55 protein-coding genes (2 of these 55 only partly in view) are annotated in these 57671 nt (G+C 60.8%); 24 read left to right on the top strand and 31 right to left on the bottom strand.

Annotated features, from left to right (window positions below):
• A protein-coding gene (locus KCX59_RS12180; protein ID WP_179016564.1) for an LCP family protein crosses the window boundary here: on the top strand, positions 1–414 show its 3' end. The gene continues 1146 nt to the left of window position 1, outside the view; 414 of the gene's 1560 nt are visible here — the last part of the coding sequence; its start codon lies off the left edge, out of view; it ends in the stop codon at positions 412–414.
• Between the two features lie 75 nt (positions 415–489).
• Here the strand turns inward: KCX59_RS12180 and KCX59_RS12175 are convergent, their stop codons facing one another.
• Entirely contained in the window at positions 490–2442 is a 1953-nt protein-coding gene (locus KCX59_RS12175) for a M13 family metallopeptidase (RefSeq protein ID WP_179016565.1), read from the bottom strand.
• 249 nt (positions 2443–2691) lie between these two features.
• Here KCX59_RS12175 and leuA point away from each other — a divergent pair, with 249 nt between their 5' ends.
• From leuA to KCX59_RS12160, 3 genes are all read left to right on the top strand, one after another.
• A complete protein-coding gene (leuA, locus tag KCX59_RS12170; RefSeq protein WP_091467727.1) occupies positions 2692–4431 on the top strand; it encodes a 2-isopropylmalate synthase in 1740 nt (579 codons plus the stop codon).
• A gap of 82 nt (positions 4432–4513) precedes the next feature.
• A complete protein-coding gene (gene recO / locus KCX59_RS12165) occupies positions 4514–5266 on the top strand; it encodes a DNA repair protein RecO (RefSeq protein WP_091467725.1) in 753 nt (250 codons plus the stop codon).
• Between the two features lie 2 nt (positions 5267–5268).
• Positions 5269–6093, top strand: coding sequence for an isoprenyl transferase (locus KCX59_RS12160; protein WP_178992663.1), 825 nt, complete (start codon positions 5269–5271; stop codon positions 6091–6093).
• Between the two features lie 15 nt (positions 6094–6108).
• Here KCX59_RS12160 and KCX59_RS12155 read toward each other — a convergent pair whose 3' ends face one another.
• Genes KCX59_RS12155 through KCX59_RS12145 form a run of 3 tightly spaced genes read right to left on the bottom strand, consistent with a single transcriptional unit; the run spans position 6109 to position 9896 of the window.
• Positions 6109–7182, bottom strand: a complete 1074-nt coding sequence (locus KCX59_RS12155; protein ID WP_179016566.1) for an alpha/beta hydrolase — start codon at positions 7180–7182, stop codon at positions 6109–6111.
• The gene (locus KCX59_RS12150; protein WP_178992665.1) at positions 7179–8204 is read right to left on the bottom strand and encodes an alpha/beta hydrolase; all 1026 of its coding nucleotides are present in this window, start codon (positions 8202–8204) and stop codon (positions 7179–7181) included. The genes KCX59_RS12155 and KCX59_RS12150 overlap by 4 nt, the downstream gene beginning before the upstream one ends.
• 9 nt (positions 8205–8213) lie before the next feature.
• A complete protein-coding gene (locus tag KCX59_RS12145; protein WP_179016567.1) occupies positions 8214–9896 on the bottom strand; it encodes an FAD-binding dehydrogenase in 1683 nt (560 codons plus the stop codon).
• A 68-nt stretch (positions 9897–9964) separates the two neighbouring features.
• On the opposite strand from KCX59_RS12145, the gene KCX59_RS12140 reads away from it, so the two are divergent.
• On the top strand, positions 9965–11044 hold the full coding sequence (locus tag KCX59_RS12140) for a quinone-dependent dihydroorotate dehydrogenase (protein WP_179016568.1): 1080 nt from the start codon (positions 9965–9967) through the stop codon (positions 11042–11044).
• A gap of 80 nt (positions 11045–11124) precedes the next feature.
• Here KCX59_RS12140 and KCX59_RS12135 read toward each other — a convergent pair whose 3' ends face one another.
• Complete coding sequence (locus tag KCX59_RS12135; protein WP_017197596.1) at positions 11125–11718, bottom strand: DUF3043 domain-containing protein; 594 nt, start codon at positions 11716–11718, stop codon at positions 11125–11127.
• A gap of 134 nt (positions 11719–11852) precedes the next feature.
• Between KCX59_RS12135 and KCX59_RS12130 the strand changes: the two genes are divergently transcribed.
• The 5 genes from KCX59_RS12130 to KCX59_RS12110 all read left to right on the top strand — a co-directional run bounded on the left by KCX59_RS12130 (position 11853) and on the right by KCX59_RS12110 (position 17031).
• Positions 11853–13286, top strand: a complete 1434-nt coding sequence (locus tag KCX59_RS12130) for a dipeptidase (RefSeq protein WP_179016569.1) — start codon at positions 11853–11855, stop codon at positions 13284–13286.
• 164 nt (positions 13287–13450) lie between these two features.
• On the top strand, positions 13451–13843 hold the full coding sequence (locus KCX59_RS12125; RefSeq protein WP_011774901.1) for a HesB/IscA family protein: 393 nt from the start codon (positions 13451–13453) through the stop codon (positions 13841–13843).
• Positions 13844–14025: 182 nt separating this feature from the next.
• Complete coding sequence (gene ctaC / locus KCX59_RS12120) at positions 14026–14898, top strand: aa3-type cytochrome oxidase subunit II (protein ID WP_091467712.1); 873 nt, start codon at positions 14026–14028, stop codon at positions 14896–14898.
• 10 nt (positions 14899–14908) lie between these two features.
• A complete protein-coding gene (gene ctaD, locus KCX59_RS12115; protein WP_011774899.1) occupies positions 14909–16633 on the top strand; it encodes an aa3-type cytochrome oxidase subunit I in 1725 nt (574 codons plus the stop codon).
• Positions 16630–17031: a cytochrome c oxidase subunit 4 gene (locus KCX59_RS12110; RefSeq protein ID WP_017197598.1), complete on the top strand. Its 402-nt coding sequence runs from the start codon at positions 16630–16632 to the stop codon at positions 17029–17031. The genes ctaD and KCX59_RS12110 overlap by 4 nt, the downstream gene beginning before the upstream one ends.
• Before the next feature lie 118 nt (positions 17032–17149).
• Here the strand turns inward: KCX59_RS12110 and KCX59_RS12105 are convergent, their stop codons facing one another.
• Positions 17150–17443, bottom strand: a complete 294-nt coding sequence (locus KCX59_RS12105) for an HPr family phosphocarrier protein (protein WP_178992669.1) — start codon at positions 17441–17443, stop codon at positions 17150–17152.
• Positions 17444–17600: 157 nt separating this feature from the next.
• On the opposite strand from KCX59_RS12105, the gene KCX59_RS12100 reads away from it, so the two are divergent.
• Positions 17601–18389 (top strand): GntR family transcriptional regulator, encoded by a 789-nt coding sequence (locus KCX59_RS12100; RefSeq protein ID WP_091467709.1) that lies wholly within the window; start codon positions 17601–17603, stop codon positions 18387–18389.
• A gap of 106 nt (positions 18390–18495) precedes the next feature.
• Here the strand turns inward: KCX59_RS12100 and qcrB are convergent, their stop codons facing one another.
• The 4 genes from qcrB to ctaE form a co-directional block, all read right to left on the bottom strand.
• Positions 18496–20169 carry a cytochrome bc1 complex cytochrome b subunit gene (qcrB, locus tag KCX59_RS12095; protein ID WP_178993937.1) on the bottom strand — a complete coding sequence of 558 codons (1674 nt, stop codon included), beginning with the start codon at positions 20167–20169 and terminating at the stop codon, positions 18496–18498.
• Positions 20147–21217, bottom strand: coding sequence for a cytochrome bc1 complex Rieske iron-sulfur subunit (gene qcrA / locus KCX59_RS12090; RefSeq protein WP_026005323.1), 1071 nt, complete (start codon positions 21215–21217; stop codon positions 20147–20149). The genes qcrB and qcrA overlap by 23 nt, the downstream gene beginning before the upstream one ends.
• Positions 21218–21313: 96 nt before the next feature.
• Positions 21314–22102 carry a cytochrome bc1 complex diheme cytochrome c subunit gene (gene qcrC, locus KCX59_RS12085; RefSeq protein ID WP_091467705.1) on the bottom strand — a complete coding sequence of 263 codons (789 nt, stop codon included), beginning with the start codon at positions 22100–22102 and terminating at the stop codon, positions 21314–21316.
• Positions 22103–22190: 88 nt separating this feature from the next.
• Entirely contained in the window at positions 22191–22829 is a 639-nt protein-coding gene (gene ctaE / locus KCX59_RS12080; protein ID WP_081589141.1) for an aa3-type cytochrome oxidase subunit III, read from the bottom strand.
• 148 nt (positions 22830–22977) lie between these two features.
• On the opposite strand from ctaE, the gene trpD reads away from it, so the two are divergent.
• Positions 22978–24036 (top strand): anthranilate phosphoribosyltransferase, encoded by a 1059-nt coding sequence (gene trpD, locus KCX59_RS12075; protein ID WP_179016570.1) that lies wholly within the window; start codon positions 22978–22980, stop codon positions 24034–24036.
• A gap of 31 nt (positions 24037–24067) precedes the next feature.
• Here trpD and KCX59_RS12070 read toward each other — a convergent pair whose 3' ends face one another.
• The gene (locus KCX59_RS12070) at positions 24068–24346 is read right to left on the bottom strand and encodes an Lrp/AsnC family transcriptional regulator (protein ID WP_017197606.1); all 279 of its coding nucleotides are present in this window, start codon (positions 24344–24346) and stop codon (positions 24068–24070) included.
• A gap of 72 nt (positions 24347–24418) precedes the next feature.
• Positions 24419–24808, bottom strand: a complete 390-nt coding sequence (locus tag KCX59_RS12065) for a DUF3054 domain-containing protein (RefSeq protein ID WP_166660280.1) — start codon at positions 24806–24808, stop codon at positions 24419–24421.
• Positions 24809–24954: 146 nt separating this feature from the next.
• Between KCX59_RS12065 and KCX59_RS12060 the strand changes: the two genes are divergently transcribed.
• The 4 genes from KCX59_RS12060 (at position 24955) to KCX59_RS12045 (ending at position 27407) form a co-directional block, all read left to right on the top strand.
• Positions 24955–25332, top strand: coding sequence for a VOC family protein (locus KCX59_RS12060; protein ID WP_179016637.1), 378 nt, complete (start codon positions 24955–24957; stop codon positions 25330–25332).
• 145 nt (positions 25333–25477) lie between these two features.
• The gene (locus tag KCX59_RS12055; protein WP_179016571.1) at positions 25478–25933 is read left to right on the top strand and encodes a VOC family protein; all 456 of its coding nucleotides are present in this window, start codon (positions 25478–25480) and stop codon (positions 25931–25933) included.
• A gap of 87 nt (positions 25934–26020) precedes the next feature.
• Positions 26021–26449 carry a VOC family protein gene (locus KCX59_RS12050; protein WP_091467702.1) on the top strand — a complete coding sequence of 143 codons (429 nt, stop codon included), beginning with the start codon at positions 26021–26023 and terminating at the stop codon, positions 26447–26449.
• Positions 26450–26810: 361 nt separating this feature from the next.
• Positions 26811–27407, top strand: coding sequence for a hypothetical protein (locus tag KCX59_RS12045; RefSeq protein ID WP_179016572.1), 597 nt, complete (start codon positions 26811–26813; stop codon positions 27405–27407).
• A 365-nt stretch (positions 27408–27772) separates the two neighbouring features.
• Here the strand turns inward: KCX59_RS12045 and KCX59_RS12040 are convergent, their stop codons facing one another.
• The gene (locus KCX59_RS12040) at positions 27773–30166 is read right to left on the bottom strand and encodes an ATP-binding cassette domain-containing protein (RefSeq protein ID WP_179016573.1); all 2394 of its coding nucleotides are present in this window, start codon (positions 30164–30166) and stop codon (positions 27773–27775) included.
• A 131-nt stretch (positions 30167–30297) separates the two neighbouring features.
• On the opposite strand from KCX59_RS12040, the gene KCX59_RS12035 reads away from it, so the two are divergent.
• The 3 genes from KCX59_RS12035 to KCX59_RS12025 are packed head-to-tail and all read left to right on the top strand — an operon-like array spanning position 30298 to position 33306.
• Positions 30298–31434, top strand: coding sequence for a type III polyketide synthase (locus KCX59_RS12035; RefSeq protein WP_179016574.1), 1137 nt, complete (start codon positions 30298–30300; stop codon positions 31432–31434).
• Positions 31431–32183, top strand: a complete 753-nt coding sequence (locus KCX59_RS12030) for a class I SAM-dependent methyltransferase (RefSeq protein WP_179016575.1) — start codon at positions 31431–31433, stop codon at positions 32181–32183. Before KCX59_RS12035 ends, KCX59_RS12030 begins: the two co-directional genes overlap by 4 nt.
• Positions 32176–33306, top strand: a complete 1131-nt coding sequence (locus KCX59_RS12025) for an FAD-dependent oxidoreductase (protein WP_179016576.1) — start codon at positions 32176–32178, stop codon at positions 33304–33306. Before KCX59_RS12030 ends, KCX59_RS12025 begins: the two co-directional genes overlap by 8 nt.
• An 18-nt stretch (positions 33307–33324) precedes the next feature.
• Here KCX59_RS12025 and KCX59_RS12020 read toward each other — a convergent pair whose 3' ends face one another.
• Positions 33325–33732 (bottom strand): nuclear transport factor 2 family protein, encoded by a 408-nt coding sequence (locus KCX59_RS12020; RefSeq protein WP_017200970.1) that lies wholly within the window; start codon positions 33730–33732, stop codon positions 33325–33327.
• Between the two features lie 53 nt (positions 33733–33785).
• Here KCX59_RS12020 and KCX59_RS12015 point away from each other — a divergent pair, with 53 nt between their 5' ends.
• Positions 33786–34460, top strand: coding sequence for a peptide deformylase (locus tag KCX59_RS12015; RefSeq protein ID WP_179016577.1), 675 nt, complete (start codon positions 33786–33788; stop codon positions 34458–34460).
• A gap of 21 nt (positions 34461–34481) precedes the next feature.
• On the opposite strand, the gene KCX59_RS12010 is transcribed toward KCX59_RS12015, so the two are convergent.
• Positions 34482–36503 (bottom strand): S9 family peptidase, encoded by a 2022-nt coding sequence (locus tag KCX59_RS12010; protein WP_179016578.1) that lies wholly within the window; start codon positions 36501–36503, stop codon positions 34482–34484.
• Positions 36504–36571: 68 nt separating this feature from the next.
• Here KCX59_RS12010 and KCX59_RS12005 point away from each other — a divergent pair, with 68 nt between their 5' ends.
• From KCX59_RS12005 to KCX59_RS11990, 4 genes are all read left to right on the top strand, one after another.
• Entirely contained in the window at positions 36572–37414 is an 843-nt protein-coding gene (locus KCX59_RS12005) for a methyltransferase domain-containing protein (protein ID WP_179016579.1), read from the top strand.
• Positions 37415–37494: 80 nt separating this feature from the next.
• Entirely contained in the window at positions 37495–37956 is a 462-nt protein-coding gene (locus KCX59_RS12000) for an NfeD family protein (RefSeq protein WP_043471323.1), read from the top strand.
• A gap of 92 nt (positions 37957–38048) precedes the next feature.
• On the top strand, positions 38049–39026 hold the full coding sequence (locus KCX59_RS11995) for an SPFH domain-containing protein (protein WP_179016580.1): 978 nt from the start codon (positions 38049–38051) through the stop codon (positions 39024–39026).
• Positions 39027–39284: 258 nt separating this feature from the next.
• A complete protein-coding gene (locus KCX59_RS11990) occupies positions 39285–39632 on the top strand; it encodes an RNA polymerase-binding protein RbpA (protein ID WP_011774875.1) in 348 nt (115 codons plus the stop codon).
• A gap of 84 nt (positions 39633–39716) precedes the next feature.
• Here KCX59_RS11990 and KCX59_RS11985 read toward each other — a convergent pair whose 3' ends face one another.
• From KCX59_RS11985 to KCX59_RS11910, 16 genes are all read right to left on the bottom strand, one after another.
• Positions 39717–40460 (bottom strand): polyprenol monophosphomannose synthase, encoded by a 744-nt coding sequence (locus KCX59_RS11985; RefSeq protein ID WP_091470758.1) that lies wholly within the window; start codon positions 40458–40460, stop codon positions 39717–39719.
• Positions 40461–40886: 426 nt separating this feature from the next.
• Positions 40887–42545, bottom strand: coding sequence for an amidohydrolase (locus tag KCX59_RS11980; protein ID WP_179016581.1), 1659 nt, complete (start codon positions 42543–42545; stop codon positions 40887–40889).
• A 47-nt stretch (positions 42546–42592) separates the two neighbouring features.
• A complete protein-coding gene (locus tag KCX59_RS11975) occupies positions 42593–45568 on the bottom strand; it encodes a DEAD/DEAH box helicase (RefSeq protein ID WP_179016582.1) in 2976 nt (991 codons plus the stop codon).
• A gap of 24 nt (positions 45569–45592) precedes the next feature.
• Positions 45593–46429, bottom strand: a complete 837-nt coding sequence (gene tatC / locus KCX59_RS11970) for a twin-arginine translocase subunit TatC (protein ID WP_091470754.1) — start codon at positions 46427–46429, stop codon at positions 45593–45595.
• A 6-nt stretch (positions 46430–46435) separates the two neighbouring features.
• Entirely contained in the window at positions 46436–46705 is a 270-nt protein-coding gene (gene tatA, locus KCX59_RS11965; protein ID WP_179016583.1) for a Sec-independent protein translocase subunit TatA, read from the bottom strand.
• Positions 46706–46741: 36 nt separating this feature from the next.
• Entirely contained in the window at positions 46742–47092 is a 351-nt protein-coding gene (locus KCX59_RS11960) for a hypothetical protein (RefSeq protein WP_091470752.1), read from the bottom strand.
• A 9-nt stretch (positions 47093–47101) separates the two neighbouring features.
• Positions 47102–49120 (bottom strand): helix-turn-helix transcriptional regulator, encoded by a 2019-nt coding sequence (locus KCX59_RS11955; protein WP_179016584.1) that lies wholly within the window; start codon positions 49118–49120, stop codon positions 47102–47104.
• Positions 49121–49215: 95 nt separating this feature from the next.
• Positions 49216–49611 carry an FKBP-type peptidyl-prolyl cis-trans isomerase gene (locus tag KCX59_RS11950; protein WP_017200957.1) on the bottom strand — a complete coding sequence of 132 codons (396 nt, stop codon included), beginning with the start codon at positions 49609–49611 and terminating at the stop codon, positions 49216–49218.
• 67 nt (positions 49612–49678) lie between these two features.
• Positions 49679–50611 carry an FKBP-type peptidyl-prolyl cis-trans isomerase gene (locus tag KCX59_RS11945; RefSeq protein ID WP_243836894.1) on the bottom strand — a complete coding sequence of 311 codons (933 nt, stop codon included), beginning with the start codon at positions 50609–50611 and terminating at the stop codon, positions 49679–49681.
• Positions 50612–50740: 129 nt separating this feature from the next.
• Positions 50741–52105, bottom strand: coding sequence for a Pup--protein ligase (gene pafA, locus KCX59_RS11940; protein WP_091470747.1), 1365 nt, complete (start codon positions 52103–52105; stop codon positions 50741–50743).
• A gap of 1 nt (position 52106) precedes the next feature.
• Positions 52107–52814: a proteasome subunit alpha gene (prcA, locus tag KCX59_RS11935; RefSeq protein ID WP_178992746.1), complete on the bottom strand. Its 708-nt coding sequence runs from the start codon at positions 52812–52814 to the stop codon at positions 52107–52109.
• A 1-nt stretch (position 52815) separates the two neighbouring features.
• Complete coding sequence (prcB, locus tag KCX59_RS11930) at positions 52816–53625, bottom strand: proteasome subunit beta (RefSeq protein ID WP_091470744.1); 810 nt, start codon at positions 53623–53625, stop codon at positions 52816–52818.
• A 79-nt stretch (positions 53626–53704) separates the two neighbouring features.
• Complete coding sequence (locus KCX59_RS11925; protein ID WP_017200952.1) at positions 53705–53908, bottom strand: ubiquitin-like protein Pup; 204 nt, start codon at positions 53906–53908, stop codon at positions 53705–53707.
• 119 nt (positions 53909–54027) lie between these two features.
• Positions 54028–55647, bottom strand: coding sequence for a depupylase/deamidase Dop (gene dop / locus KCX59_RS11920; protein ID WP_179016638.1), 1620 nt, complete (start codon positions 55645–55647; stop codon positions 54028–54030).
• A gap of 50 nt (positions 55648–55697) precedes the next feature.
• Positions 55698–57506 carry a proteasome ATPase gene (gene arc, locus KCX59_RS11915; protein ID WP_091470741.1) on the bottom strand — a complete coding sequence of 603 codons (1809 nt, stop codon included), beginning with the start codon at positions 57504–57506 and terminating at the stop codon, positions 55698–55700.
• 97 nt (positions 57507–57603) lie between these two features.
• Positions 57604–57671 carry the 3' end of a tRNA (adenine-N1)-methyltransferase gene (locus tag KCX59_RS11910; protein ID WP_370629147.1) on the bottom strand. 997 nt of this gene lie beyond the right edge of the window, so 68 of the gene's 1065 nt are visible here — the last part of the coding sequence; its start codon lies off the right edge, out of view; its stop codon occupies positions 57604–57606.

Below are 57671 nucleotides of genomic sequence, written 5' to 3'. Positions count from 1 at the left end.
GCTCCTCAGCCAACGGCCACCACGCCTGCCGCACCGGCGTATGACAAAGCGATCCAACCGGTGGCCGTTGCCAACGGCAGCGGCGTCGCTTCACGGGCACAGGAGCTCATGGCCGTGCTCACGGGGAACGGATTTGCCCAGACGGTGTCCTACCTGGCTAATCCTGTGGATCAAACTGTGCTTTACTACGGACCGGGTTTTGCGGATGTGGCCGCCGACGTGGCCACCCTGTTCGGCATCCCGGCCGCCCAAGTCCAGGAAGCCCCGGGTGTAGCGGGCGTGCAGCTGTACGTTGGCACGGACTTCGGCACCGGAACTGCGTACGGTGCAGCCTCAGTACCATCAGATGTTGTCAACCAGACGGCCAGCGACGCCGTTTGCCAACAGGTGAATCCCCTCTACATCGACCAGTAAGAGATTCCCTGCTTTAGCCGAACACAACAACGGCCGACCAGTTCTTCAACTGGCCGGCCGTTGAGCTTCCGGGCACTACCAGATGCTGACGCGTTCCCCGGGTTCCATCCACATGCCATCGGCTTCCGTCACGTCGAAGGCTTCGTGGAAGGCATCGAGGTTGCGGGCTATGGCGTTGGTGCGGAACTCGTTGGGGGAGTGGGGGTCCGTAGCCAGTCTCCGGATCGCTTCTTCGGTGCGGATCACCTGGCGCCAACCGGCAGCCCACGACATGAAGAACCGCTGGAAGCCCGTGAAGCCGTCCAGGACTTCAGGCTCGGCTCCGTTCAGGCTCAGGAGATAGGCCTTGTAGGCAATAGTGAGGCCTCCGAGGTCGCCTATGTTCTCGCCCAGAGTCAGCTTGCCGTTGACCTTATGGTCGGGCGCAGCGTAGGGGGACAGAGCGTCGTACTGGGCAACCAATTTCGCCGTCAGGGCTTCGAAGGCTGTACGGTCGTCTTCAGTCCACCAATTGCGGAGTGCGCCGCTGCCATCGAATTGGGACCCTTGGTCGTCGAAACCATGGCCGATTTCATGACCGATCACCGCGCCGATTCCGCCGTAGTTCACAGCGTCATCCGCATCTGCGTTAAAGAAGGGTGGCTGAAGGATAGCCGCGGGAAAAACGATCTCGTTGAGCATCGGATGGTAGTAGGCATTGACGGTCTGCGGCGTCATGAGCCATTTCGTCAGATCAACCGGCTTACCGATCTCGTCCAGGTGCCGGTCAACATCCGCGTCATGGGCGCGCTCCACGTTGCCGAGGAGATCCGTCGGATCGATTTCCACGGCGGAGTAATCGATCCATTTGTCCGGGAAACCGATCTTTGGACGGAACGCGTCCAGCTTCTTCAGTGCCTCTTTCTTGGTCTCCTCGCCCATCCATCCGAGGGAAGAAATACTCTCCCGATAAGCTTCGATCAGGTTTGAGACCAGAGTCTCCATCCTTGCTTTGTGTCCGGCAGGGAAGTGCCGGTCAACGTAGATCTGGCCGACTGCCTCGCCGAGGGCCGCTTCAACAACGGCCACTCCCCGCTTCCACCGTTCCCTGTTCTGCGGCGTACCGCTGAGCGTGGTGCCGTAGAAGTCGAAGTTCGTGGAAACGAACGCGGACGAAAGATAGGGCGCAGCCGAACTGAGAACCCGGAGGGTCAGCCACTCCTTCCAGGTTTCCAGGGGCTGGGATTCCAGCAAAGCTGCCGCGCCAGCAAAGAAGTCCGGCGTGCTCACCACGATTTCACGTCGCTTGGCTGGTTCCACCCTTGCCGCCTGGAACCAGGTGTCGAGCAGGGGGAACAGTTCCACGGCTTCAGCCGCGGTCTTGAGGTTGTAGGTCTTCTGGGGATCCCGCAGGGTGACATTGTCCCAGTGGTGGGATGCCAGAGCGGTTTCGAGTGCGACGATGCGGTGGGAGGCAGCCTGTGCGTCGGGGATGCCTGCGAGGTTGAACAGCTTGGCAATGTAGTCGCCATAGGCCGCGACGATGGCCGCGAACTTTTCTTCGCGGTAGTATGACTCGTCCGGCAGTCCCAGGCCCCCTTGTCCGATATAAAGGAGAATGCGATCCGGGTTGCCAGCGTCCGGTGCGGGGTAGATCGAAAAGAGCCCGGAGACGTCCGAGCGGAACAATCGTCCGATCAGGGCAGCCAGTTCCGCTGGGGAGCCCACCTCGCGAACCTCATCAAGACGGCCTCGCACGGGCTCCATCCCTTTCGCCTCCGCTGCTTCTTCGTCCATGAAGCTCGCGTAGACTCCGCCAACTTTCTGTTCGACGCCGGTGGCTGACCCGCCTTTGGCGGCCGCCTCTTCGATAATCGCTTTCACGGCCAGCTCCGCGCCATCGCGCAAAGCCGTGAAAGTACCTTCAAGCGGCCTGTCGTCCGGAATCGTTGTGCTGTTGAGCCACGCACCATTGACGTGCTGATAGAGGTCGTCCTGGGGCCGGACGCTGTGATCGATGTTGGAAAGAGAGATCCCCGACTGTGGCACTGTGGCTCCTTGTGTGGACGCTGCAGTCGGCGTTTCCACCGTCGCGGCGTCTGCATAGTGGACGTTGCATGAGGTGTTGCACTGTCATCATACGCATCGTGTTAGTGTGAATTTGTGCGTACGGCGATGCTTCTTCTTAGCTGCCGCGGCGGGGCCTGAAAGCTATCTGAAGCTGGGCCATCCTCGCCGCGGAGTTCCGTTGTGTCCGGCTAAGCTTTCATTTAGTTCTTAGAGAAAAGGCCACACGTCATGCGTAATGCACAAAAGCCCTCCGGTATGCCGATTCACCGCTACCTGCCGTTCCAGGACCAGATCAGCGTCGAGGTTCCGGACCGCACCTGGCCGGACAAGGTCATCACCAAGGCTCCGCGTTGGTGCGCAGTTGACCTGCGCGATGGCAATCAGGCACTGATCGACCCCATGAGCCCGGCACGCAAGCTGAAGATGTTCCAGCTGCTCGTGAAGATGGGCTACAAGGAAATCGAGGTTGGTTTCCCCTCAGCGTCGCAGACTGACTTCGACTTTGTTCGCCAGCTCATCGAGGGCGGTCATATTCCGGACGACGTCAGCATCCAGGTTCTGACGCAGGCGCGTGAACACTTGATTGAACGCACCTACGAATCCCTGGTCGGCGCCAAGCAGGCTATCGTCCACCTGTACAACTCCACGTCCGTATTGCAGCGTCGCGTTGTATTCAACCAGGACGAAGACGGCATTCTGGATATTGCGCTGCAGGGTGCGCGTCTGTGCAAGAAGTATGAAGAGACCCTGACGGACACGCACATCACGTATGAGTACTCACCGGAGTCATTCACGGGAACCGAACTCGAGTATGCCGCCCGCGTGTGCAACGCCATTGCTGATGTCTTTGAGGCATCTGCCGACAAGCAGGTCATCATCAACCTGCCGGCCACGGTGGAAATGGCAACCCCCAACGTTTATGCAGACTCCATCGAGTGGATGCACAGGAACCTTCACCCCCGCGAGGGAATCATCATCTCCCTCCACCCGCACAACGACCGCGGCACCGGCGTAGCTGCAGCTGAGCTGGGTTACCTGGCAGGCGCCGACCGCATTGAAGGTTGCTTGTTCGGCAACGGCGAACGTACCGGCAACGTCGACTTGGTGACGCTGGGGCTCAACATGTTCGTGCAGGGTGTAGACCCCATGATTGATTTCTCAGATATCGATGAGATACGCCGCACTGTGGAGTACTGCAACCAGTTGCCGGTCCCGGAGCGTTCGCCCTACGGTGGCGACCTCGTCTTTACGGCCTTCTCCGGTTCGCACCAGGATGCCATCAAGAAGGGCTTTGAGGCGCTCGAGAAGGACGCTGCTGCTGCCGGGAAGTCGGTTGACGACTTCACCTGGCAGGTTCCCTACCTGCCCATCGACCCCAAGGACCTCGGTCGCAGCTATGAAGCTGTTATCCGGGTTAACTCGCAGTCCGGCAAGGGCGGCGTGGCCTACCTGCTGAAGAACGAGCACAACCTGGATTTGCCCCGCCGGGCACAGATCGAGTTCTCCGGAGTCATCCAGCGTCGTACCGATGCCGTGGGCGGCGAGGTCAGCGGTGCCCAGCTGTGGCAGATCTTCCAGGATGAGTACTTGCCCTCCGAAGAAGAGCAGGCTCAGTGGGGTCGCTATGGACTGGGTAGCGTGAGCACCGAGACGGATGAATCGGGCGCCATGACCATGAACGCAAACCTGCGGATCGACGGCGTCGAAGTCCGCCGCACCGGCCATGGCAATGGTCCCATTGCAGCCCTGTTGGACATACTCCACCACGATGGCGTTGACGTGCGGGTGCTCGATTACAGCGAGCACGCCCTGTCCGAAGGCGGCAGTGCCAGTGCTGCGGCATACGTTGAATGTGCTGTCGGAGAACGCGTTTTGTGGGGTGTCGGAATTGACCCCAGCACCACCACGTCCTCCCTCAAGGCATTGATCTCGGCAGTGAACCGGGCCGTCCGGGACGCCCAGGCCTAAGCCCACCGTGTGGTGACGGGAAATACCGTCACCACACGGTCCGGCGAACACTGCCGGACCAGGCATAGTGGGAAGATTAGTTGTGGCCAATCCGTCGTTTGCAGCGCGGTCCTATCGGGACGATGCCGTGGTGCTTCGTACCCACAAGCTGGGCGAGGCGGATCGAATCATCACTCTGCTGACCAAACACCATGGTCAGGTTCGTGCCGTTGCCAAGGGTGTTCGCAGGACCAGTAGCCGTTTCGGGGCGCGGCTGGAGCCCTTCATGGTGGCGGACCTGCAACTGGTCTCGGGCCGGACCTTGGACATTGTGACCCAGGCCGTGGCGAAGGGTGCGTACGGAAGTAGTATCGCGGCCGACTATGGGCGGTTCACTGTGGCTGCAGCCATGACGGAGACTGCCGAGAAGCTCACGGATGCTGATACCGAATCAGGGACCGCCCAATATAATCTGCTGGTTGGTGCGCTGGCTGCCTTGAGCCGTTCGGACCATCCACCCGAGCTTATTCTTGATTCTTATCTTTTGCGGGCGCTGGCCACCGGTGGGTGGGCACCAAGCTTCACTGATTGTGCACGATGTGGCCGTCCCGGTCCTCATACAGCGTTTGCCGCCCCCGTTGGCGGCATGGTGTGCGGCGACTGCAGGCCCCCGGGCTCTCCGGCTCCGGCGCCGGAGACAGTACTGTTGCTGGGCGCCTTACTAACTGGCAATTGGAGCGTCGCTGATGCTTCGGATCCGCGGCACAGGCGGGAGGCTGCCGGCTTGGTTGCCAGTTACCTCCAGTGGCATCTTGAACGAGCCCTGAAATCACTCAAACACGTGGAGCGAAGCTGACAGTGGTACTTGGAAAGAAGAGTAAATCAACAGCGGCGAGGACTGCCCCGGTGATTGCCCCTTATGGACACCCTTCCGGAGCTCTGCCGCCGAGTATTCCGAGTGAGCTCATTCCGCAGCACGTGGCCATAGTCATGGACGGCAACGGGCGTTGGGCTAATCAGCGGGGCCTCCCTCGGATAGAGGGACACAAGGCCGGCGAGCCTGCGCTCTTGGACGTCATGGCAGGAGCGATCGAACTCGGGATCAAGTACGTCAGTGTGTATGCGTTCTCCACCGAGAACTGGCGCCGATCACCGGAGGAAGTTCGATTCCTCATGGGATTTAACAAGGATGTACTACGCCGCCAACGCAACCAACTCGATGAGTGGGGTGTCCGCATCCGTTGGGCTGGCCGCAGGCCCCGCCTGTGGGGATCGGTCATCAAGGAGCTGGAAGAGGCAGAGGACTACACCCGAGCCAATGACACCTGCACGCTGACCATGTGTGTTAATTACGGTGGGCGTGCAGAAATTGCCGACGCCGTTTCCGCAATCGCGCACGACGTCGCCGCTGGCCGGTTGAAGCCGGGGTCGGTGTCGGAGAAGACCATTCAAAAGTACTTGGACGAACCGGACCTTCCCGATGTGGATCTCTTCCTGCGCAGTTCGGGGGAGCAGAGGCTATCCAATTTCCTTCTTTGGCAGTCGGCTTATGCGGAGTTCGTCTTTATGGATACGTTGTGGCCGGATGTGGATCGGCGGACCCTTTGGGACGCCGTCGAAATTTATGCCAAACGCGACCGCCGCTACGGAGGGGCCGTGGACGCGGCGCCCGCTGTCAAGTAGCACATACACGTTAACTCAGTACGGGTAGGCCCCCAGCCACACGGCAACGTCACGGTATGCCTGTTGGCGGACTGTGCGCCTTGACAGAAACACGTCGTGCAGGGCGCCGGGATAGCGGAAAACAGCGGTCCTCCGGGCAAGACCAAGCGCCCGCCGCGACGTTTCTTCAACATCGATGACGGCATCGGCACGCATGAGGTCGGGAGTCCATTCGGCCTGGATCCTGGTCCTCCCGGACAAAAGCACAAGCACCGGGGCGTCTATGTTGAGCTTGCGCCCTACCGCGGCGTGGCCCGCTAGAACTGCTTTTGTCCATCCGGCCCGGATAGGAAACGAAGCCCGCGGACGCCACACCGGATCCAGCATCCACTCGCCATGTGCCTCGTTGCTGACACTTTCCCAATATGCGGGCATTTCCGGGAACCTGAAAGGACGTTTTGGATCGGTCCGGGCAAAGGGTTCCACCAGATGCATGGCGATACTTCGGACCAGGCTGCTTCCCTGCAGTTCCAGCCATGGAGAATTCAGTACCAACGTTCCCACTCGGCCGGGATTACGATCGGCCCAAAGGGCCGCGATCAAGCCGCCCAAGGAGTGGGCGAGCAGGTGGATAGTGGGCGGCGTCGCGTTATTTGTCCTTGTGGCTACGTCCCGTTCGATCTCACGTAAGGCTGCGGCGAGGTCTTCGTCGTATACGCCAAGATCGGATGTGTAGCCGGGTGTCTGTCCCGGTAGCAGGCTGCGGCCGAATTTCCGGAGGTCCAGGGCATAGAAGTGAAATCCTGACGCCGTGAGGTACTCGGCCAGCTCCGTCTGTAGAAAGTAGTCCGCCCATCCGTGCAGGTAGAGGACCACCTTCGGGGCTCCGCCGGGATCAGATGGGGCGGGGCGTCGTTTGCGCTTGGTAAAGGAAGCCAGGAAATCAAGCACGCCTTGCTGGGACGGATGGGCCACGGGCGGTGCATGCCTGATGAGGGTCGCCTTTACTGGCCCCTCCTCGTCGGCTTTCAAGGGCAAATCCATGCGCTCGTAGCCTTGGCCGAGGACGTCGGGCTGCCATAGTGAAACCGACTCCTCTGTGGTGGTCATGCGTCCCCCTCCCGCCGACGATCCGGCTCGTTGTTGTCCATAAATCCTTTGACCCACCGGGCAAGTCGTGAATAAGCGTCCTTCCTTACTGCCGGCGCTGAAAGGAAGACGTCATGGAGGGCTCCGTCGATGCGTTCCAAGGTAACTGTCCGGCCTAAGGCCATCGCGCGCAGTGCAATGACACTAACGTCCAGGACGGCGTCCGATCGGCGCATCGATTCCTGCCACACCATGCCATTGGCGCTGGTGGTGGACGTCAGCACAAGGACAGGCATCTCCAGCTTCAAGCCGCGGGCAACTTGCGAATGGCCTGCGAAGACAGCGCTCAACCAACCTGCCCGGACAGGGAAAGCGAGCGGAGGCCTGTAGTTCTCATCCAGGGTCCATTCCCCTTCAGCAGTGCTGCTGATGCTCCGGAAGTAGAAGCCCCGCTCCGGCAACCTCAAAACCATCTCCGGGCGGATCCTTGCGATCGGGGACACCATGGCGTTCGCTGCGCGCCGCACCAATGAACTACCGTGCATCTCCAGCCATGGACTGTCGAGAATCAGGTATTGGATGTCGTCCGGGTGGCGGCTGGCCCAAAGCGCCGCAACCAGTCCTCCGGTTGAATGGCCCATCAGCGTCAGGCTTCCAGTTGAGGAGGCAGTGTGGTCGTGGCGAATGATTTCGATGGCCTTCTCAATTTCGCCATCGTAGTCGGCCAAGTCGGCCACGTAGCCGCCGGGCATATCGGCCTGTAGGCTCCGGCCGTGGTTGTGCATGTCCAGGGCGTAGAAGTCGTAGCCTTGCTGTGCCCAGAAGCGGGCCAGCTCGGTGTTGAAAAAGTAATCGCTCCAACCGTGCAGGAAAAGTACGGCACCGTAGCGCTTCGGCGCTGAGTAGGCGTCGCTGTCAGCTTGGTCTTTGGACTCGACCCTGTGCCGAATCAAGGTGGCGCGCCGGAACACGCCATCCGGCCCTGGGGCGTCAACCCTGCAGGATTGGAAGTCGGTTCCCAGGATGTCAGCCGTCCACTCCATGGCTTTAGCTTAGACACTGGCGGCGGCGTCCCGGCCCGCGGCCCTCCCCGTGAAGAGGCAACCGCCGAGGAATGTTCCTTCCAAAGCCCGATACCCGTGCATACCGCCTCCACCGAATCCGGCAGCTTCTCCGGCCGCATAGAGGCCCGGGATGTTGTTCCCCTCATCGTCCAGCACCCTTGAGCGCAGATCGGTTGTGAGACCGCCCAAACTCTTACGTGTCAGTACAGACAGCCGAATGGCAATCAGGGGTCCGTGCGCAGGGTCAGTCAAACGATGCGGGCGAGCCACCCGCATGAGTTTGTCGGTTGCAAACCGCCGTGATGCCCTGATAGCTGACAACTGCGGATCCTTGCCTAGTCTGCTGGCTACCTGGCTGTCCCTGGCCCGGATCAGTGAGTCGAGCCCGTCGCCGTCGATCAAGGAGCTTCCTGTGAGGTGGTTCATGCGTGAAGCAAGCTCCATAGGCGTTGCCGCCTGGAGAAAGTCAACACCCTTGTCCATGAAACGCTGAATGGGCGCGTCGCTGTCAGGCCGGAGCCGCGTTGCGAGCAGCCGGAAATCTTTGCCTGTGAGATCCGGGTTCTGCTCGGACCCGGAGAGGGCCAGTTCCTTGAGTGCGATGGTGCGGTTGAGGACAAACCACGAATACCCATGTCCCGACCCGACTATGTGCCGAAGCGCTCCCTGTGAGTCAAAGCCGGGAAAGAGCGGCGCCGGCAGCTGATGTCCTTCGGCGTCGAGCCAAAGGGAGGATGGGCCGGGCAGGATGCGGATTCCATGCTTGGGCCACACCGGATCATAGTTGTGGATTCCTTCGGGGTAGTGCCACATGCGGTCGCCGTTGACCAGGGCAGCTCCCGAGGATTCCACGGCGGACAGGAACTCGCCGTCAACTGAAGCTGGTACTCCACTGAGCATGTAGTCGGGAGCCGTGTCGTCCGGCCATTGCCGGCGCACTTGGGCGTGATTGCCGCCGATGCCGCCAGTGGTCACCACCACGGCTCCCGCCGTTGCCTCAAAGCTCCCCATGACGACGCGGCCGGATGCTTGTCCCCTGACCGCCGTCGACGGTTGCAGAACGTCGCCGGAAACGCCGGTGACCCTGCCCGCCGTCGTCGTCAGCGACAAAGCCCGATGCCTGAAGTGAAGGCCGACCCTGCCGGTATCAACGCCCTCCAGCACCTTGGCGAGGAACGGTTCAACCAGCGCCGGTCCCGTGCCCCACGTGACGTGGAACCGGGGCACGGTATTGCCGTGGCCCTGCGGCCCGTAGCCGCCGCGTTCAGCCCACTGCACCAAAGGAAAAAAGCCCACCCCCAGGCTCCGTAGCCATGACCGCTTCTCACCTGAGGCGAAGTGGACATAAGCCTCGGCCCAGTCCCGGGCCTGCTGGTCCACGGAGCGGTCAAAAGCGGCCGACGCCAGCCAGTCCGAAAGGGCGAGTTCTGTGCTGTCCCTGACACCCAGGCGCTGCTGTTCAGGCGTGTTGACCATGAAGAGGCCGCCAAAGGACCAGTGCGCCTGACCGCCCACGGATGCCCCCGGTTCCTGGTCCAGGACAGCCACTGTCTTGCCGGCGGCATAGGCCGTCGCCGCGGCAACCAGCCCGGACAACCCGGCTCCCACTACTACGACGTCGGCAGCGACCTTTTGGCTTCCATGATCTGCGTCACGATTTTGCGGCGGCATGCCTACATGCTAGCGGCAGGCCGGGTCACGGGTTTGGTGAGTTGTCTGTAAGCGGGAAAACTAGGACCATGCGTGTTTACCCCACATTCTTCAAGTTGGCCTTCTCCTGGATGGATGCCGAGAAAGCCCACAAGATCGGCTTCCAAGGCATCCGGGCGGCCCACCGTTCCGGAGCCGGCCGGATTTTGTCCAGGATTACAGCTCCTGATGCTTCCCTTCGGACGGAAGCGCTGGGGCTCACCTTTCCGTCTCCTTTCGGCTTGGCAGCAGGCTTCGACAAAGAGGGTCACGGCATTGAAGCCTTATCCGAGCTCGGCTTCGGACATGTGGAGGTGGGGACCATCACCGGCCAGGCGCAGCCAGGCAATGAAAAGCCCCGCCTGTTCCGTTTGATTGAGGACAAAGCGGTCATCAACCGCATGGGATTCAACAACGACGGCGCCGCAGCAGTCGCGCCGAGACTCAAGTCAGCACGGGCTGCTTTGCAGCGGCAATACCCCGACGTCCGGCCGGTTATTGGGGTGAACATCGGCAAGACCAAGCTGGTTGAGCTCGACGACGCTACCGAGGACTATTTGGTGAGTGCACGTAGCCTGGCGCCGGCAGCCGACTACCTGGTGGTCAATGTTAGTTCTCCGAATACGCCGGGGCTGCGCTTGCTGCAGAATGTGGAGACGCTGCGTCCCCTGTTGCGGGCTGTTGGCGACGCTGCGGACGAAGCTGCCGGCCGGCATGTACCCCTTCTGGTCAAGATCGCGCCGGACCTGTCCGATGATGATGTCGACGACGTCGCACGCCTTGCGCTGGACCTGAAGCTCGATGGGATTATTGCCACCAACACCACGATTTCGCGTGATGGGCTCGTCTCCGACGCCGCGAAGGTGGAGTCCCTGGGTGCGGGCGGCTTGTCGGGAGCACCCCTGAAGCAGCGCTCCCTGGATGTATTGCGCAGGCTCAAGAACTCTGTGGGGGACCAGCTCGTGCTCATTGCGGTGGGTGGCGTGGAGACGCCGCAGGATGTTCAGGACCGCTTGGACGCTGGAGCGACTCTGGTGCAGGGTTATACAGCGTTCCTCTATGAAGGACCTTTTTGGGCTTCGCGCATCAACAAGGGCCTCGTGAAACTTCGTCAGCGGGCAGCTCGCTGATACCAGCTACAAGAAGACCCCGGACCAGTGGTCCGGGGTCTTCTTGAATGCAAGGGTTGGGGTGCCTGGGTTTCCGGCGCCTAGGCGGGGTACTGCCCGCGCTTTACCTGGGGCTTGGGAAGGCGGAGTTTGCGGAACTGGAGGGCACGCATGCATCCATACCAGATGGAGCCCCGTTCCACTTCGCCGAACTTCTCGGTTAGCCGCTTGCGAAGCTTGCGCGACAGGATGAAGACGTCCACGAAGACAGCGAGGAACATGATCCAGAATCCAATAAGGACGTAGCTGATGCCGGCGCTGGTGGGCGGAATGATCAGGGAAATTACGACGAACAGCAAAGCGCCGAACATGAGGTACTCGCCCAAGCTGAACCGAGCGTCCACGTAGTCACGCGTGTAACGCTTTTGAGGCCCCTTGTCGCGAAGGGGGAGGAACCTCTCGTCACCTGTATCGAGGGCCTGCCGCATTTTCTGCCGCTGGTCCTGGATGGCTACCCTTTCCGCTGCCTTGGAGGCCTTACGGTCGTTGGGAACCAAAGGGCGCTTGCGGGCCGCTTCCTGGTCCTTCCGTTTGGGCGTTGGGGCGCCTTTTCCCGCACCGGACTCCGGTGCGGTGGCGTAGGCCTGATCTACTACTGATTGAGCGCTGGGCTCTTCCTTTTTGCGTCCGAACACCCATACAGAATACCCCTCAAGAAGGTGGCGCACGTTACGTGTCCGGTTGCTCGAGCCCTTTGCCCTGCATCAAGCCCCATGGCTTGGGCTGCGCCTGCTGCGGCGGGAGAATCCCCGGCGGTAAAGTGTGGCCCATGACTTCAGCACATGCGGAGATCCCGCCGAACAAGCAAGGGCACCCCGACTCCACTCCGGTCGAGGCACTGACCACGGCGGTCAACGACTCTTTTGAGAACACACTCGCGTCACTGGAAGAGCTGGTGGGTATTCCGGGGATTGCATGGCCAAGCTTCGATCCCAAGGAACTGGATCGAAGCGCTGACGCCGTGGCTTCCTTGGTTAAGGAAGCCGGCATGGAGGACGTCCGCATCCTTCGCTGCAACAAGGGCGACGGTACGCCCGGTGGTCCTGCCGTCGTCGCGCGCCGACCTGCCGCCGAAGGCAAGCCGACCATCCTGCTCTATGCGCACCATGACGTCCAGCCTCCCGGGGACCGGAGCCTCTGGAAGTCGGAACCGTTCGTCGCCCAACAACGTGATGGCCGGTTGTACGGCCGCGGCGCTGCCGACGACAAAGCAGGGATCATGGCGCACCTGGCCGCATACAGTGCTGTCACTAAGGTCCTGGGGGAGGATTTCGGGCTCGGCGTGACCTTGTTCTTCGAAGGTGAGGAAGAAGCGGGGTCGCCCACTTTCCGGACATTCCTTGAGGAGCACCAGGAACTTCTCCGGGCAGATGTGATTGTTGTTGCCGACTCCAGTAACTGGAAAGTGGGCGTTCCTGCCCTGACCACCAGCCTTCGGGGTTTGGTGGACGGCACCTTCGAAGTGCGCGTCCTCGAGCATGCCGTGCACTCAGGCATGTTCGGCGGCCCGGTGCTCGATGCTCCTACTCTCTTGTCCCGGCTCATTGCCACGCTTCACGACGATGATGGGAACGTTGCGGTAGCCGGACTTGTGGGCCGTGACGAGGCGGCAGTGGACCTCACCGAAGCGGACTATCGCGCCGATGCCTCAGTGCTCGACGGCGTGAGGCTCGCCGGGAGCGGAACCATCGCCTCCCGCCTGTGGACCAAGCCCGCGTTGTCCATCATCGGTATGGACGTCCCGGCTGTCGATGTCGCCTCGAACACCCTCATACCGGCGGCCCGCGCAAAATTCAGCATGCGTTTGGCTCCGGGCCAGGATCCCGAAGCGGCAATGGCGGCCCTGAAGCAGCACGTTGAATCCAATGCGCCTTTTGGTGCAAAGGTGACGTTCACGCCGGGGGAGAGGGGTAATGCCTTCTCCACCGATACGACTTCCGCTGCGGCGCGGGTGGCACTGTGGGCGCTGGGTGAGTCATGGGGCGTCAAACCCGTGGAAATGGGCATCGGTGGCTCCATCCCGTTCATCTCCGACCTCTTGGAGATGTATCCGGACGTCCAGATCCTCGTGACAGGTGTGGAGGACCCCGATTCCCGCGCGCACAGTGCCAACGAATCGTTGCACATCGGAGACTTCCGGCACGCGGTGTTGGCCGAAGCCCTGATGCTGGCCCGCCTCAACGCCGAGGGCTTGGTGGAGTAAGCTCCCACGGCGCGCCGGGAACAACGGAATGCTGTCTGTGGTTACGTCAGGAGTTATAGCTAAGCGTCTGCGCGACGTAGCATTAGCTATAACCCGTACGTAATTGGGTAAGGGCAGGCAGCGTTCCGGCGCCGCCGCCAGGAGCTTCATAAGAAGGTAGGCCAATGAGCACTGCAACCAACGAAAACAGCACCGGAGCACAGCTCGTCACCAACGACGACGAACTGGCCACGCACGAGGTCAATCTGACCGACGTCGCCGCAGGCAAGGTCCGCAGCCTCCTCGAGCAGGAAGGGCGCACAGACCTTCGGCTGCGCGTTGCAGTCCAGCCCGGAGGATGCTCGGGGCTGATCTACCAGCTTTACTTCGATGAGCGCCTGCTCGACGGAGACGCTGTGCGCGACTACGACGGCGTTGAGGTCGTAGTGGACAAGATGAGCGTTCCTTACCTCAGCGGCGCAAGCATCGACTTCGAAGACACCATTTCGAAGCAGGGCTTCACCATCGACAACCCAAACGCCGGCGGGTCTTGCGCCTGCGGCGATTCATTCCACTGATGTGAGCCATCGCCGCATGTCGGCGCCTCTTCGCGCGGTTTGAAACCGTTCGGAGCCACGGCGCCGACATGTGCGCGAAAACCGCGTGATAGCGGTAAGCTCTACATCGGGTAGTAAAACTTTTAGTGTGCCCGGTGAGCCTTCGGCCTGCCGGGAGACAGCAACAAGAGGAAGGGCCGTCTGTGAGTTCGCAGAACCGAACCGGCAGCCGACGCATAAAGATCACATCGATCACTGGCTTGGCACTAGCCGGCGCGTTGGTTTTGACCGGATGTTCACCAGAGGTAGAGAAGGGTTGGCTGCCTACAGAGCGCGGCACGACCAACCACACTGACCGGATCATGGACCTCTGGGTCAACTCATGGATCGCCGCCTTGGCAGTCGGTATTATCACGTGGGGCCTTCTGGTCTGGTGCATCATCGCTTACCGTCGCCGCAAGGGCACCACGGGTTTCCCCAAGCAGCTCAGCTATAACCTGCCGCTCGAGGTCTTCTACTTGACCATCCCGCTGTTCATGGTGCTGGTGTTCTTCTACTTCACCGACCAGGACCAGCGTGCGATCGATGACCGCTCGCAGCCCGCCGACGTCGTTGTTGACGTCCGCGGCAAACAGTGGGCTTGGGACTTCAACTACAAAAAGGGTGAGGTCATCAACGAAGACCTCCACGAGGCCGGCGTTCAAGCCCATCTGACCGGTGCCGAGGTCAACAAGGAACTTCTCCCCACCCTGTACTTGCCGGTTGGCAAGTCCGTGGACCTGGAGCTGAACTCCCGCGATGTCATCCACTCCTTCTGGGTTCCCGCCTTCCTTCAGAAGCGCGACATGATTCCCGGCAAGACGAACTACATCAGGTTCACCCCCACCAAGGAGGGCACTTTCGATGGCAAGTGCGCCGAACTCTGCGGTGAATACCACTCCGAAATGCTCTTCCGCGTGAAGGTTGTCTCCGAGACTGAATTCCAGGCTCACATGGAGAAGCTGCGCCAGGATGGCAACACGGGCCTGCTCGGTGCGGAATATGACCGCAACCCGAACCTGAACGAAACCAAGTAAGGGGAGCGACGTGGCTACGTACACTCAATCCGCACCGGGGGTCCTAGAAGCCCCCGTAGTTCCTAAATCCAAGGGACGCATTGTCGTCAACTGGATCACCTCCACGGACCACAAGACCATCGGGTACATGTACCTGATTGCGTCGTTCGTGTTCTTCTGCCTCGGCGGCGTCATGGCGCTGCTGATCCGCGCTGAATTGTTCGAGCCTGGTATGCAGATTCTGCAGACCAAAGAGCAGTACAACCAGATGTTCACGATGCACGGCACCGTGATGCTCCTGATGTTCGCTACACCGCTGTTTGCTGGCTTCGCCAACGTGATCATGCCGCTTCAGATTGGCGCGCCCGACGTTGCCTTCCCGCGTCTGAACGCTTTGGCCTTCTGGTTCTTCCTCTTTGGTTCGACCATTGCCGTGTCCGGGTTCATCACCCCCCAGGGTGCTGCATCATTCGGTTGGTTTGCTTACGCGCCCCTCTCGAACACAACTTTCAGTCCCGGTGTCGGTGGTGACCTGTGGGTCTTCGGCCTTGCTCTGTCAGGCTTCGGTACCATCCTTGGTGCTGTCAACTTCATCACCACCATCATCTGCATGCGTGCACCCGGCATGACCATGTGGCGCATGCCCATCTTCACGTGGAACACGCTTGTTACGGCCATCCTGGTACTGATGGCGTTCCCGCCGCTGGCTGCAGCGCTGTTCGCACTCGGTGCGGATCGCCGTTTCGGTGCCCACATCTTCGACCCCGAGAACGGCGGTGCGGTCCTCTGGCAGCACCTGTTCTGGTTCTTCGGCCACCCCGAGGTGTACATCATCGCGCTGCCGTTCTTCGGCATCGTGTCCGAGATCTTCCCGGTCTTCAGCCGCAAACCGATCTTTGGCTACAAGGGTCTGGTCTACGCGACGATCGCCATCGCCGCACTATCCGTCACCGTGTGGGCCCACCACATGTACGTGACCGGATCCGTGCTGCTGCCGTTCTTCGCCTTCATGACCATGCTCATCGCAGTTCCAACCGGTGTGAAGTTCTTCAACTGGATCGGAACGCTGTGGCAGGGCTCCATTACGTTTGAAACGCCCATGCTCTGGAGCATCGGCTTCCTCGTGACCTTCCTCTTCGGTGGTCTCACCGGCATCATCCTGGCCTCGCCGCCGCTGGACTTCCACGTATCTGACTCGTACTTCGTTGTGGCGCACTTCCACTACGTTGTGTTCGGTACCGTCGTATTCGCCATGTTTGCAGGGTTCTACTTCTGGTGGCCCAAGTGGACAGGCAAGATGCTCAACGAGCGCCTCGGCAAGATTCACTTCTGGCTGCTGTTCCTCGGCTTCCACGGCACGTTCCTCATCCAGCACTGGTTGGGTGTTGAGGGTATGCCGCGTCGTTACGCCGACTACATGCCGCAGGATAACTTCACGTGGATGAACCAGTTCTCCACTATTTCCTCCTTCGTCCTGGGTGCTTCCCTGCTGCCGTTCTTCTGGAACGTCTACATCACCTGGCGCAGCAACAAAAAGGTAGAAGTGGATGACCCGTGGGGCTTCGGTGCCTCGCTGGAGTGGGCAACTTCCTGCCCGCCGCCGCGCCACAACTTCACCTCCTTGCCCCGTATCCGCTCCGAGCGCCCGGCCCTGGACCTTCACCACCCGGAGTTGGCCCAGGTTCACACCGCCGAGGCCCCGTCACCCGCAGCAGCCGTTTTGGGTAACGCCGACCAAAGGGACGTCAGCAAATGAAAATCGAATCGTGGCTCTTCGGAGCCGGAGTCTTCTTCTTCGTCCCCGTAGCCATCGCCTACGGTTTCCTGACGGAATGGAATGAATGGGTCGGCGTCCTGGGCATCCTCCTGGTCGGTGGCCTTGCAGGCATGATCGGTGCCTACCTCGGATTCACTGGTAAGCGAATCGGCCTTCGACCCGAAGACCGTCCCGACGCAGAGATCCACGAGGGAGCTGGCGAGCAGGGTCACTTCAGCCCCTGGAGCTGGTGGCCGCTGGTCCTTGGTTTGGCTTGCGCAGGAGGCTTCCTCGGTCTCGCCATTGGGTTCTGGGTGACGTACGTTGCCGGCGGACTTGCCTTGATTGCCTTGGTTGGCTGGGTCTTCGAGTACAGCCGTGGCGATCACGCCCACTAACTAGTTGGTATAACAATGATGGGCCCCACCGGAAGGTGGGGCCCATCGTCGTTAAGTCTTCGATGTGCGGTAACTCATTCGCATCACAGTGGGTCTTCACATCAAGCTGAGAGTGGTTTCAGTGGGCTTGTGCGCCCTCCAGGACGGCGGAAAGAGCTAGGAGGGCATTCTCGGCTTCCGGAAGGCTCTGATCGCCACTGAGTGCGTCTGGAGCTACTGCGAGGAAGACTTCGCACCCATGTCCGAAATCTTCGGTCATCACTTCCAGAAGGGAACGGGCGTCCACCGGGTCGCCGTCGGGCTTGCGAATCGTCACCGGCAGTCCCGTTTCGGTGACAGCACGAACAAATACTGCGGCTGCCCGTGCGTGCAGCCCGATTTCAGCGGCAACGAAGGTTCTCTGCTCCGGCAACCCAGCTCCTTTGATACGACGGAACTTCCGTCTGAAAATTGATCCATACCAGCGTAGCCGCCGGGGCGCCGCGCATTCCACATGGCACCTCGGTGGTCTAGACCTCCGGCCATGCTGAATTATCCTTGAAGCATGACTCAATGGCTGGAAGTCTGCCGTGGCTGAGGCAGCAAGCATTGCCGGCGAAATTGACCGTACCAGCGGGACGCCCATCTACGTTCAGCTCCGTGAGATTCTGCGCACGTTTATTGCCCAGTCCTGCCCTCCAGGGTCTGCGCTCCCTTCCGAGCGGGATCTGTCGGAACGGTTCGGGCTGGCCAGGATGACAGTCCGTCAGGCTATTGATGCCCTGGTTGGCGAAGAAGTCATAGAGCGTGTGGTGGGCCTTGGAACCTTTGTCAGGAAGCCAAAGCTGGATTTGCAGGTGAAGTTGACTTCCTACAGCGAGGAAATGCAGCGTCGCGGAATGGTGCCCGCTGCAAAGGTACTGAGCTTCGAACAAATTGCGGCAAGTGCTTTCCTCGCCAGGGAGCTGCAACTGGACGAGGGCACGCCCCTGGTGCGGTTCAGGCGTCTGCTGTTGGCCGATAACGAACCCATGAGCGTGGATGAGAACTTCATTCCGGCCCATCGGGTGCCTGGACTGCTCGACGAGGCACCGCCAACGTCGCTGTACAACGTTCTGAGCGAACGCTTCGGCTTGGTGATGGAGTGGGGTGAGGACATGATTGAGGCGACTGCTGCGTCGCCGTCAACTGCCCGGCTTCTCAACGTCGACGTCGGCGCCCCGTTACTCAAGATTCAGCGGCACGCCTTCGTTGCCCGTGCAATGGTTGACTACTCCGTCTCGTACTACCGTGCGGACCGCTACAAACTGTGGGTTCCCTTGCAGCGCCCGGGAATTCGTCCCACGCGCAACTACTCGTCGGGGTACCGCACACAGTAGACCTTGAGCTGCCCGCATGCCCTGCAGGCTGGCGAAATAGAGCAGACATAAGGGAAGGACCCGGTCCATGTGGACCGGGTCCTTCCCTTATGTCGAGTGCTAAGCGCTAGTGGCTCAGGCTCTTCTGGTCTTCACCAGCTGCGATGGCCTCGTGGTGGCCATGTGCGTGTGCTGCTTCGAGTTCCGCAGGCGTTGCCGGGGCAACACGGTCTTCGAAGAACCAGCGGGAGAGTGCCGCGCGCTGCTTCTCCTTGCGGGTGACTACGCCGTGTTCGTTCGGCTGGGCCGGGATCGGAGCCGGTGATTCGAACCCGACGAGCTTGTAACGCTTGTACTCATCCAGCGGGGCGTGAACCTCGATGAACTCGCCGTGGGGGAGTCGGACGATGCGGCCTGTCTCGCGACCATGGAGTGCAATTTCGCGGTCCTTGCGCTGGAGGGCCAGTGCTACGCGCTTGGTCACGATGAAGGCGATGACAGGGCCAATGAAGAACAGTGTCCGCAGCCAGTAAGTGACATCGTTCAACGACACGTGGAAGTGTGTTGCGATCAGGTCGGAGCCAGCAGCCGCCCACATCACGCAGTACCAAGTGAAGCCTGCAACACCGATGGCAGTACGGGTAGGAGCGTTGCGCGGGCGGTCCAGGACGTGGTGTTCGCGGTTGTCCTTGGTGACCCACCGCTCGATCCACGGGTACATGAACAGCACAGTGAAGATGATGCCGGCCGGTACGAGCGCGGGAAGCAGGACGTTTAGGGTCAGGGTGTATCCGAAGATGACCCACTCGAAGTGGAAGTCGTTGATGACACCCGGCATAAGACGCAGGGCTCCGTCAACGAAACCGATGTACCAGTCAGGCTGGGTACCGGCCGAAACCGGGGAGGGATCGTAGGGGCCGTAGTTCCAGATCGGGTTGATCGTGAACGCTGCCGCCATGAGCGCCAGGACGCCGAAGACGATGAAGAAGAATCCACCAGCCTTTGCGGCGTATACCGGGCCGAGGGGGTAGCCGACGACGTTGCCGTCATTGCGTCCCGGGCCGGGGTACTGGGTGTGCTTGTGCACGACCACCATGAAGAGGTGGATGACAATCATCAGGAGGATGAGCGCCGGCACCAGGAGGATGTGCAGGACGTACAGACGGCCGATGATGGCCGTACCCGGGAACTCTCCGCCGAAGAGGAAGAACGAGGTGTACGTTCCGATGACTGGAATGGACTTGATCACGCCGTCGATGATGCGCAGGCCGTTGCCGGACAGCAGGTCATCGGGGAGGGAGTAGCCGGTGAAGCCGGCAGCCATTGCCAGGATGAGCAGCACGCCGCCCACTACCCAGTTCATTTCGCGGGGCTTGCGGAAAGCGCCCGTGAAGAAGACGCGCAGCATGTGCACACCGAGGGACGCTACGAACAACAGCGCTGCCCAGTGGTGAACCTGGCGCATGAACAGACCGCCACGAACGTCAAACGAAATGTTCAGTGACGAGCTGTAGGCAACCGACATTTCGACGTTGTACAGCGGCGTGTAGGAACCCTGGTAGTGGGTTTCCGCCATGGACGGGTCGAAGAAGAAGGTCAGGAAGGTACCTGACATCAGCAATATGACGAAGGAGTACAGCGCCACCTCACCGAACATGAACGACCAGTGGTCGGGGAAGACCTTCCGGCCGAACTCGCGCAGGATGCCGGAGCCGCCAACACGCTCGTCCACGAAGTTGGTGAAACTACCAACCTTGGTCTTCGGAACGAAGGGGGCTTCAGCTGTTGATGAGGCGCTCATGCTCGTCACGCTCCCAGTAACTCGGTCCTACAGGTTCTCTGAAGTCGCTGGTTGCGACGAGGTAGCCCTCTGCATCAACTGCGATGGGCAGTTGGGGGAGCGGGCGGCTTGCCGGTCCGAAGATGACCTTGCATTCCTGCGTGAGGTCAAAGGTGGACTGGTGGCAGGGGCACAGGAGGTGGTGCGTCTGCTGCTCGTAGAGAGCAACCGGGCAACCGACGTGCGTGCAGATCTTGGAGTAAGCAACGATGCCGTTGTAGCTCCAGTCTTCGCGGCCCTCGGAGGGGTTCAACGAATCCGGGTCCAGGCGCATCAGGAGAACGACGGCTTTTGCCTTCTCGTTCAGCTTGCCTTCGTGGAGTTCGTTGAGCCCTTCGGGGATCACGTGGAAAGCCGAACCGATGGTGACATCCGAAGCCTTGATGGGGGTGCCATCAGGGTCGCGGGTCAGTCGCTTGAGCTTGTCGCCTTCAGGCGCCCACATGGTGTGTGCCAAAGCGTTGTCCGGCCGCGGACCCAGATCGCCGAAGATGGCGAGGGCAGGCAGGGGAGCAAGTGCAACGGCACCAAGAAGGGTGTTGCGGATCAGCGGGCGACGCTTGATGCCGGTCTCGTCGACGATGTCATCGACAATACGGACTGCTGCCTGGCGATCTTCTTCAGTACGGATAGCGTGGCGCTCTTCGGACACTTCGTGATCGGGCATCAGGGCCTTGGCCCAGTGCACGATTCCGGTGCCGATTCCCAGCATTGCGAACGCAGTACCGAGTCCCAGAAGGAGGTTCTGGGTACGGATGGTTGCAATAGAGGTATCGTCGCCCAAGTCGATGGCAAAGTATGCCACCAGGAACACCAGCGTACCGATTACAGAGGTGCCAAACAGAATGGCTACCTGACGCTCGGCGCGCTTTGCGGCTACCGGGTCCGTGTCAGCCAGGCGCAAACGATGCGGAGGCAGTCCAGGATCCTGGAACTTCTCCACCTCATTCTGACCAGCCGTAGCTACGGTGCCCGAGTGGTTCGGACTGCCGTCACTATGGTTGCCCATAATTCGCCTCATCCTTCTCTCGTTGTCTCGGCCGGGGCCGAGTTATTTTCAGTTTCAAACTGCTGACCGTGCAGCAGAAGTTTTGTCGTGTCCGGGTTAGGACGTGCGGGACGTCAACCAGATCGTGAATGCGATGATGACACCCAAGCCGGCAACCCAAACAAACAGACCTTCAGATACCGGGCCAAGTGCGCCCAGGTCTGCGCCACCGGGGGACCCGTTGGCTTCGATGGTCTTCAGGAAGGTGATGATGTCGCGCTTGTCCTCAGGGGTGACGTTGGAGTCACTGAAGACGGGCATGTTCTGGGGACCGGTAACCATGGCTTCGTAAATGTGCTCAGCGCTCACACCTGCCAAGGCCGGGGCAAACTTGCCGCGGGTCAGGGCGCCACCGGCAGCAGCGGCGTTGTGGCACATGGCGCAGTTGACACGGAAGAGTTCGCCACCGTTGGCTGCGTCTCCCTTCCCGTCGAGGAGGTTCTGTTCGGGAATAGCGGGACCTGCACCGAGGGATGCAACGTAAGCAGAGAGCTGCTTGGTCTGTTCCGCATTGAACTGGGCGGGCTTCTGCTGGGCCTGCGGTCCGCTCATCTGCATGGGCATGCGGCCGGTGCCAACCTGGAAGTCAACTGCAGCAGCACCCACGCCGACCAGCGAGGGGCCGTCCTGGGTTCCGCTTGCACCCATGCCGTGGCAGGTGGCGCAGTTAGCGGCAAAGAGCTTGCCGCCTTCTTCTACGTCACTTGCGCTGAAGCTTGTGGTGCTGGCCTTGGCCTGGTTGACAGTTGTGGCAACGGCGTACAGCCCACCAGTGAGGAGGAGGCCCATCAGCAACAGCGCAATGGCTGCCAGTGGGTGACGTCGCTTCTGCGAGAGTGCCTTCACGTGGTGGTTCCTTTATTCGATCCTGCGTCGGCTCCGAGAGCCGCTTCTTGAAATTCTGCCTCTTGTAGAAAAAGAGTCAAAGCCGGGCTTACTTCAGAACGTAGATGACCAGGAAGAGGCCGATCCACACAACGTCAACGAAGTGCCAGTAGTACGAGGTGACGATCGCCGACGTCGCTTCAAAGTGTCCGAACTTCTTGGCTGCGAACGCGCGGCCGATGATGAACAGGAATGCGATCAGGCCGCCGATGACGTGGAGACCGTGGAAGCCCGTGGTCATGTAGAAGGCGGAGCCGTAAGCGTTGGACGACAGGGATACATGCTCGGAAACGAGCATGGCGTATTCCATGGTCTGGCCGGCTACGAAGAAGGCACCCATGACGAACGTGAGGGAGAACCATTCGGTCATGCCCCAACGCGTGAACTGCAGGAGCCCACCGGTGCGGCGCGGCTCGAGCCGCTCGGCGGCAAAGACGCCCATCTGGCAAGTAAAGGAACTTGCCACAAGGACGATGGTGTTGACGAGCGCAAACGGGAAGTTGAGCTTGGCCGTCTCCTCGGCCCACATCGTTCCTGATGTGGAGCGCAGGGTGAAGTACATGGCAAAGAGGCCGGCGAAGAACATCAACTCACTGGACAGCCAAACAACGGTTCCAACAGAAACCAGGTTGGGGCGGTTCAGCGTCGGGTGCGCCGGGGTACTGGGGGCATGGGTCGCAGATGTCACAAGGACATTATGTCTGTAAAAGTCCAGACTTCCCAATGCAAACCACCGATTCGGGAGACTTTTTCTACAAAGACGCGAATTCGCGCGGAAAAGTTCCCGGCCTCGTTCACATTGGTCATCGGCGTGGCTGGCTCGATAGCATCAGGGAGTGACTTCTCCGGCATCGGCACCTGCAGCCAGTAATACCTGGCCAGGGCTCATCTCTGCACTGATCAACGGCGACGACCTTGCAGTGGGCAACACAGAGTGGGCCATGAACACGATCATGTCCGGTGAAGCGACTCCCGCTCAGATCGCCGGCTTCCTTGTTGCGCTTCGTGCCAAGGGAGAGACGGTGGAAGAATTGGCCGGCTTGGTTGCGGCCATGGTCCAGCACGCCAATCCGATCGATATTTCCGGTGAGAAGCTGGACATCGTAGGAACCGGCGGGGACCGGTTGAACACCGTGAACATCTCCACCATGGCCGCGCTCGTGGCCGCTGGAGCCGGGGCCAAGGTGGTGAAGCACGGCAATCGGGCTGCGTCGTCCACATCAGGATCGGCCGACGTTCTGGAAGCCTTGGGCGTCCGCTTGGATCTTTCGATCGAGCAGGTGGCGCGGAACGCCGAAGAGGCGGGAATCACTTTTTGTTTTGCCCAGGTCTTCCACCCGTCGTTCCGGCATACAGCTGTTCCGCGACGCGAACTGGCTGTACCCACGGCCTTCAATTTCCTGGGGCCGATGACCAATCCTGCGCACGTGCAAGCCTCCGCCGTGGGCGTAGCGAATGCCCGCATGGCGCCGTTGGTGGCAGGAGTTCTGGCCCGCCGAGGCAGCCGGGGCCTGGTGTTCCGTGGTGACGATGGACTGGATGAATTGACCCCCACGGGCCCCTCCACCGTCTGGGAGATCAGGAGCGGAGCAGTCAGGGAACAGGTGTTTTCTCCTGAAGACCTGGGGATCCGCCCCTCGACCGTTGCGGACCTTCGCGGTGGGGATGCCGCTGCCAATGCGGCAGTAGTGCGCGAAATCCTGGAAGGTAAGACGGGGCCGGTGCGTGATGCCGTTCTGCTGAACGCCGCGGCTGGACTGGTGTCATTCGACCTCGACGCCGACGGAAGCCTTGAGGAGCGGATGCGCACCGCTTTTGCAAGAGCAGCAGAGTCCGTTGACTCCGGTAAGGCCGCCGAAGTACTCGCTAAGTGGATAGCCCTCAGCCAAAGCTGACGATGGGCGGCCCCGCCGTTATTCGGAGTTGTTACTCGAATCCGAGCGCGAAAGCTGCATCAAGGTCGTGCTGTGAGTAGGCCCGAAAAGCGATGTGGGTGGTGGTGTGGACCACTGAAGCAACCTTTGACAGGCGATCGGCGATCACGTCGGCTAGTTCGTCGTGCTTGGTCACCCTTGCCACCGCGATGAGATCCCATTCGCCGGTGACGGAGTAGACCTCACTGATGCCCTGAATGGCCGAGATCTGTTCGGCGGTCTCCGGTATGCGTGAGGCATCGGTTTTGATCAGGACGAAAGCGGTGATCACGTGGGGCCTTTCCGGAAATGCATCGTTGCGGACGGTTTCCAGCCTAGTGCATTCCCGCTGGGCGTGGCTTGATCACGCCCGGCGTTGCCGCTTACGCGACGCCCGCAGTAGCAGCGTCGCAAGGACCCGGTACCCGAGAAGGAATACGCCGAGGCTGATCAGCGCCACGAGGACAAAAGGCAATACGACGGTTTGGCCAGTGACAGCCCTCAATAACATTCCCACCAGCACCGCACCGATCCAGATGCTCACCCCGGATGGCCATACAGCCAAGGGTGCACGCCACGCGCGAGTGACCACCCACGCAATTGCCGCTCCGGCCAGGAACGGCCATGCTGTGGCGAAGGCTCCCGAAATGATGTCTCCGCGGGCGTGTGCGTCGCGGCCGATCGCGGCGAAGACAAGAATCAGCAGAAGGTCGGCAATAGCTGCGGGAATCCACAGTCGAGATGGTGAAGACATACTGCTGACAATATCCGGGCCTTCCTTCATGCGCGAAGCCGGCTCCTGGGCCACAGCCCTTGCGTGTGGTCCGATGGGCCGTCACCATGAGGGCAGGTGCCCACGTGGCACCGCAGATTTGTGGCAGCGCAGTTTTGGAGGATGCCGTGCGATTTGTCCAAGTGGCCCAGCATGCCGAAGATCTTCAAAGGGCAGCGGCTTTCTATACAGTGCTGTTGGACGCCGAACCGAGCGCCATCTTCGATCCGCCCGGCCTCCTGTTCTTTGATGTCGACGGGGTTCGGCTCCTGTTGGAGAAAGGTGCACCGTCGGCGCTCGTTTACTTCGAGGTGGCAGATCTTGAAGGAACCGTGGCAGATCTTCGGCGCAGGGGAGTGCGCATCATCACCGCGCCGCACGTGATCCATATGCATGAAGACAGCACTTTGGGACCCGCCGGCTCGGAAGAGTGGATGGCCTTCATCGAGGACAGTGAGGCCAACACTGTGGGCCTGGTGAGTCGGATACGCGTGTCGGGGGACTGACTAGCAGTGACCGCTCCATCACCACGGCGCCTGGTGCCGGGTCAGCAAAAGCCCTTTTCGCCGTCGGGCGTTGTGTGGGCGATCTCACGGTACTAGCCTCGGACGGGGACAGGCTGTTCTCGACGCGTCCCTGGAGGAGCAGCGGATGCAGAAGATTTCCACTTGTTTATGGTTCGACGGGCAAGCGGCTGAAGCCGCCGGGTTCTACACATCGACTTTCGATCATTCATCCATGGGACAAACCATGCTGGGGCCCGATGGAGAGGCGCTCACTGTTGAGTTCGAGATCGAGGGCAGACAGTTCACGGGCCTCAACGGGGGACCGGCATTCTCGTTCAATGAGGCTGTGTCGCTGGTGGTCAATTGCGATTCTCAAGAGGAGGTGGACAAATACTGGGACGCCCTGCTTGTCGGCGGTCAGGAGAGCCAATGCGGATGGCTAAAGGACAAGTTCGGCCTGTCGTGGCAGATCGTTCCCACAGCGATGAACGGACTGTTGGCGGGCCCCGATCCCGAAGGTTCACAGCGTGCCCTCGAGGCCATGATGAAGATGCGAAAGCTTGACATCAATGTTCTGCAAAGGGCGTACGACGGCGACTAAACGCTATGGGGGACAGGCGCCGGTTGGCACTGTTAGCATTGCCGCACGATGACGTGTGACTATCACAACAATGAGGAGAACTGACCAATGACGACCCGCCTCAACCCGTACATTTCATTTCGCGATAACGCGCGCGATGCAATCACTTTCTACGAATCCGTCTTTGGCGGCGAACTAAACATCAGCACCTTCGGCGACTACCAGGCCAGCGAAGATCCAGCGGAAGCCAACAAGGTCATGCATGCCATGCTGGAAACTCCAGGCGGATTGACGTTGATGGCTGCCGACACGCCCACCGGAATGGAGTACAACCCTGGTGACAACATTTCGGTCTCCTTGAGTGGAGACTCGGCGGATGAAGCGGAGCTCCGCGGGTACTGGGACAAGCTGATCGACGGCGGCACCGTGACAGTCCCGCTGGAGATGGCGCCTTGGGGTGACACCTTCGGAATGTGCGTAGACAAGTTCGGCATCGGCTGGCTGGTCAACATTGCAGGAGCACAGCAGGCCCAATAACTCTGCTCGTGGCCGGCCGGAAGCCCGGCGGCTTAGGACAACAACAGGGATGCCTATCCGGATTGCCGGATGGGCATCCTTTTTGGTTCCCCCCCGATTGAGCACACGGCTGGAGCTCGCCTGCTTGTCACAGAGCCTGTTGATGTTGTCACAAATACTGTATGAGAAATGAAGAAAGTGAGATACTTGTGTCAAGTAAACGGCTGGTTAAGGATTTGTAATCATTCAATCCTGCCTTGTCGCGGCCACATCTGCGTGATAACGTTTCGCTTGCTATTGCATATGGGGGTTCCACAAGTTATTTACGTAGCGGTTAGACCGTCATTTACGTAGATTTACTCATTGATCTCAAGGGAAACAAATGAAAAAGACCATCACAACTCTTATGGTTGCGGGAACCGTCATGTTCGCTGGTATTGCACCAGCCGTAGCCAGCACCTACCCGGCACCAGGCAATGAGCAAGGAACCGTCTCCGACGGCACGATTGACCGCGGTGAAACCATCACCTTCTCCGCCAGCGGATACCTCCCAGGCGAAACCGTCAGCATCAATTTCGAGAAGAGGGGTGGACCACAGGGGAGCGCTCCAGCGAACTTCAGCGTTATCGCCAACGGTGATGGCGCCATCACTACGAGCGTCACCTTCGAAGACGCCGGAAGCTTCATGATCACAGCCGTTGGTTCAGAGTCCGGAGTTACTCGCTCTGCGCGGGTGGCTGTAAACAACGGCAACCACGGACGCGGAAACAACGGCAACGGTAAGGGGGGTGGCAACCGTGATTCCGATTTCGTTGCTGTCTCCAGCGTCACGGACGCTCGTGCAGCAGTAGGGCCGGAGAAGTTGGCTACTGATCCCGGCCTCATTGTTTGGGGGCTGGCTGGAGCAGGCGTCCTGGCAGCGGGCGCCGCATCGGTAGTGATTGCACGCCGACGCTCTGGCGCCACGCCGTCCGATTAGACATTATCCATAAAGGCAGGGTGGGTGTCTCTTTGAGGGAACACCCACCCTGTTTTGTTGCAACCCGCGAGTTTGGCTGGGTACTCAGAGGTGGCAGGGCGGTCGTCAATTCTTAGTTCTGAAAATTCCGTTGAATTCTCTGAATAATTGACTTGAATTGGTAGTCCAGTAGCGGCCCGATTGCTTCCTGTATGCGCGGTCTGCCCAGAGTCGTGCCGGGTTCGTTTCGCCCTGGGGAGTGTCAATCACTTCGTTACTTTACATAATGTAGATTATCGGCGTTATTGGAGTGTCCCTGGAAGCGGCTAGGGCTGGTTGGTGTGGTCGCTTCGAATGCGTCCAGAGCGACCACACCAATGGACGCGTTACACCGAGACGTAAGCAGCCAGATGCTTGCCCGTTAGCGTTGGCTTATCCGTCACGAGCTCAGCCGGCGTTCCTGCGAAAACGATCTTGCCGCCGTCGTGTCCGGCGCCTGGTCCAAGATCAATGATCCAGTCAGCATGTGCCATGACAGCTTGGTGGTGTTCGATGACAATCACCGATTTTCCGGACTCAACGAGACGATCCAGCATGCCCAGCAGGTTTTGGACATCAGCCAGGTGCAAGCCGGTAGTCGGTTCGTCCAGGATGTAAATGTCTCCCTTTTCGGACATCTGCGTTGCCAGCTTGAGCCGCTGGCGCTCACCACCGGACAATGTGGTGAGTGGCTGCCCCAGCGTTAGGTAGCCAAGGCCAACATCGGCAAGGCGATCGAGAACCTTGTGGGCAGCCGGGGTCCGGGCTTCGCCCTCACTGAAGAACACTTCAGCCTCATCCACAGACATTGCAAGCACCTCTGCAATATTGCGTCCACCCAGCCGGTACTCCAGCACAGATGCCTGAAAGCGCTTTCCTTCACACTCTTCACAGGGTGACTCAACGGTGGCCATCACACCCAGGTCCGTGTAAATCACACCCGCTCCGTTACACGTTGGGCACGCGCCCTCGGAGTTCGAACTAAACAGTGCCGGCTTGACACCGTTGGCCTTGGCAAAAGCCTTACGGATGGGTTCCAGCAGGCCTGTATACGTGGCGGGGTTGCTTCTGCGGGATCCGCGGATGGCGCCCTGATCAATCACCAGGACACCATCTCGCTTGGCTACGGAGCCGTGAATCAGCGAACTCTTGCCGGACCCGGCCACCCCGGTGAGGACGCAGAGAACGCCAAGGGGGATGTCGACGTCGACGTTCTTGAGGTTGTTTGTTGAGGCCCCCCGGATTTCCAAATGACCGGAGGCGGAACGCACACTGTCCTTGATGGACGCCCGATCATCCAAGTGGCGCCCGGTGATGGTGTCGCTCCCCCGCAATCCCTCAAGGTCGCCCTCGAAGCAAACCGTGCCGCCTCCGGTCCCGGCGCCGGGACCCAGGTCAACCACGTGATCAGCGATCGCGATGGTTTCCGGCTTGTGTTCCACCACCAGCACCGTGTTGCCCTTATCGCGAAGCTGCAGCAGCAACTGGTTCATTCGCTCGATGTCGTGTGGGTGCAGGCCAATGGTTGGTTCGTCAAAGACGTAAGTAATATCCGTGAGGGACGACCCCAAGTGCCGGATCATCTTTGTCCGCTGGGCCTCTCCCCCGGACAACGTTCCCGCGGGTCGGTCAAGGGATAGGTAACCCAATCCGATTCCGGCGAAAGAATCAAGGAGGTGCTGGAGGCCCTTGAGCAGAGGAGCTACGGAGGGCTCATCAAGTTCGCGAACCCAGTCTGCGAGGTCGCTGATTTGCATGGTGCACACGTCAGCGATGCTCTTGCCCTTGATTTTGGAGGACCTTGCCTCGGGGCTCAACCTTGTGCCTTCGCATTCGGGACATGTGGTGAAGGTTATGGCACGCTCCACGAAGGCGCGGATGTGCGGCTGCAAGGCGTCTACATCCTTGCTGAGCATCGACTTCTGGATCTTGGGAATCACGCCTTCGTAGGTGAGGTTTATCCCCTCCACTTTGATTTTGGTGGGCTCACGGTAGAGGAGGTCGTGAAGTTCCTTCTTGGTGAACTTTGCGATGGGCTTGTCCATGTTGAAGAACCCTGAGCCGCTGAAGATGCGTCCATACCAGCCATCCATGGTGTAGCCGGGGATGGTGAGGGCGCCTTCGCTCAAGGATTTGGTGTCGTCGTAGAGAGCCGTGAGATCAAAGTCGTTGACCGAGCCCATGCCCTCACAGCGTGAACACATGCCGCCCAAGCGATTGAACGTGGCCTTCTCGGTCTTTGTTTTGCCTTCTCCGCGTTCCACTGTGATAGCGCCGCTGGCCTTTACCGTGGGCACGTTGAATGAGTAGGCGTTGGGCGAACCAATGTGGGGCTGGCCAAGGCGGCTGAACAAAATCCGCAGCATGGCATTTGCGTCCGTGGCGGTACCCACGGTCGAGCGCGGGTTGGAGCCCATTCGCTCCTGGTCCACGATGATCGCTGTCGTCAAGCCTTCAAGCACGTCGACGTCGGGCCGCGCCAGGGACGGCATGAAGCCCTGTACAAAGGCGCTATAGGTTTCGTTGATCATGCGCTGCGACTCTGCGGCGATGGTCGCGAAGACAAGTGAACTCTTCCCGGAGCCGGAGACGCCCGTGAACACCGTGAGCCGGCGCTTCGGGATCTCGATGCTGATGTCCTTCAGGTTGTTTTCACGTGCACCCTGGACCCGGATCAAATCGTGGGTGTCCGCAACATGGGACCCGGGAGATTGCGTGTCCGTGCTCGTGGCAATAGTCATGATTTCTCCATCTGTTAGGCGGCGCTGCCCAACAGTCCCCCGTCGGCGTCGCCTGGCTCTCTCTGACCGGCAACGGTCAGTACGTTTGATTCTGCCATTGTCTTCCTCGGTTTACTCGCTAAGAATGAAGCATGCCGGTATACATGAGGTCCCTTGAAACCGCCGTTCCGCAAACCATCCTTGTCCAGCAGCAAGCCCGTGACGTTTTCGCATCCCAACCCGGGCTTACAAGTCTGGGAACGCGCCTCGTGAGCACTTGTTTCGACTCAGCTGCCATAGATACCCGGTACACCGCTGTAGCAGAGCTCAGCCTTGACGCACATCCTGAGAATCCGCAGTTTTTCGATCCCGAAACCAATCGGGTCCTGAGCCCCAGTACGAAAGTGCGCAATGAGATCTTTGCAACTGAAGCCACCAAACTGTTCGTGGAGGCCGGCAAAGCCGCAGTGGCTCAGGCGCCGGGGATCGACCTGGATGACATCACGCACGTCATTACCGTGTCCTGCACAGGATTCTTCAATCCCGGTCCGGACTACAAGGTGGTCAGGGCTCTGGGGCTCAACCCCGCCGTCCAGCGCTACCACCTTGGCTTCATGGGCTGCTATGCAGCTTTCCCCGCGCTCAAGGCAGCCAAGCAGTTCTGCCTTGCCGACCCCACTGCGGTTGTGCTGGTGATTTGTGTTGAACTCTGCTCGTTGCACGTGCGGACCTCAAACGACCCGGACACGATCATGGGGTCCGCGATATTCGGCGACGGTGCGGCGGCCGCCGTCGTAACTGCGCGGGAACTGCAGGGACCCGAGCCGGCCATCCGGCTGGACCACTTTGAGACGGTCCTGACGCCTGTGGGCGAGGAAGCGATGGCCTGGAACATCGGCGACGAAGGATTTGAAATGGTCCTGGGCTCATACGTCCCCCACATTATCGAGGAACACATCACCGGTGCCCTGGCGCCGTTGCTCGCCAAGGATCCTTCAGTGGCGGCCCTCCCCTACCGCGACATTACCCACTGGGCCATCCATCCCGGCGGCCGCAGCATCCTGGACAAGGTTGAGTCGAAGTTGGAACTCACCCAAGAGCAGTTGGTTCCGGCGCGGGAAACACTGAGGGAATACGGGAATATGAGCAGCGCTACTGTGTTGTTCGTCCTGAAGTACATGCTGGATCAGCCGGTCAGTGAACGTGAGGAGCGTATCTGTTCAATGGCGTTCGGCCCCGGCCTGACGGTGGAGACGGGACTTTTTACGCTGGTCTCCCCTGCCCTGTGAGGCCTTGGGGATCCCTCCATGAAAGGGACCTGCACGCCGTCGAGGAGATGGACAAAGCTGACTGCGATCCCAGGCGCCTTAACAGGACTTACGCTCGTTTTCCTGTGGTGAACAGGCTGTTATCGGGGTGGCGCGGGACGTATCGTCGACGACTCCGTCCGCTGTTGGTAGCCAATGGTTCGGCGTCCGTGCTGGACATCGGAGGTGGCAGCGGTGATGTGGCTCGGAGCCTTGCGCGGTGGGCCCGGCGGGATGGCTTCAGGCTCACCGTGACAGCGATTGACCCGGATGAGAGAGCCTTTGCCTTCGCCTCCAAAGCGCCTCGCGTGGAAGGTGTCAGCTACCGTAAGGCTCACAGCTCCCAGCTGGTCGCTGAAGGGCGGAAATTCGACGTCGTCATCTCCAACCACATCCTTCACCACCTGGATCCCGGGCAGCTTGCGGCAGTCCTCCACGATTCGGAGTTGCTAAGCCGGAGGCTTTGCCTCCATAACGACCTCACTCGCAGCAACATCGCGTACCTGTTGTTCCTGGCGGGCTTTTGGCCGTTGGGCGTCGGCTCCTATATTTGCGGGGATGGTTTGACGTCCATCAGGCGCAGTTACACCGCGGCGGAACTGAAAGCCGTTGTTCCATCCTCATGGTCTGTGCAACGAAACGGGCCGTGGCACCATCTCCTCTTTCATGAAGGTCCGGTTCGTAAATTTCCCCAAGCTGATGCCGGGCACCCATTGGAGGACCGTGCCTGACGTCGTGATTGTCGGTGCGGGGCCAGTAGGCCTGTTCATGGGGGTTCTGTTGCTCCAGCGGGGGCACCAGGTCCGCATACTGGAGCGCCGGAGCAACAGGAGTAACAGTTCGAGGGCCATCGGAATCCACCCTCCGGCATTGGCGGAGCTGGCACGCGCGGGAGTCGCCGACCCTTTGGTAACTGCCGGGATCCACATTAGGCGGGGTGTGGCGTACAGCCGGCGACGGCGGGTGGCCGAGCTAGCGTTCGACGGCGACGCTGCCTTTCCCTTCATCCTTGCCGTTCCGCAAATGATCACCGAGGAAGTCCTGGAGTTGGCGGTAAAGGAACTGGATGCCGATGCGGTCGTCCGGGGTGCCGACGTCCAGGAGATTGACGCCACCGGGAGTACCTTGCGAGTCCGCGCAGATTCGCCTTCCGGCAGTTTGCAGGTGGGAGCCCGTTTGGTGATAGCCGCCGACGGAGCGCATTCAACCATCCGTCGACGCTACCTGCCGGGTGTGCCCGCCCGCAGCTATCCGGACTGTTACATCATGGGCGACTTCCCGGATGACACCGGGCATGCCTCCGACGCCGTCTTGTACCTGGAACCCGAAGGAATCGTGGAGTCTTTTCCCCTGCCAGGAGGTGTCCGCAGATGGGTTGTCAGGCTGGGCGCACCGCACAGGAACCCGACGCCGGTGGGGCTCGCCGGGCTGATCACAGCCAGGACCGGTGAGGTGCTGGACATAGCCGGCAACTCGATGCTAAGTGCTTTTGAAGTACGGTCGCGGCTGACTCAGCGCATGGTTCACGGCAGGGTGGTGTTTCTTGGGGATGCGGCGCACGAAATCAGCCCCATCGGAGGGCAGGGAATGAACCTTGGCTGGTTGGATGCTGCAGCTCTGGCCCCCATCATGGATGCATCCCTGCGGGGCGCCAACGTAGGACGCGATGTGGTGAATTTCGAGAAGTTACGCAGGAAAGCGGCGCTTCGCGCTTCACGTCAGGCAGGGCTCAACATGGCACTGGGCAGACCGCTGCCGCCTCCCGCCATGTCAGCAAGGAACATGCTCTTCGCAAGCGCCTTGGCTGTACCGGCAATTTCAGAACTGGTGGAGCGTCGCTTCACCATGCGTTAGGTATTTCCGGGGCGCGGGCTATTCCGGCGTCGTGTAGTAGCAGTCGTACGTGTCCTGGCTGATGATCAGGCCATCCCGCAACTCGAAGACCGCTGTGCTCCTTGCTCGGATGGTATCGCCGCGGTCCCAGTGCGGCAGGTCAAGAAGCAGCGTGGCTGACCAGTTCATCTCCAGCACCACCCGGTTGTCCTGGCTTGTTGTGCGGACCACCTCAAAACGCTGATCGGAGACGATGTCCTTGCTATGGTCGGCGCCAGCCAACGTTTCTGCCAAGTTCCGGGTGGAACCCGTTTTGGACAGGGCGTGCGGCCACTCCGTGAGCTTGAAATCGTCGGCCAGGAAAGGCCGCAGTTCGGCAGCCCCGCCACCGGCTTCAACCGTTCGAACAAACCCGAGTACACAATCCAAAGGGGTGGAATCGATCATTCGTCGAGCCTAGCCCACACTCGCGAATGCCCTCATCGCGTTAGGCTCACTGTATGACGCACCAACCTCATCCTGAGGCCACGAGCCCCGCCACGGACTACAACCCCACCCGGATACGTGACGCTGTCCGACGGTTGCTTGATGCAGACGGGCTCCCGACCATTGTGCAGGCCGGGCACCCCGTACTGCGGCAGTTGGCGGCCCCGTATGACGGCCAGGTTGATGATGCCGAGTTGGCCGCTTTCATCGAACGAATGAGGGACGTCATGCATGACGCCCCGGGCGTTGGACTGGCCGCCCCACAGCTGGGCATCCCCCTGCAGCTGGCCGTCCTTGAAGACAAATATGAGGTGGACCCGGAGTCTGTCGCAGTGCGTCACAGGGAACAGCTGGAATTTTTCGCGGTCATCAACCCGGAGTACCGTCCACTCGGTACTGAGACGGCCTCGTTTTATGAAGGGTGCCTCTCCGTCAGCGGGTATCAGGCTGTTGTGACACGACACCGGAACGTCGAGTTGCGTTACACAAGTCCCGCGGGCGAACCCGTGGAAGAGTGGTTCTCGGGGTGGCAGGCCCGCATTGTGCAACACGAAACGGACCATCTCCACGGCATCCTGTATCTGGACCGGGCCGAACTGCGCTCCCTTTCCAGCAATGCTGAACACTCGGCCCGGTGGTTCGCGCCGGAGATTGACGAGGCCCGCCGGGCTCTGGGATTCCTTCGCTGACGTAGAATCCGGCCAGTACGGCTACGGCTGGTCCTCCGGTTGATTGGTGTCTGTTGGAAGGTACTGCGCCCACCAACGGAGAATGTGGTCAAAGCGCTGCCTCCGGTGATGTGGCGTCCCGGACCGTGATAACTCGTGGTCTTCCCCAGGAAAGATCAGCAGGGAAGTGTCCACGCCCTGGGCCTTCAAATGTGCGTAGTACCGCTGACCCTGTTCGATGGGGCACCGTAGATCGTTCTCGCTGTGAATCACCAGGGTAGGTGTGTCGACACGCGAAACTACGGCCATGGGACTTTGGGCCGTCATCTGTTCCGGTGTCCCTCCGGTGTATTCGGCCCCGAAGAACCAACCGATGTCAGCGGAACCCGAAAAGCTGACCGGGTCCAGGAAGCCGCGCTCCACAATCGCACCCTTGAACCTGTGATCGTGGGCGATGGTCCAGGCGGTCAGGTAGCCACCATAGGAACCCCCCATGATCCCCACCCGGTCTTTATCCAAGGCGTCAAAGGAGGCCAACGCTGAGTCGAGGAACGCAAGCACGTCCTGCATATCCAGCGTCCCCATACGATCCTTGATGGCGCGCCCATGGGCTTGGCCGTAGCCGGCGGATCCTCGTGGATTGCACATGACAACTGCGTACCCTGCAGCGGCGTAAACCTGCGCCTCATCGAAGAATGCGCCTGTGTACTGGGAGAAGGGGCCGCCATGGATGGTGAGTAGGACCGGGTGTGGGCCTGGGCCATCAGGCAAGACGACCCAACCATGAAGGGGGTGTCCGTCGGTGGATTCGGCGTCGAAGTCCAGAGGTTCCGTTACACGGGAGTTGTTGCGCAGGATGGCGGAGAAGTCCGTGAGGAGGCGGATCTCTCCCCGTTCAAGTGACGCGACATCTCCCACGGTTGAGGAATCGGAGAAACTTACGGCAATTTCCCCGTTGGCAGCCACCGTCGCCCCAACAACTACCCGGGCACCGTGGACCAGGGGTGTGATCCCACCTTCCGCCGTGACGTCCAGCAGTTCGACACTTCCCAACGCTGTGTTCAGCACCAGCACACTGGCTGGTCCGCTGGGTTCCAGCGGACCGGACACGTCCAAATGTTCCTCGTCGGTCAGCGCCGCAGCCTCTCCCCCTGCGATGGGCATGACGTACAGAACAGAATTCCGAGCCACAAAGTCCTTGCCGGTGTGTCCTAAGTTCTGGGCCACGTAAAACAGCCAACGGCCGTCCGTGGAGGCACGGACAGCAGTGACAGTCTGCAACGTCTTGTTGGAAGGTTCGACGACGGTCGGCCGGCCGCCGCCGGCGCCCATCCGATAGACGGAGGTGACCAGGTCGTCGTCGTGCCCTTCATGGAGGGCGGCAACGAAGTACAGGTGGGAGCCGTCAGCTGAAAAGCACGGCGACTCGTGGTCCGAGTCGCCGAACGTGACCTGCTGTGCAGCAGGAACCCCCGTAACCGTCCGCGTCGGCTGTTCATGGGCGGCCCTCCCGCGCGGAACAACCACCGGTTCGCCGCCCAGCTCCGGGACTTCAACCACAAACAGCTGCTGACGCTGGTCTGCCGTATATCCGAGGCCATTCATCCTGTATTGGTTGGTGGTGATCAGGCGGGCATCTTCACCGCCGGATGGGACCCCATCCACCGTTCCGTAACGGCCTTGCTCGGGCACGCGGGCCTCGAACGCGATGCGGTGGGAATCCGGCGCCCACACGAACCCACCCACGCCGGCCTGCTGGTCCGTGATCCGTTGGGGCTCGCCGCCCGCGGCCTCCACGACGAATAGTTGCGGCTTGCCATCCGGGTCGCTCCTGAGGAACGCCAATACCAGGCCGTCGGGAGAGAAAGCCGGGGCACTGTCCCGGAAGCCGCGTGTGATGCGTCGCGGATACTTGGTGGTATCCAAAGGAATGCTCCACAGCTGGCCGACATAGCTGTCAGCATCAAAGTCCGGCCTCACGACGGAAACCACCGCCTTGCTGCCGTCGGGGTGGATTGCCGGGGCGGACACGGTGTTCAGCAGATGCAATTGCTCGGGTTTCACGTTGGTGAGCCTAGCCCGGCGGTTCCACGCCCGGCACCAGACACTCCGTCCGCCGTAGGATTGAAGCCATGTTGTCCCACGCTGTTGCTGCCCTCCGCTGTCCTGTTTGCCAAGGGACGTTCCAGCTCAGGGAAGGCCGGCAGCGGACTCTCGCTTGTGAGGCCGGACACCTGTTCGACGCCGCTAAACAGGGCTACTTCAACCTGCTGACAGGCAAAGGCACGGTCTTCGAAGCCGATTCTGCGGACATGGTGGCAGCTCGTCACAGGTTCCTGGAGGCCGGACACTATTCCGGTCTTGCCCGAGCCCTTGCCCAGGCCGCCGCCGGACCACTTCAACGTCCCGACGCGCTGGTTCTGGACGCCGGAACCGGGACCGGGCACTACCTGGCCGCAGTCCTTCAGATGTCAGGGGCGACGGGAATCGGTGTGGACATTTCCAAGTTCGCACTGAGGCGCGCCGCCCGGCTCAATCCGCAGGCCGCCAACCTTGTTTGGGACATTTGGCGTCCGCTGCCCATGGCGGATAACACTGCGGACGTGGTCACGGTGGTCTTTGCCCCGCGAAACCCCGCCGAGTTTGCCCGTGTGCTGCGCCCCGGGGGCTCGTTGATTGTTGTGACACCCAGGCCAGGCCACCTCGCTGAGATCGCAGCCCGGACAGGGATGCTTGGCATTGAAGAGGGCAAGGATGAGCGGCTGGCAGAATCCATGAAGGGCTATTTTGACTCTGGCACCAGCCAAAGCCTGGACCTTCCCTTGCTGCTGAGTGGCCAGGAGGTAGCTGACCTGGCCTATATGGGTCCGGCCGGGCACCATCTGAAGCGTGGGGAGTTGGCCGAATTGGCAACCTTGGAAGGTTCCGTGGCAACCACAGCGAAGTTCCGGATCAGCGAATTCGTCGTCTCCTGACGTGGGACGGAACGTCGGGCTAGGATGGAGGAACAGTGACTGTGATCCCGCTCGCGGGATCCGGGACCAAGGGGGAAATGATGTTTGAATGGCTCGGCGAGAATTGGTGGGCCCTCTGGCTCACGGTCTTCCTCGCGTTCGCAGTGGTGGAGATGCTTACCCTCGACCTCTTCTTCATCATGCTGGGCGGCGGTGCCCTTGCCGGGCTGATCGCAGACTTTGCGGGGGCCGATTTCTGGCTCCAAATCGTGATCTTCTCAGTGGTCTCCCTCCTGATGATTGTCTTTGTCCGGCCCGTAGCAATGAAGCACCTTCACAAGGGACCGGCGGAACAGCGCAGCAATATCGACCGGCTCATCGGTCAGTCCGCTCTGGTCATTGAAGCCGTGAGCGGAACCAGCGGACTGGTGAAGATCGGCGGAGACGTGTGGAGCGCCCGCAGCACGGCCGGTGTTCTCGACGCCGGTTCGACGGTCCAGGTCACCAGGATCGACGGCGCGACGGCGGTAGTAGCCTCGCCTGCCGAGAACAGCCCGCGCTAGGCGCGCCCTTTGAATTTCAGCGGTTGCCGATCCGGGCAGCCTGCCCGGGTCCAGTCGCATCAAACCACGCAATTGGGGAATGAAGGAGATGTATGGACGGCTTAGGAGGAACAGCAGCGGCAATTGTGCTGATTGTTCTCGTCATTTTTGTCATCATCGTGTTGGTCCGTTCGGTAAGGATCATCCCGCAGGCACGTGCCGGCGTCGTTGAACGCCTCGGCAAGTATCAGCGGACGCTCAACCCGGGACTAACCATCCTGATCCCGTTCGTCGACCGGCTGCTGCCGTTGCTTGACCTGCGTGAACAGGTGGTGTCGTTCCCGCCTCAGCCGGTCATTACCGAGGACAACCTGGTGGTCTCGATCGACACCGTTGTCTACTTCCAAGTCACTGATCCCCGGGCGGCAACCTACGAGATCGCCAACTACATCCAGGCCGTGGAGCAGTTGACCACCACCACACTTCGTAACGTGGTGGGCGGGCTCAACCTCGAAGAAGCCTTGACGTCCCGCGACCAGATCAATGGCCAGCTGCGTGGTGTCTTGGACGAAGCTACGGGCCGCTGGGGAATCCGCGTGTCCCGCGTCGAGCTGAAGGCGATTGATCCGCCCCACTCCATTCAAGACTCGATGGAGAAGCAGATGCGCGCAGAGCGGGACCGCCGTGCTGCGATCCTGACGGCTGAAGGCACCAAGCAGTCGCAGATTCTCACCGCCGAAGGGCAACGGCAGGCAGCCATCCTCGCGGCTGAAGGTGACGCGAAGGCGGCCATCCTCAGGGCAGACGGTGAAGCCCAAGCCATCCAGAAGGTCTTCGACGCCATTCACAAGGGCAACCCGGACCAGAAGCTCCTTGCGTACCAGTACTTGCAGACACTCCCCAAGATCGCCGAGGGAAGCTCGAACAAGCTCTGGATCATCCCGAGTGAAGTCGGCGAGGCGCTCAAGGGTATCGGCGGCGCCCTTGGAGGCAACAACGGTGACTCCCCCGTTGGTCTCTTCGGAAACAATGAACAGTCCAGGGCTTCAGAGCCGGCAGCAGCAGCCCCGCAGTCTCGGCCAGCGGAATAATCCACTGTCGCAGGGTCAACGAGCGGTCAGCCCTTCAGGCTGACCGCTCGTTGTCTGTGGGTTCCTTTTGAGTAGTGGGCGCTGAACCGCGTATAATGGGATATTTGTCCGGCTGGTTCAGCGTGGATGGAACATTAAAGCTTGGCCAGGCGTTGCAATTAGTGATGCAAGGTGTGCAGAAGTAGTCCGTAAGGATCGTGAAAACGGCTTACGGCTAGCGCGGAGTTCCTGCTCCGCGAACAGACAGAGGGAGTAATCATGAGCGATCGCAGCCTGCGGGGTATGCGTCTTGGCGCCCAAAGCATGGAAACAGAATCCGGCGTTGAACCGGCACCGCGCCAGCGGGTCGAGTACCGTTGCGAGGATGGCGAGCAGGTCTTCGTGACCTTCTCCTCCGAAGCGGAGATTCCCCCCGTATGGGTTTCCAAGACCGGCAAGGAAGCACTGCTGGTTGATGGCGAGCGACCTGTGGACGCCAATGAGAAAGCCGTCCGCACCCACTGGGACATGCTGCTGGAGCGCCGCAGCCTTCCCGAGCTCGAGCAGATCCTCGAGGATCGTCTGAACATCCTGCGTGAGCGCCGTGGAGAGCGCCGCTCCGCATAAAATCGGTTGCTGATTTAAAGACAAAGGCCGGGTCCGGTTCCTCTTGGGAACCGGACCCGGCCTTTCTGGTTGGAAAGGTACGAGCTACTTTGCCACGGCGGGCGACTTGCGGGTGAGTTTTTCCCAACGTGCTGCCAGTCCCCATTTGGTGACGTTGATCATGGCTTCCACGACGATGTTGCCGCTCATCTTCGATGCCCCGAGCTCACGTTCGACGAAAGTGATGGGACGCTCCTCGATGCGCAGGCCAAGCTTGGCCACGCGCCATGCGAGGTCAACCTGGAAGCCGTAGCCAACCGACTCCACTTCGTCCAAGTTGAGCGCCTCCAGCGTGCTGCGGCGGAATGCCCGGTAGCCTCCTGTGACGTCCTTGATCTTGACGCCGAGCATGATGCGGGCGTAGGTGCTGCCGATGCGGGAGATTGCCTGGCGGTAGAGCGGCCAGTTAACCACGCTGCCACCGGGAACCCACCGGGACCCCATGGCGAGGTCTGCACCCTCCTTGACGGCGTCGAGCAGAAGCGGCAGTTGCTCCGGCTTATGCGAACCGTCGGCGTCCATTTCAACCAGGACGTCATAGCCTGCAGCCAGTCCCCACTTGAAGCCGGCGATGTAGGCGGCCCCAAGGCCTTCTTTGCCCTTGCGATGCAGGACATGCACCTGGCTGTCCTCTGCCGCGAAGCCGTCGGCAAGCTTTCCCGTGCCGTCAGGGCTGTTGTCGTCGACCACCAGGACATCGGAGTCGGGTACTGCTGCGCGCAGCCGTCCCAGTGTCACGGGGAGCGATTCCAGCTCGTTGTAGGTGGGAATGATCGTCAGGACACGCAAGAAGAGGCCTTTCCTTGATGGAGCGGTCAGTGTGCCGGAGCAGCCTGGCGGCTGGCGTTCTGGCGCAACTCTCCATTATAGGACGACGGCAAGGATTCATTTGGCGGTTGTGGTCCCGGACACATGGTCCGGGTACTGGCAGGACATTGATGGGCAGGTCCACAAGCCCGGGACCAGTGGCGCTGAGCGATTGGAATCGCCAACGAACTGTTTTCCGGGTCGCTGTGGACCTGCCCACTCATCTGCCGCCACCATGAACACGCTCCGGCCACGACCGGACCACCACGCCACGGCCGCAGCCCCTGCGTTGATTGTCCGTTGAGCCTCAATGCTACGGACTCACCCTAAGCTGTCAATCAGCCTATGACCTGCGGCTTCGTTCATTGCCCCAGTTCAGGCGCCGCACGGCAGCGGCAAAATCCTGCCTCACACCCTCAGCGACTCGTGGGCGAACAACTCTCGACCCTCGCGCACTGTCTGAAGGCAACGGGGGTCGCCGCCGGTGTCCAGGGCCGGCAAAAGGGGCGTCCGTGCCCGTGGATCAGTGCTCCAGGACTGAACGCGGCTATCAGCCACTTGGACCATCAGTTCGTCCACTTCCCACACAGCGAAACTGGCCGGCGCGCCCGGGACCAATTGGCCCATCAGCGGGTTCCGGTGTTTGGTAGCCCGCCACCCCGCCCGTGTATGGCCTAAGAATGCGGCACGAGCCGAGATCCTTTGCTCCGGGTTGCTGTGCTCCAGGCAGGCTCGTACGCTCGACCACGGGCGGAGAGGGGTGACAGGGCTGTCACTGCCGAAAGCGATAGGGACGCCGCTTGCGTAGAAGGAAGCAAAGGGGTTCATCGTTTGGCTGCGGCCACCCAGGCGCTGTTCGTAGAGCCCGCCTGGTTGACCCCACGCAGCATCGAAACCGGGCTGCACGCTGACTGACACTGAGTACTTGGCCAGCCGGTCGATGGCGGACTGGTCAGCCATCTCCACGTGTTCCAGCCGATGGCCGGCTGCCCGGAGGCGCTGTTCGCCCACCTCGTCAGCCGCTGCGTCCAATGCTTCCAGCACCGCCCCCAGCCCGGCGTCACCTATGACATGAAACCCAGCCTGAACTCCCAGGAGGGACGTGGCCACAAGGTGTTTGGTGGCATCGGCCACTGACAGGTACAAACTGCCGCGTTGGCCCGGTGCATCGGAATAGTCATCCACGAGGGCCGCTGTGCGGGAGCCGATTGAACCGTCAATATTGAGGTCGCCGGCAAGGCCCAGGACCCTCGCGCCTAAACCGTCAAGAATAGCTTGGGCGTGATCCTCCGAGGTAGCCAACTCGCCCCAATAGGCAAGTACCTCCGGCCGGTTCCCGTGTTCGTTCCAGGACATGGCCATCCTGAGGTCCTCGGCCCCGCAAATATGCGGTGCGGACATCTCGGCCAAGGCGACATATCCGTGCGAAGCGGCCTCCTGCAGGGCTGACTCCTGGTATCCGCGCCGTTCGTGTTCCGGGAACTTCCGTGCAGTCAGCCGGGCGGCCGTATGTGCCGCACGAACAACGCGGGCGGTGCCGGAGAAACCATCGAGGCCATCCAGCCCTGCGGCCGCGGCCAACGACGACGAAACCAGGGCGGAGTGGACGTCGATGCGTGACAGGTAGACAGCCCGCCCGGCAGACGCCCTGTCAATTTCCTCCGAGGTGGGGAGCGTGGAGTCGTGCCACGTCGTTTCATCCCAACCGTGGCCCAGGACTGTGCCCGAGCCGCTGGCGGAGGCAACGGCGTCGAGTAGTTCCTTGGCCGAACGTACGCCGTTGAGCTGCAGTCCGGACAGGGCAAGGCCTGACTCCGTCAGGTGTGCATGGGAGTCCACGAATCCCGGCGCCAGGAGGGCTCCGCGGAGGTCAATGACCTCCATGGATGAGTCAACTATCGATGTGGCAGCCTGTTCGGAGCCGACCCAAGCAACGGTATCCCCGTCCACCACCAGCGCGGTGGCAAAAGGATCTGCGGCGGTATAGATCGAACCGTTGCGGTACATCGTGACCTTGCGGTCCTTCGCGGTGCGGTCCTGGCCGGCTGGCACGCCTGGCTGATTCATGCGTTGTGCTCCTCGAGCGTTGAAAACATTCAATGAGAGTAGGGTCGCTAAGCCACTGTTGAGTAGGCAACGACGCCGCGTCGCACCAAGTCGATGGACTCGCGGCAAATGCGGGCCAAGCGTGGGTCGAGTTGAGGGATCTTGGCCAGCTGGTCGAGGAGGTCCACCACTTGCTTGGCCCAGCGCACAAAGTCGCCGGCGGCGAGGTCGGTTCCGCTGAGCACGTCCTGAAGATGGCGTCCCTTGGCCCACTTGTACATGGGCCACATCAGGCCGAGTTCCGGTTCGCCGGTCAATGGCAGCCTGTTGCGTTCCTCGGTATCCTCGAGCTGGGACCATTCGCGGATGACGATGTCTATGGCTGATTCCAAGGCAACGCTGGGCATCCTGGGCCGAAGGCCACGGTCTTCCCGTTTGGCTTGGTAAACCAAGGTGCTGGCAAGCGAGGCCAGTTCGGCGGCGTCGAGGTCGTTGATGGCACCGCGCCGCACAGTCTGGGATATGAGCAGGTCCTTCTCACCGTAGATCCGCCGAAGCCGCTGCCCGTCGAGGCTGATGGTGACGTGTCCGGCGTCGTTGGTTTCCAGGTAACCGTAGACAGACAGGACATCGCAGACGCGGTCGAAAGTCTTGGCGATGGTATTCGTCCTGCCTTGGATCTGCCTGACCAACCCATCGGTCTCCCTGCGCAACTTCCACCAACGCTCCGACCACCGTGCATGGTCTTCGCGTTCGCTGCAGCCATGGCACGGATGAGCTCTCAGGGCCCGCCGAAGGTCCGCGATCTTCTTCTCCTGATCCGGCAGGCGCGCCCCGAGGCCAAAATCTTCGTGCCTGCTGTTGCGACGGCTGTGGGGTGCGTCCTCACTGATGGCATGCCGCATCGACGAAGCGAGGTCCCGGCGGGATTTGGGGACCTTGGCATTGAAGGACTTGGGAATCCGGATACGCGTCACCGGCGATACCGGACCGTCGAGGTCATGGACACCGATGCGCCGCAGCTGGTTATCAGAGGTAAGAACGGAGGGCCTTGGTTCCCTGGCGTTGCGGTCCACCTCCAGCACAACGGCATGTCCTGCCAGCCGGCCGCTGTAGATGCTGATGACGTCACCGGGGATCAGGCGCGCGAGGGAATCCGCTACATGGGATTTACGGGCCCGCTGATGGTCGCGGGCGGCGAAATTCTCGGCGTCGCTGAGTTCGCGCCGGAGCTTTGAGTACTCGGTGAAGTCACCCAGGTGGCACTGCATGGACTTGGCATAGCCCGCCAGCGATTCTTCGCGCCCCCGCACCTGCCGGGCAAGGCCTACTACGGAGCGGTCAGCTTGGAATTGGGCAAACGAGGATTCCAGGATTTCACGGGCCCGGACGCGTCCGAACTGGGCAATCAGATTGATGCTCATGTTGTACGTAGGCCTGAAACTGGAGTTCAGGGGGTAGGTGCGTCGGGAGGCAAGGCCGGCTACGGCAGCCGGATCAGTTCCGGGCTGCCACAGCACAACAGCATGGCCTTCGACGTCGATGCCACGACGTCCGGCGCGACCAGTGAGTTGGGTGTACTCCCCCGCCGTAATGTTGACGTGCGCTTCGCCGTTGAACTTTTCCAGTTTTTCAAGCACGACGCAGCGTGCGGGCATATTGACGCCCAGAGCCAGCGTTTCGGTGGCGAAGACTGCCTTGACAAGGCCGTCGGCAAAGAGCTTTTCCACCACTTCCTTGAACGTGGGAAGCATGCCTGCGTGGTGGGCAGCAAAGCCCCTGATGAGACCGTCGCGCCAACCCCAGAATCCGAGGACGTCGAGGTCGTCCGCCGGAATTTCGTGGCTCGCCTCGTCCACCCGCTGGGCAATGATCTGCTGTTCGCGTTCGGTGGTCAGCCAAAGTCCCGATGCTGCGCACTGAGCGACGGCAGCGTCACAGCCGGCCCTGGAGAAGATGAAGGTGATGGCAGGGAGGAGATCCTGACGCCTGAGGCTCTCAATGACTTGGGGACGGCTGGCTTTCCGCACGGGACTGCGCTGCTCGGATTGTTGCCGCTCATCGCGATAACGGTCCTGACGACGCCGACTCCGGCCACCGTGGCCGAACCGGCCGTTCATGTTCATCCGGCTCTCGGAGCGGGCCATGGCCAACAGGTCCGGATTGACCTCGAACTCGGGGCCGGTGACTGCTTGGCGGACTGTGTCTGCAGACGAGCGCTTGGCTGAGGCGCGCCGGTGGTCAGCGGTGACAGGCTCGGCCACCACCTCATGGGCCTCGGAAAGGTCCGGTGCTTCGGTTTCCTGCATTCCCGGGGCTTGGGGCGCAATTTCGTCGAACGTTGTGTCGCCGGCAAAGAGATCCACTATTTCACGGCCCACCATGACGTGCTGCCAAAGCGGTACGGGACGGTGTTCGGAGACAATGACGTCGGTATCGCCCCTCACGGTATCCAGCCATGCGCCGAACTCTTCAGCGTTGGAAACCGTGGCACTCAGCGAGGCAACCTGCACTTCGCTGGGCAAGTGGATGATGACTTCTTCCCACACGGCACCACGGAAGCGGTCGGCCAGGTAATGAACCTCGTCCATCACCACAAACCCCAGATCGCCCAGGGTTTCGGAATCGGCGTAGAGCATGTTCCTAAGAACTTCGGTAGTCATAACCACCACGGGGGCATCGCCGTTGATGGTGGTGTCACCGGTCAGCAAGCCGACGTTCGCCGACCCGTATTTTGCCGCCAGTTCAGAGTACTTCTGGTTGCTCAAGGCCTTGATGGGAGTGGTGTAAAACGCCTTGAGTCCACGTTCCAAAGCCAGGTAGATGGCGAATTCGCCAACGATCGTCTTACCAGCACCGGTGGGGGCCGCCACGAGAACGCCGCGACCCTCCTGGAGGGACCTGCACGCCTCACGTTGGAAGTCGTCCAGTTCAAAGTCCAGGGAACGTGCGAAGGCGCCCAGATAAGTTTTCGACTCAGCCGCACGCTGGGCTGCCGCCTGGTAACGGTCTGATGGAGATGAAGACCCGGAAATGGAGGACATGCATCAAGCCTAGTGGCCCAAGGTCTAGAGATTCTCCAGATCCGTGGCCGGGGTTGCGATGTCTGCAGTGGCTTCAGTCTCAGCCGCCCGCTTGATGGCACGGCGCTCACGGCGTCGGTCATTCAGGACGCAGACACCGATCGCCGCGAAGAACAGGAGCAGCATGGGCGCTGCGAGGTAGAACATGCTCATGGCGTCAGCGCCGGGAGCGGCCATCGCAGCGAACAGGCACACCAGGAAAATGGTGATTCGCCAACTCTTGATGAGCTGCTTGCCCTTTATGAGTCCGGCCAGGTTCAATCCCACCAGCACCACGGGGACGAGGAAGGCGATTCCGAAGGCCAAGAGGAGCCGAAGGACGAAGGCCAGATAGATTTCGGCGCTGATGAAGTTTGAGCCGCCCACCGGAGTGAAGTCGGTCAGGACGCGAACAGCGTTGGGCAACACCAGCCAGGCAAGCAGGACACCGCCGATGAAGAGCGGTACGGCTGCTGCCACGAAGGACAATGCCAAGCGCCGTTCCTTCTTGTGGAGGCCCGGAACGATGAAGGCCCACAGCTGGTAAATCCAGACCGGGCTTGACAGGATCACGCCAAGAAAGACCGACACTTGAACCATGAGGTCGAACGAACTGGCGACGCCATCAAAGTTCAGCGTGGCAGCGCGTCCCTCTTTTTCGTTGAGGTCCTTGATCGGCTTGATCAGCGCCTCCAGGAGAGGCTGGTAGACGATGAAGCCCACCACTGTTCCCAGGATGACGCCGATTGCAGCCTTGAAGAGCCGGTTTCGCAGCTCCTTGAGGTGATCCAGGAGCGCCATCCGGGCTTCGGGGTTGGCCTTGCGCCCCTTCGTCTCTACCACTTCTCTTTAGACGCGGTTGGAGGGCGGTACGTCAGTCTCGCCGTTGTTCTTGGCCTTGACGTCCGGGTGGCCCACTACTTTGCCTTCCACGGCGTCGGAAGCGTCCTGGGAGTCCCTGGCTTCGGAAGAACCATCCTTCTTCATTTCGCGGACCTCAGACTTGAAAATGCGCATCGACTGCCCAATGCTGCGCGCCATGGACGGCAGCTTCGGCGCTGCAAAGAGCACCAGAGCCAGGACGATGATGATGATGAGATGCCAGCCTTCGAGCCTCATGTGGGGAGGTCCTTTCCTTTTGGATACATCCTACGTCTATCTGAATTCAATGTCGTGCAGGGATTGGGGTTGACCCCGCTCGGCTTTGCGCTTGACGCGTCGTTGACGACGAACTTCCTGACGGAAGGCTTTGGCCGTCAGGTAATCATGACGCATCTGTTCCGGTGAGGCAAAAATTGCGGACCCCGGCGCGGGCCGTGGTTCGGCGGTTTCAACGTCGGAGGTTTCCTGGGAAGGAGCAAGGTTGCTGAAACGTTTACCCGCGGCACCTAAATCATGAACAGTTGACATGAATTTCTTGTACAGGCGATAGCCCAAAGTCAGATGAAAAAGCAACGACAGGGCTATAAGCGCGATCCACAACAGGATCCAGAACCACCAAGGCATCTGAGTAGTCTAGCCAGCCTTCGTGGTGGAAGGTGAGTTGTACTGCGCGAGGGCCGCGTCGACCCACGCGCGGCTTTCCAGCTGAAGGTGCCTGGGTTCGAGGATCCGAACGCTGCCTCCATGCTGCGAAACGAACATCGGAAGCCACTCGGCGTTGCCGAACCGAACTTCGGCGACCAGACCGCCGTCGGGCAGTTGAGCGGTGCGTTCGGCGTAGTAGTCGTCAGCCAATCCGGCTCCCTGACGGGTCAGCTGGAGGACCACCAGCACGTCATCGTCGCTGGGCGTGAACAGCCTGGCCGGAAAATCCTGCCCGGCCGTTGCCGGCATGGACACGGCGCGGCCGTTGGCCTCCAACGCTTCGACCCGGTCCAGACGGAAGTTCCTGATTCCGGCCTTGCTGTGGCAGTACGCCTCGAAGTACCACGTATTGTCCAGCGAGTAGAGCCGCAGCGGGTCCACGTCACGCTCGGTCACTTCGTCGCGTTGCAGTGAGAAGTACTTGAGTCGCAGTTGCTGCCCCTCACGGATTGCGCGGGTTATTGCGGCGAAAGCTTGTGACTGTTCCGGCGCCACCGACTGTCCGGAGACTGAGCCGGCCAATCGTGCGGCCTGCCCGGCAGCGCCTGTCAGCTTGATGGTCACGGATTCAAGGGCGCTCCCCGACTCATCCTCAAGCATTCCGGCCAGTGCCGGCAGATCGCCCAGCATGGCCAGGCCGGTCAGCAACGCAGCCGCTTCGTCTTCACTGAAACGCACTGGACGGTTCAAATCGAGGTGCTCGGAGATGTAGACGTGATCGTTTTCCCATTGGATGTCGAGGAGGTCGTCAGGGTATCCCTCGGGCAGCCCCGAACAGATCAGGATCTTCAGGTCATCGATCAGTGCCTTGCGGCTGATGCCAAAGTGATCGGCCACCTGCTGGATATGCAGGCCTTGGTGGTGAACCAGGAAAGGAACCAGTTGCAGCATCCTGGCGAGTTGGTCTTCAGAGGTGCGTTTGCGCGCCCGCGGAGCACGGCCCGCTTCGGGAAATTCAATGAGTATTGGCGGAGAGTCATCAAAGTCAGCGGCAGCCTTGAGGCGGCGTACGACGGCGGTGCGCAGCTCTGTGGGTCCAGCCACCTTGATATGGGGGCCGTAGGAGGCCAGCTCTTCGGCCAGCTGCTCAGGATCCCGGAAATCCACGGTGATGCGGTCACGACTGCTTGCATCCCGGGCTGCCTCGACGGACACGGCCCTTTTGCGCAAGGCAAGCAGCCTGTCCTTATCGACGTCCAGAATGGCTTGTTGGACGGGCAGCTCATTGAGTGCGTCCAACTCGGCCCGGGCGCTGAAGCCTTCCGGTGGTTGGAAACTGCTCGTGGTTACAACGCTCACTGCGGTAGTCATCCGTGAGAGCCTGAAGAGCCTTTTGGCCCCTCTACCCCGATCCCAGCCAGCGAGGTACCACTGACCAAAGCGGCTGCCCAACCCCCATGGCTCGACTTCGCGGACTTCTTCCCGGCCGGTACTGACCGCGAGGTAGCCGAAGCGGACAGGATGCTTGCCATGCATGGCCGCAACGACGTCGTCGAAGGCTTGTCCGGCAGGTTTGATCCTGGGTTGGACGCCCGCAGGAAGGTCAACATCCGTGAAGCCTCCTGCGGCCTGCAGCTTGCGAACAGCGTTGGCAGCCGCTGTTCCCAGGGCAGCGCGTTCCCACAGCTGAGCCGCCAGCAGAAGCACGGTGCTCTCGGCAGTCGTCAGGCTCACATCAGGAAGCCGGTTGGAGTCCTTGCCGATCCGGTAGCGTGTTGAGGCGGGGTCGTCCGCACCGAAGTTGCGCGGGTCCATCAGGGTCTCGATCTCGAAGCCAAACTGCTTCAGATCCACTTTGTCGCGCTCGAACATCCGTCCAAAAGCGACATCATTGTCCGCTGAATCGTGGTAGACCTTTTCGCGCAGCACGGCACGTGGAAGGCCCACTTTGGTATTGAGCAAAGCCAGGAGAAGGTTCAGGAGACGTTCAGTGCGGGATGCGGACACGGTTGCTACGTTACTAAAAACCAGCGGGAAAGCAGCAAGGCGCGTCACCGACCGGCAAGAACCGGAGGGTAACGCGCCTTGCGAACGCCAGAGTCCTAGCGGACAGCCACGAGGTCGACCACGAAGATCAAGGCCTCGTTGGGCTTGATTGCTCCACCAGCGCCACGTGAGCCGTAGGCGAGCTCCGACGGGATCTCCAGGCGACGACGGCCGCCCACCTTCATGCCCAGAAGGCCCTGGTCCCATCCCTGGATGACCTGGCCGACGCCCACACGGAAGTCCAGCGGAGCGCCACGGCCCCAGGAAGCGTCGAATTCTTCGCCGGTGGACCAGGCGACGCCGACGTAGTGGGTGGACACAGTGTCGCCGGCCTTGGCCTCGGGGCCGGTGCCCTCAATGAGGTCCGTGATAACGAGGTCCGTGGGGACGTCGCCTTCAGGGAAGTCGATTTCGGGCTTGGTGCGGTCGAAGTCACGCTGACCAAATGACATGGTTGCTCCTAAGTTAAAGGGACGGAGAAGTTTTCAGGAACCAGCTTAGCCAGAACCTGGTTGGGATCTACTTTTTGCCGGTGATCTCTACGACGAAGACCAGCGGGCCGGCAGGTTTGCCCTGGGCAGCGGCGTTCGGACCATACGCGAGATCCGTCGGAATCGTCAGAAGAACCTTGGAACCCACCTTTTGGCCTGTGAGGCCAAGCGTCCAGCCCTTGATGACCTGGTTCAGGCCAAAGGTAGCGGCCTCCCCGCGGTCATAGCTGGAATCGAACTTGGTGCTGTCTTCCCAGCGCCAGCCACTGTAGTTGGCATCGATCGTGTCAGAGCTGGTCAACTCCTCGCCGGTGCCCTCGGACAGGACCTTGACTGAAAGACCGGCAGGCACATCAGTCTTGGGGATGTCCACGGAAGGTACGCCCTTGTCGTCAAAGGTCACCTTGGGAAGCTTGCCGTCTTTGTCCAGCTGCTCAGTCTCTTCCTTGCTCAACAGGCCGGGGGCGTCCTTGGCGGAGGCGATCTTGAATACCACCAGTTGTGTCGACGCAGGTGCCGTTGCAGAGGAGTTGCCCGGAGCGGCGATAGCTACGTGGCTGCCAACTTTGGCGCCGATGATGGCGTCGAAGATCAGCTCATTGCCGGTTTTCATCTGCTCGGAGAGCTCGATCGGCTGGGGTCCTTTGGTGTAACCGTCCTCCAGCGTCTTGCCATCAGTGCCATCCACTGCGACGAACACCAGTTCGGCGATTTGACCCATCTTGACGGGCTCTCCGTCACCTTCGCTGACGACCTTGACGGTGGGTCCCGTCACAGCCAGCGGCTTGGAGAAATCAAGGGCGGGCGCTTTGTCATTGCCGTTGTCCGTCACCTTCAGGGAGTCAAGCTTGGAGACGTCACCAACAGACTTGCTGGTGGGCTCAGCGGCCGGAGTGCTTTCCCCACCGCAGGCGGTAATGAGCAGGAGGGCGGGAAGAAGTATTGCTAGGAGTCGGCGCACAAAAAGACACTTTCGTCGGGGCAAAGGGACACTCGGAAAGGCGCGTAGCGCATCCAAGCAAGGTGTATCTCGGGAAGAGACCACTATCCAGAATAGCCCGTGAAGCTGGGAGCCAGCTTAAAGAGCGCGTCAGCCCATTGAGTCCAGGAGTGCATCCACTCGTTCGTCCACGCTCCGGAATGGATCCTTGCACAGGATCGTTTGGTGGGCGCGATCGTTGAGTTTCAGGTGTACCCAGTCCACTGTGTAATCGCGGCCAAGCTCCTGCGCCCTCCGCACAAAGTCTCCGCGGAGCTTTGCGCGAGTCGTCTGGGGTGGTGCGTCCACGGCATCCTTGACGTCGGTTTCCGTGACCAGCCTGCGTGCTGCGCCGCGCGCCTGCAGGAGGAAAAAGATGCCGCGTTGCCGCGAAATGTCGTGGTAGGTGAGGTCCAATTGGGCAATACGGGGTGAATCCAGGCTGAGGTCATGGCGCCGCATGTAGCCGTCCATGAGCTTTTTCTTGATAGCCCAATCCACTTCGGTGTCGATGGTGCTGGTGTCACCGCTCTCGATGGCATTCAAGGTCCGCTCCCACAAGTCCAGGATGAGCGGTACGTGGGCGTTGTGCGCGCCGTTGGTGGCCACGAAGTCTGTCACCTTGTTGAGGTACTCCCGCTGAATATCAAGGGCAGTGAGTTGCCGTCCATTGGCCAACCGAACCAATGCGCGACCCGTAAGGTCGTGGGAAATTTCGCGGATGCTGCGGATCGGGTTCTCCATGCGCATGTCCCGCATGATGACGCCCGCCTCAATCATGCGGAGGATGAGGTCCACAGTGCCTACCTTGAGCAGTGCGGACGTCTCAGACATGTTGGAGTCGCCCACGATCACGTGGAGGCGGCGGTAGAACTCCGCGTCCGCATGCGGCTCATCGCGTGTGTTGATAATGGGCCTGGACCGGGTGGTGGCCGAAGACACGCCTTCCCAGATATGGTCAGCGCGCTGGGAGAAAGCGAACGTGGCGCCATGCGGGGTCTTCAATACCTTGCCGGCCCCGGCGATCAACTGCCGGGTAACCAGGAAGGGAATCAGGATCTCGGCCAGGCGGGAGAATTCCCCGCGCCTCGGTATGAGGTAGTTCTCGTGGCTGCCGTAAGAGTTCCCGGCCGAATCAGTGTTGTTCTTGAAGAGGTAGACCGTGCCATTGAAACCCTCTGCCGCGAGCCTGGCCTGGGCCTCGTCCACGAGGTCGTCCAGGATAAGTTCGCCTGCCCGGTCATGGGCGATGAGCTGGGCAAGGTCGTCGCACTCGGCCGTGGCGTACTCAGGGTGCGAGCCCACATCAAGGTAAAGCCGGGAACCGTTGGTGAGGAACACGTTGGAGGACCTCCCCCAACTGACCACCTTGCGGAACAGGTACCGTGCAACTTCCTCGGGAGCCAGCGGGCGTGAATCCGGACTGGAATAAGAGATTCCAAATTCCGTTTCGATGCCAAAAATCCGTTTATCCATCTCAGCTCTCCTCTGTGAGCAACCGGGTCATGTCATCCGGCAACAACCGCCGGAACGCCCTGCGGGATCCGCGGTTGCTTTCCGAAGCACGGTAGAGCACGGCGGCTTCGACGGCAGTGGCGGGCAGTTCTTCAACTTCCTTGTTCGTGGCCAAGGCGCGCAAAGCCAATTGCATGGCCCCCGCCAAGTTGAGCTCCGGCTCCCAAGCCCCGTTGACGACGTCGGAAATTTGGTCGGCAAGCCCGCCCATGACAACGAAGCCGTTCTCATCGGCGATTGATCCATCGAAGGTGAGCCGGTACAGGTGGTCCTGTTCCTGGGTAACGCCAACCTCGGCTACCGCCAACTCCACTTCGAACGGCTTCTGCTCTGCCGTGAACACAGCTCCAAGGCTTTGTGCATAAACGCTGGCAAGGCCGCGCGCGGTCACGTCCTCACGATCATAGGAATAGCCACGGACATCGGCGTAGCGGACGCCGGCTTGCCTGAGGCTTTCAAATTCGTTGTACTTGCCGACCGCAGCGAAGGCAATTTTGTCGTAAATTTCACCGATTTTGTGCAACGAGGGTGAAGGGTTTTCGGCGATCAGCGCGATGCCGTCGGCGCAGCTGATGACCACTACAGAACGTCCGCGGGCGATGCCCTTCCGTGCGAAGTCCGCACGGTCCTTCATCAGCTGTTCGGGAGAGACATAGAACTGCTGTGTCATGTCAGGCCTCCCTTCCTGCTGCGGCCCGCGATTCGACAATGGCGCCGGCTATCGCGGCCAGGTCCCGTTCAGGGACGCGCCGGTTGCCGGAACGGTCGACGGTGTACACCACCGGCCATAGTTGCCGGACAGGGTCAGGACCGCCGGTGGCGGAGTCGTCATCGGCGGCATCGTAGAGGGCCTCAACAGCCACTGCCACGGCATTCTCTTCTGACAGGTTAGGTTTCCACAGTTTCTTCAGGGCCCCCCGCGCGAATACGGAACCGGAACCAACGGAGTGATGCTCCTGTTCTTCGTAGCGGCCGCCTGTGACGTCGTAGGAGAACAAGCGGCCCACGCCGGAGACGTGGTCGAAGCCGGCAAACAGTGGAACGACTGCCATGCCCTGCATTGCCATGGGCAGGTTTCCGCGGATCATGGCGCCCAATCGGTTGGCCTTGCCGACGAGGCTGAGGAGCGTGCCCTCGATCTTTTCGTAGTGCTCCAGTTCCACTTGGAAAAGCCGTGTGATGTCGATGGCCAAGCCGGCAGTTCCGGCAATGCCGAGGACTGAATACTGGTCCGCCGGAAATACCTTCTCGATGTGCCGGCTGGCGATGATATTGCCCATGGTGGCGCGGCGATCCCCGGCCATCAGCACACCACCGGCGTACGTCAAGGCGACGATCGTGGTGGCGTGCGGCGAGGCCGGGACCATACCGGCGGGTAACGATTGAGTGAAGGGAAGGAGTTCGGGACGCGAGCGTTGAAGATGCTCCGTGAAAGAAGACGTTGCCTGGGTGGCCAGGGGGCCGGTTGATGGGTCCTGCATTGCTGCACTCCTTCGACTCTGCATTCCGATGCCCGGCGGCCTCACGCCGGCCGGGCAGTACATCCTCTGGCGGGTCCGCCTACTGGCCGCCCTTTTGGACAAACGCCCTCACGAACTCTTCAGCGTTCGACTCGAGAACGCCGTCGATTTCGTCGAGGAGGTCATCCACACCCTGCGTCGCTTCCGAAGCCTGTGCCTCGGGTGCTGCCGGTGGTGCCTCCGGTACGTCGACTTCGGTCTCGGTGTCCCGTGACTGCGGTTGTTGCTGCTCCTGTGCTGCCATTTTCTTTCTCCCTACTGTCAGTCTCCTGAAGACGGAGACTTCCTAATGCAATATTGCCACGCGGACCGGTGCTGCGGACGGCTTTGACCCGGCACGAATAGTCCTGTGGCGTTCATTCGTCAACTCCTCGCCGGCGGTGGTTTTTGACCCAGCAATTCGGCCAGGAATGAAGCAGCATCCGTGTGGCGGTCAAAGAGCGCGCCGGTCAAAGCCTGTGTGCCCCTCAAAGGCTCACGCGTGGGTACCCGTTGCAGTTTTCCCAGCCCTGGAACATCGAAGATCACGGAGTCCCAGCTGGCGCCGACAACGTCCTTGCCGAAGCTGGAAACGCACCGGCCGCGGAAGTAGGCCCGGGTGTCCGACGGCGGTTCAGTGACCGCCCGGGTGATGTCGCCGTCGTCGACAATACGCCTCATCCTGTCCTTGGAGAGCAACCTGTAGTAGAGGCCTTTCTCGGGCCGGATATCGGACCATTGAAGATCCACCAAGCCCAGACGGGCATCGTCCCATGCCAGTCCGTCTCGGTTTCGGTAACCTTCCAGCAGCGATTTTTTGGCCACCCACTCAACCGACGAGGCAGCAGCATCAGGATCTGTACCGAGAGTTGTCAACGTCGACTCCCAATGGGACAAAACCTGATGCGTATGGCCGTCTCCCGTGACTGAATCCGCTACCCCTGTCTCCTGGGCCAGTTTGGCGGCAGCCTCGAAATACATCCACTGCAGATCGAGAGCTGTCACGCGTCTCCCGTCGAGGAGCCTTACTGTGACAGCCAAGGTGGTGTCGTGGCTGACGGCTTGGAGGGCCTGGACAGGCTCATGAACTTCGATCCTCGGAGCCTGTCCCGCCTCAATGAGGCTCAGGACCATGGCAGTGGTTCCGAACTTCAGGAAATTTGAGGCCTGGCTGAGGTTGGCGTCACCAATGATTACGTGGAGGCGGCGGTACTTGTCCGCTGTGGCGTGTGGCTCGTCCCTCGTGTTGATGATGGGGCGCCGGATGGTGGTCTCCAGCCCCACCTCTGCCTCAAAGAAGTCAGCCCGTTGGCTGATCTGGTAGCCGGGCGTTGAGCTGTCCTGTCCCATCCCCACCCGGCCCGCACCGCAGATGACTTGGCGCGAGACGAAGAAGGGAGTCAATCCACGGATGATGTCCCCGAAGGGCACCGAACGGGGCATGAGGTAGTTCTCGTGCGAGCCATAGGACACAGACTTGTTGTCGGTGTTGTTCTTGTAGAGGTTGATCGGAGGAAGCCCTGTATCGGAGGCGACCTTCCGGACGGTAGCCAACGCCACCAGGTCACCCGCGGCATCCCAGGCCACGGCATCCCGTGGGTTGGTGACCTCCGGACTTGAGTACTCAGGGTGCGCATGATCGACGTAAAGGCGGGCACCATTGCCGAGGACCATGTTCATCAGGAGGGAACCGGACTCGTCAGCGCCGTCCAGTTCCAACTCCTGCCGGCCATAGGCCAAGGCGACCGCTTCGGCGTCGAGCACTGGCGGCTGGTCCGTCAGCTGGCTGGGATCCGCCGTTGACCTATCCACTGTCCAACCGCGGGCATCGTGCAGCGGTTCCTCGTCCGTGTAGTCCCACCGTGTCTCCGCCCCGCCGGCCGCACGTTGCCGGGTAACAGTTGCGTACGCCTGGATGATCCTGGCGGACATCATGGTCGCGTTAGCTCCCGGCGCTGACGGTGCATGGATCCCATATTCAGTTTCCGAGCCCATGACGCGCATGGCGCCGCCTGCGGGTAGCTTCTCTCCGGGTGAACCCTCGGGCCTTGCTGTCACAGGTACTGACCTGTGTTGGCGGTGGTTTCGATGGACTTGCCAGGCTCCTGGCCTGCCTTGCCCTGAACGATGGTCCGGATGTAGGTGATCCTTTCGCCCTTCTTGCCCGAAATCCGTGCCCAGTCATCGGGGTTTGTGGTGTTGGGCATGTCCTCATGCTCACGGAACTCATCCACCACGGCCCGAAGCAGGTGATCGATCCGAAGACCTTTTTGGTGGCTGGTCAGCAAATCCTTGATGGCGTACTTCTTGGCCCGATCCACCACATTCTGGACCACGGCGCCGGAGTTGAAGTCCTTGAAGTACAGCATTTCGGTGTCGCCGTTGGCATAGGTGACCTCGAGGTACTCGTTGGACTTCTCCGTGGAGTACATGGCCTCCACGGTGCGCTGGACCATGGCATCCACGGTGGCCTGCACGTCGCCGCCATATTCAGCCAAATCCTGAGGGTGGAAGGGCAGGTCAGTGGTGATGTACTTTGCGAAGATGTCGGCTGCGGCCTCGGCGTCGGGTCGTTGAATCTTGACCTTCACGTCAAGGCGACCGGGACGAAGGATTGCGGGATCGATCATGTCCTCACGGTTTGAGGCCCCAATGACGATCACGTTGTCCAGGCGCTCCACACCATCGATCTCACTGAGAAGCTGCGGCACGATGGTGGTTTCGACGTCGGAGGATACCCCGGTACCGCGGGTGCGGAACAATGAGTCCATTTCATCGAAGAAGACCACCACGGGGCTGCCATCTGAAGCCTTTTCACGGGCGCGGGAGAAGATCAGCCGGATGTGGCGCTCGGTTTCACCCACGTACTTGTCAAGGAGCTCCGGACCCTTGATGTTCAGGAAGTAGCTCTTGAGATCGGTGTTGCCCGCACGTTCCGCAGCCCGGGCAGCGAGGGAATTCGCTACTGCCTTGGCAATCAGTGTTTTACCGCAGCCCGGAGGGCCGTAGAGCAAGATGCCCTTGGGGGCCTTCAAACCATGCTCACGGTAGAGGTCCGGATGGAGGAACGGCAGCTCCACGGCGTCGCGGATCTGCTCGATCTGCGGGCCAAGCCCACCGATGTCCTGGTAGGTGATGTCCGGAACTTCTTCGAGGACGAGGTTCTCCACCTCGGCGCGCGGGACCTTCTCCAGCGCGTAGCCGGTCCGTGAATCGAGCGACAACGCGTCGCCCACTTTCAAATGAACACTTTGGAGTGCCCCGGACAGCCTGACTACACGCTCTTCGTCGGCGCGGCCCACCACCAGTGCCCGGTCCTTGCCCAGCATTTCCTTGAGGGTGACCAGTTCGCCGGCGCGTTCGTAACCGAGCCCGGCCACTACCAGGAGTGCCTCGTTCAGCAGGACTTCCTGTCCTACAGCGAGCTGGTTGAGGTTGACGAGCGGGCTGACTCCCACGCGCATCTTGCGGCCGGAGTTGAAGATATCCACTGACTCTTCGGTGGCTGCCTGCCCTGAACTGCCGGCTGACGGCTGCTTCCGTGGGTTGATCTGCACCACGGTACCGAAGCTGTAAGGAGGCTGGCCCTCCTGCTCCAGGGCGCCCTTCAAACGAAGAATTTCAGCCTTCGCCGTTTCCAGCATGCTGACCAGTTTGCCGTTGTTCTGGGTCGCGGCTGCCAACTGGCGGTCGATGTGGCGAAGCTTGTCCCGGAGGATGTTGATTTGCCGTTCGGCAACAGTCAGCTCACTCGAGGTCTCCGGCGGTTGAACAACGCCAAGCCCCCGGCTTGCCGTATTCTCCGCTGCGTCGTTTGCTTCTTCCGGCGTCGGCCGTCCAAGGTCGTTGTTTGACGTATCCACGATTCATCAGCCCCTTCCTGCGCTTAACAAGACCTTAGTCCCGAAAAGCTCAGGGTGCTGGGTGACATCCGGAATGCGAACCCTATTGTGACCTTTGTCAGTTTGTGACTGAGGGATCATCCTGAACGTTGGTCCCGGCGATGGCATCACGTGCTGCACGGCGCA

Origin of the sequence: Paenarthrobacter nitroguajacolicus (assembly GCF_051027655.1) — a bacterium.
Classification (GTDB): domain Bacteria; phylum Actinomycetota; class Actinomycetes; order Actinomycetales; family Micrococcaceae; genus Arthrobacter; species Arthrobacter nitroguajacolicus.
This window is presented reverse-complemented; position numbering and strand designations above follow the sequence as displayed.

What these genes read in the sequence shown, in the direction of transcription:
- leuA (WP_091467727.1), top strand. Translation starts at nt 2,692, where the DNA reads ATGCGTAATGCACAAAAGCCCTCCGGTATGCCGATTCACCGCTACCTG.
- KCX59_RS12155 (WP_179016566.1), bottom strand. Translation starts at nt 7,182, where the DNA reads ATGACCACCACAGAGGAGTCGGTTTCACTATGGCAGCCCGACGTCCTC.
- KCX59_RS12150 (WP_178992665.1), bottom strand. Translation starts at nt 8,204, where the DNA reads ATGGAGTGGACGGCTGACATCCTGGGAACCGACTTCCAATCCTGCAGG.
- KCX59_RS12145 (WP_179016567.1), bottom strand. Translation starts at nt 9,896, where the DNA reads ATGCCGCCGCAAAATCGTGACGCAGATCATGGAAGCCAAAAGGTCGCT.
- KCX59_RS12140 (WP_179016568.1), top strand. Translation starts at nt 9,965, where the DNA reads ATGCGTGTTTACCCCACATTCTTCAAGTTGGCCTTCTCCTGGATGGAT.
- KCX59_RS12130 (WP_179016569.1), top strand. Translation starts at nt 11,853, where the DNA reads ATGACTTCAGCACATGCGGAGATCCCGCCGAACAAGCAAGGGCACCCC.
- KCX59_RS12125 (WP_011774901.1), top strand. Translation starts at nt 13,451, where the DNA reads ATGAGCACTGCAACCAACGAAAACAGCACCGGAGCACAGCTCGTCACC.
- KCX59_RS12110 (WP_017197598.1), top strand. Translation starts at nt 16,630, where the DNA reads ATGAAAATCGAATCGTGGCTCTTCGGAGCCGGAGTCTTCTTCTTCGTC.
- qcrB (WP_178993937.1), bottom strand. Translation starts at nt 20,169, where the DNA reads ATGAGCGCCTCATCAACAGCTGAAGCCCCCTTCGTTCCGAAGACCAAG.
- qcrA (WP_026005323.1), bottom strand. Translation starts at nt 21,217, where the DNA reads ATGGGCAACCATAGTGACGGCAGTCCGAACCACTCGGGCACCGTAGCT.
- KCX59_RS12065 (WP_166660280.1), bottom strand. Translation starts at nt 24,808, where the DNA reads ATGTCTTCACCATCTCGACTGTGGATTCCCGCAGCTATTGCCGACCTT.
- KCX59_RS12055 (WP_179016571.1), top strand. Translation starts at nt 25,478, where the DNA reads ATGCAGAAGATTTCCACTTGTTTATGGTTCGACGGGCAAGCGGCTGAA.
- KCX59_RS12050 (WP_091467702.1), top strand. Translation starts at nt 26,021, where the DNA reads ATGACGACCCGCCTCAACCCGTACATTTCATTTCGCGATAACGCGCGC.
- KCX59_RS12045 (WP_179016572.1), top strand. Translation starts at nt 26,811, where the DNA reads ATGAAAAAGACCATCACAACTCTTATGGTTGCGGGAACCGTCATGTTC.
- KCX59_RS12040 (WP_179016573.1), bottom strand. Translation starts at nt 30,166, where the DNA reads ATGACTATTGCCACGAGCACGGACACGCAATCTCCCGGGTCCCATGTT.
- KCX59_RS12035 (WP_179016574.1), top strand. Translation starts at nt 30,298, where the DNA reads ATGCCGGTATACATGAGGTCCCTTGAAACCGCCGTTCCGCAAACCATC.
- KCX59_RS12020 (WP_017200970.1), bottom strand. Translation starts at nt 33,732, where the DNA reads ATGATCGATTCCACCCCTTTGGATTGTGTACTCGGGTTTGTTCGAACG.
- KCX59_RS12015 (WP_179016577.1), top strand. Translation starts at nt 33,786, where the DNA reads ATGACGCACCAACCTCATCCTGAGGCCACGAGCCCCGCCACGGACTAC.
- KCX59_RS12005 (WP_179016579.1), top strand. Translation starts at nt 36,572, where the DNA reads ATGTTGTCCCACGCTGTTGCTGCCCTCCGCTGTCCTGTTTGCCAAGGG.
- KCX59_RS12000 (WP_043471323.1), top strand. Translation starts at nt 37,495, where the DNA reads ATGTTTGAATGGCTCGGCGAGAATTGGTGGGCCCTCTGGCTCACGGTC.
- KCX59_RS11995 (WP_179016580.1), top strand. Translation starts at nt 38,049, where the DNA reads ATGGACGGCTTAGGAGGAACAGCAGCGGCAATTGTGCTGATTGTTCTC.
- KCX59_RS11990 (WP_011774875.1), top strand. Translation starts at nt 39,285, where the DNA reads ATGAGCGATCGCAGCCTGCGGGGTATGCGTCTTGGCGCCCAAAGCATG.
- KCX59_RS11980 (WP_179016581.1), bottom strand. Translation starts at nt 42,545, where the DNA reads ATGAATCAGCCAGGCGTGCCAGCCGGCCAGGACCGCACCGCGAAGGAC.
- KCX59_RS11975 (WP_179016582.1), bottom strand. Translation starts at nt 45,568, where the DNA reads ATGTCCTCCATTTCCGGGTCTTCATCTCCATCAGACCGTTACCAGGCG.
- tatA (WP_179016583.1), bottom strand. Translation starts at nt 46,705, where the DNA reads ATGAGGCTCGAAGGCTGGCATCTCATCATCATCATCGTCCTGGCTCTG.
- KCX59_RS11960 (WP_091470752.1), bottom strand. Translation starts at nt 47,092, where the DNA reads ATGCCTTGGTGGTTCTGGATCCTGTTGTGGATCGCGCTTATAGCCCTG.
- KCX59_RS11950 (WP_017200957.1), bottom strand. Translation starts at nt 49,611, where the DNA reads ATGTCATTTGGTCAGCGTGACTTCGACCGCACCAAGCCCGAAATCGAC.
- pafA (WP_091470747.1), bottom strand. Translation starts at nt 52,105, where the DNA reads ATGGATAAACGGATTTTTGGCATCGAAACGGAATTTGGAATCTCTTAT.
- prcA (WP_178992746.1), bottom strand. Translation starts at nt 52,814, where the DNA reads ATGACACAGCAGTTCTATGTCTCTCCCGAACAGCTGATGAAGGACCGT.
- prcB (WP_091470744.1), bottom strand. Translation starts at nt 53,625, where the DNA reads ATGCAGGACCCATCAACCGGCCCCCTGGCCACCCAGGCAACGTCTTCT.
- KCX59_RS11925 (WP_017200952.1), bottom strand. Translation starts at nt 53,908, where the DNA reads ATGGCAGCACAGGAGCAGCAACAACCGCAGTCACGGGACACCGAGACC.
- dop (WP_179016638.1), bottom strand. Translation starts at nt 55,647, where the DNA reads ATGCGCGTCATGGGCTCGGAAACTGAATATGGGATCCATGCACCGTCA.